Consider the following 56,255-nt stretch of genomic DNA (forward strand, 5'->3'; position numbering starts at 1 on the left):
GAGCGCGCTGGCATGGCCCACTGCGCGCCCAAGCTGAACCCCAAGGGCGATCCGGCCAAGTACCTCAGCGACAAGGGTGCACCGTGGGCCAAGCTGGCCAACGAAAAGCCCAAGGGTGAAACCATCGCCTACGACACGCTGTTGAATGCGTGGAAGGCCGGCAAGGTGCGCTGAGCAGGCGCTTCACTCACTGTCTGTCCTTTGCAGCGGCCTTCGGGCCGCTTTTTTTGTGCGCGGAACTCGATGTCTTGCGTCAGTCCCGCCAGGCCCGCTCGACCAACTCGGCCGTGTCCATCGGCTTGCCGGCCTTGGCTGTGGCGGCTTTCCATTCGGGCGGTGACGGCGCCATGCGCTGGGGTGGGATGCCTTCGGCAAAGCCCAGCTTGATGGCGAAGACCAATGGGCCGCCCTGGACTTCGAGTGGCGGGACCTTGCGGATGTCGGCGACCAGCGCGGCGGCGACTCCGGGCGGCAACGCGGGCTCGAAATCCAGCCAGGCGTTGCTGCGCTTGCCGGGGCGCACGGCGACGACGATGAAGCCGCCGACCGAGGGCAGGGAGTCGTTGGCCGCGGCGACGTTGCGGATGGCCGCCTGCACCGCGGCGGAATAGGCGGACAAGGCCTGCACGCTGGGCATGCGGCCCTGCAGTTCGTCCTCGGACTGCATCATCACCAGGTTGAAGACCTTCACCGGTGCCGCACTGGCAAGCGATGTGAAGAGGACGAGCAGGCCCGCGGCGGCCAACCGGCAGGGGACGCTCGCGCCAAAGCGGCTTTGCATGCGCTGATACTCCGTGTGCTGGGTGAAACCCGCGCAGCGTAACTGGGCCCGCCCCCACTTCGCAAGCGCGCCGTGTCGCCCCTTGTGCCACCTGCAGACCGCTCATCGCCAATGCCCACCCGCCGCCCGCCTTCCCCCTCACCCAACCCGCCCGCGCTGAAGCTGCAACTGCCTGGCCATGCCGCGCCGGCCCGCTCGCTGCCGGTGCAGCAGGTGGCGGTGCAAAGCGCCAGGCGCATCGAGCTGGACGGTGGCACCGCGCGACGCGGCGGTGGCGCTGACGTGGTGGTCGGTGCGGCGCCGGACGAAGTGCTGCGGCTGACGCTGGAAGACGGTCTGGTGCTGTGGTCGCGGGTGGACGATTTCCTGCAGGAACACGGCCAGGCGCCAAGCACGCGGGGCAAGGCAGCGGGCAACTGGGCTGTGCCGCCGCGGCTGGTGCCGAAGCGGCTGGAAGAGGGCCCGAAGCGCGGTGCTGTGGGCGTGGCGCTGCAGGCGCTGGAGCTGTTCGGCGTGGACGTGGCCGGCCACGCCGCGGCGGCGCTGGGCGCGAAGCTGGAAGCACGGCAACTGGGCGGCCGGGCGCCGGGCCTGTATCGCGTGACGCTGGACGATGGGCCGCCGGTGCTGCAGTCGATGGCAACGGGTGAGCTGCCCGCCGATGCGCCGCTGCTGGTCTTCCTGCACGGCACGATGTCCAGCCTTGCCGGCAGCTTTGGCGACCTGTGGCGCGACGATGCGCAGGCGCAAGCCGCGCGTGCCACGCTGCATCAAAGCTACGGCGGGCAGGTCTTCGCCTTCGAGCATCGCAGCCTGACCGAAAGTCCGGTGGCCAATGCGCTGGCGCTGGCCAAGGCGCTGCCGGCGGGCGCCAGGCTGCACCTGGTGTCTCACTCGCGCGGCGGGCTGGTGGGCGAGCTGCTGTGCCTGGCGCAGCGCACGCCCGCAAGCACCGTTGCGATCCTGAAGGCCGGCCTGTTTGACGGCATGCCCAAGGACCAGGCGGACCTGGCCGAGCTGCTGCAGGTGCTGGATGCCAAGCGCCTGAGCGTTGCGCGTTTCGTGCGCGTGGCCTGCCCGGCCCGCGGCACCACGCTGGCCTCCGGCCGGCTGGACCGCTGGCTGTCGGTGCTGGGCATGCTGGCAGGCGATGGCTGGCTGGGCGACGCGACTGACTTCCTGCTGAAGGTCGTCAAGGAACGCACCGACCCGCGCACGCTGCCGGGGCTGGAAGCGATGATGCCCGGCTCGGCGCTGACCCGGCTGCTGCGCCTGCCGGGGCTGCAGACCACGGCCGACCTGAGTGCGATCACCGGTGACCTGGCGCCCGAAGGCCGCTGGGGCAAGCTGAAGCTGCTGGCGGTGGACTGGTTCTACGGTGCCGACAACGACCTGGTGGTCAACACCGGCTCGATGGCCGGCGGGCTGGCTCGGCCGGTGGGCGGCGCGCGTTTCCGCTTCGCGCAAGGGCCAGCGGTCCACCATTTCAGTTACTTCAATCAAGCGGAATCGGTCCGCTGGTTGCTCGACGGGCTGACCCGGGCCGACGATGGGGACGGCGGCTTCCTGCCGCTGGACGACGCGCAGCAGACAGAGCCCAAGGCGCGCGCGGCGATGGCAGAAGCCGCCGCGGCAAACCTGCGTCAGGAACCGGAGATCGCCGGCACCGCCGCGCCGTTGCAGGTCAGCGTGCTGCACGGCAACCTGCGCTATGTGCCGCACGCGCTGCTGATCGGCCATTACGCAGCCAGCCGGCTGACCGGCACCGAGGCGGCGGTGGACCGGCTGATCGGCGGCGCGATGCAGCAGTCGCTCTCGGCCGGGCTGTACCCCGAGGCGCCGGGCACGCAGCAGCTGTTCAGGCATGCGGGCGGTGACACGGCGCTGCTGCCGCTGGTGATCGTGGCCGGGCTGGGCGAAGAAGGCCAGCTGCGGCTGCCGGAGCTGGTGCACACCGTGCAACAGGCAGTGATCGCCTTTGTGCAGCAGCAGCACGGCGCTGGCGGGGCCCAGGGCCTGACGCTGGCCGCCACGCTGCTGGGCAGCGGCGGCGTGGGCATGACGGCCGGCAGCGCGGCGCAGGCCATTGTGATGGGCGTGCGCGAGGCCGGGCAGCGGCTGCGCCAGAGCGGCTGGGCAGGCGTGGCGCAGCTGCAGCTGGTGGAGCTGTACCTGGACCGGGCGACCGAGGCCTGGCAGGGCCTGTCCATCCTCTGCGGCAGTCGGCCAGGCGAGATGGCGCTGGTGCCCGAGGTGCTGAGCGGCACCGGCGGCATGCGCCGGCCGGCAGAGTCCGGCTACCGCGGCACCGGCTACGACTGCTTTTCAGCGCTGACCGTGCCGGACCGTGGCGACGAGCCCGGAGGCGAGACAGGGGCCGATGCGCATGTGCCCTCGGGGGAGGGCGCGCCGCGGGCCAGCGCCATCGCCTACACGCTGGACACCCACCGCGCGCGCTACGAGGTGCGCGCGCTGCGCACCCAGCCGCGGCTGCTGCGTTCGCTGGTGCAGGCGGCTTCGACCCAGGCGCGGCACGACCCGGCGCTCGGCCGCGCGCTGTTCAAGCTGCTGATCCCGGCCGAGATCGAGGCCTACCTGGGCGGCAGCGACAGCGGGCCGGCGGCCAACGAACTGGTGATCCAGCTCGACCCCGGCACCGCCGGCATTCCGTGGGAGCTGCTGGATGCTTCCGCAGAAGACGGCGAGACCCGCCACCGGCCGTGGGCGCTGCGCACGCGGCTGTTGCGCCGGCTGGCACTGGCGACCGGCAGCCCGACCGCGCCGGCCATGCCGCACGACGCGCGGGCCGACGATGCGGTGCTGGTGATCGGCGAGCCGCAGGTGGACCTGAGCCGCTACGGCGCACTGCCGGGCGCGCGCGCCGAGGCGCGGGCGGTGCTCAAGGCCTTGCAGCCCGGTGCCGCGCAGGTGCTGGCCTGCGTGCCCGAGGGCGACGGCCCCAGCCCGTCGGCGCACGAGGTGATCACGACGCTGCTGGCGCGCGACTACCGGCTGCTGCATGTGGCCGGCCATGGCGAGCCCGGGGCCGATGGCGGCGTGGTGCTGTCAGACGGCAATGTGCTCGGGCCGCGCGAGGTTGCCGCGATGCGGCGCGTGCCTGAGCTGGTCTTCCTGAACTGCTGCCACCTGGCGCAGCAGCCGGCCGGCGCGCTGCTCGCCAGCACCGCGCTGGACTGGCCGCGCTGGGCGGCGGGGTTGGCCGGCACGCTGGTCGGCATGGGCGTGCGCTGCGTGGTCGCGGCCGGCTGGGCGGTGGACGACGCGCCGGCCGCGCTGTTTGCCGAGACCTTCTATGCCAGCCTGCTGCGCGGCCACCGCTTCATTGACGCGGTGGGCGAGGCGCGGGAGGCCGCATGGGCGCAGCATCCGCAGAGCAACACCTGGGCCGCCTACCAGTGCTACGGCGACCCGGACTGGCGCTGGCGGACGGCGGTGGGCGACGCGCAGTCCGCACCCGCGGCGCAGCAGCGCTTCGAGGGCATTGTCTCGGCGCCTGCACTGGCGCTGCAGTTGGAGAACCTGCTGCTGGGCCTGCGGCACAGCGGGCTGCCGCGGGTTCAAGCCAGGGCGCAGATCACGGAACTGGTGGCGCGTTTTGGTGCACGCTGGGGCGGCTGCGGCGCGGTGGCCGAGGCCTTTGGCCTGGCACTGGCCGAGTGTGAAGACTGGCCGGCGGCCGCGGAATGGCTGCAGCGCGCGGTGGCTGCGGAAGATGCCAGCGCCAGCATGGCGACGCCGGCACACCTGGCGCGGGTCAGGAAGAAACTGCGCGGGAAGCGCCCAGCCGCTTAGGCCAGCGGCGCGGCGATGGCCGGGCCGTGGGAATGCCACAGTGCGGCGAAGAAATGGCAGGTGCTGCCGCCCAGCACGAACAGGTGCCAGACGAAGTGGGCGTAGCGCACCTTGTTGTCCAGCATGAAGACCAGCGCGCCCAGCGTGTAGCTGAGGCCGCCGGCCACCAGCCAGCCCAGCCCGGCTGGCGCCATGCGCTCGACCATGGGCACGACGGCGATCAGCGCCATCCAGCCCATGGCGATGTAAAGCCCGGTGGACAGCCACGGGTGCTGCAGCCGGTTCAGCAATTTGACGACGATGCCGACCAGCGCCGCGCCCCAGACCAGGCCGAACAGCGTCCAGCCCCAGCCGCCGCGCAGCACGCCCAGCGCAAACGGCGTGTAGCTGCCGGCGATGAACAGGTAGATGGCGGCATGGTCCAGCCGGTTCATCCAGACCTTGGCGCGGCCCAGCGGCAGCGCGTGGTAGATGGTCGAGACCATGTACAGCACCATCATCGTGATGGCGAAGACGCAGGCAGCGACGACGCTCAGCGTGCCACCCTGCTTCAGGGCCTGCATCACCAGGATGGGCAGCGAGGCCACGGCAAGCAGGAAGCCCAGGCCATGGCTGATGGCGTTGGCAATTTCCTCGCCCAGGGTCTGCGGGCGGTCTTCGGCGAAGCTGGCGCGGGTCATGGCCTATTGTGCAGGTGCAGCAAATTCCGTGGAAACCCTCATTGGCGGGGTGGGAACGCAATGTGTCGCCAGATGTGCAGCCGGCGGGCAGCTTGTTGCGCCAGATCAACGCCTGGCCGGGTTCAGGACGGCACTTGCCCCTGAGCCATGAACACGGTGCCGAACCAGCAGGGCTGGACCTGCAGGCCGGGCAGCGCGTCGGCCAGCAGTTGCCACGGTGCGTGCAGGCGGGCCAGCGTGGTCGTGGAGTACAGCGCAGCGCCCAGCACCCAGGCATTGCAGCCCCAGGCCCACCACGGCGCCCACTGCAGGCCGCAGGCGACCACCCTGGCGCCGGGCTTCAGGTGGGCCAGCACATGGGCCAGCGCCTCGGGCTGCTGCAGCACGTCGTGGGTGAAATGGAAGAGCGCGGCGTCGGCCAGCGGCGCCAGTGCCAGCGGCGCCTGGGCCGCTTCGCTTTCCAGCAGCGCCACCTGACGCAACTGCAGCGCGTCAACCCGCTGGCGGGCCAGGGCCATCATCTGCGGGCAGGGTTCGACGCCCAGCACCTTGCCGCGCGGACCCACCGCCTGGGCCAGCAAGGGCAGGCTGAGCCCCGTGCCGCAGCCCAGGTCCAGCACTGTCTCCCCAGGCTGCAGCGCCAGCGCCGAGACGGCTTGCCGGCGCAGGGGTTCGAAGACGGACAGCTCGACGTCATAGTGCGCGGCGCGGCGCTGGTAAAGCGCCTGGGCTGCCGCCAGGTCGGGTGCCGCAGCCCCCGGGGAGCCGGCAGGCGGGGCCTGGGACGGGTGAAGTGTGGGCGTCATGCGCAATCCTCCTTGAGGCTGGAGCATCAGGGCCCATGTCCGGCTTGTCCAGCGGAACTCTTGTCCAACGCGGCATCGGCCTGCTGGCGCTGCGACGGACAATGTCCCGGCCAATCGGCCGCCACATGAAGGGAATGAGCAGATGACGGAAACAATGCAGCGCCGCCGGACCCGTCCGGGCTGGCGGCTGGTCGCGGGGCTGGGCCTGCTGGCCGTGGCGGCCTGTGGTGCCAGCGCCGAGCCGGTCGGCGAGGTCGACACGGTGTTCAAGTGGATCGGCCCGGACCACAAGATCGTGGTGGATGCCTACGACGACCCGCTGGTGGCCGGTGTGACCTGCTATGTCTCGCGCGCCAAGACCGGCGGCATCAAGGGCGCACTGGGCTTGGCGGAGGACAAGTCGGAGGCGTCCATCGCCTGCCGGCAGGTCGGCCCGGTGTCGTTTGCCAAGCCGCTGCGCCAGCAGGACGAGGTGTTCAGCGAACGCATCTCGCTGGTCTTCAAGCGGCTGCGCGTGGTGCGCATGGTGGACGCCAAGCGCAACACGCTGGTCTACATGACCTACTCGGACCGGGTGATCGAAGGCTCGCCGCAGAACAGCGTGACCGCCGTGCCGGTGGACCGGGCCACGCCGATTCCGCTGCGCTGATTGGACAGACTCAAGGCAACGCAGGGTCGCCCCAAGTTGCCTTGATCCCCCCCGGGGGGCGGACCGGGCGCAGCCCGGGCCTTGGGGCGCCATTTACTTCGCGGTCGGCATCACGAACTCGGCACCCTTGCCGATGCTGGCCGGCCAGCGCTGCATCACGCTTTTCTGCTTGGTGTAGAAACGCACGCCTTCTTCGCCGTAGGCGTGCGTGTCGCCAAACAGGCTCTTCTTCCAGCCGCCGAAGCCGTGCCAGGCCATCGGCACCGGGATGGGCACGTTGATGCCGACCATGCCGACCTGCACGCGGCGGCTGAACTCGCGCGCCACGTTGCCGTCGCTGGTGAAGCAGGCCACGCCGTTGCCGAACTCATGCGCATTGACCAGCGCCAGCGCCTCGGCGAAGTCCTTCACGCGCACGCAGGCCAGCACCGGGCCGAAGATCTCTTCCTTGTAGATGCGCATCTCGGGCGTGACGTGGTCGAACAGCGTGCCGCCAGTGAAAAAGCCGTTCTCCAGGCCCGCCACCGTGTGGCCGCGGCCGTCAACAACCAAGGTGGCGCCTTCCTCGACGCCCACGCCGATGTAGCCCTCGATGCGGTCGCGCGCCTCGCGGGTCACGATGGGGCCCATCTCGGCGTCCAGCGCCATGCCGTTCTTGATCTTCAGCGTGCGTGCGCGTTCGGCCAGCTTGGGCACGAGCTTGTCGGCCACATCACCCACCAGCACCGCGACCGAGATCGCCATGCAGCGCTCGCCGGCCGAGCCGTAGCCGGCGCCGACCAGCGCGTCCACCGCCTGCTCCACGTCCGCGTCCGGCATCACCACCATGTGGTTCTTCGCGCCGCCCAGCGCCTGCACGCGCTTGCCGTGGTGGGCGCCGGTCTCGTAGATGTACTGGGCGATGGGCGTGGAGCCGACGAAGCTGATGGCGCGCACGTCCGGGTGCTTGAGCAGCGTGTCGACCGCCAGCTTGTCGCCCTGCACGACGTTGAAGACACCGTCCGGCAGGCCGGCTTGCTTCAGCAGCTCGGCCATGAACAGGCTGGCCGACGGGTCGCGTTCGCTGGGCTTCAGGATGAAGGTGTTGCCGCAAGCCAGTGCCACAGGGAACATCCACATCGGGACCATGCACGGGAAGTTGAACGGCGTGATGCCGGCCACCACGCCCAGCGGCTGGCGCAGCGTCCAGTTGTCGATGCCGGTGGAGACCTGGTCGGTGAAGTCGCTCTTGAGCAGCTGCGGTGCACCGCAGGCGAATTCGAGGATGTCGATGCCGCGGCTGACCTCGCCCTGCGCGTCGGTGAAGACCTTGCCGTGTTCGGCGGTGATCATCGCGGCCAGCGTGTCGCGGTGCTGGTTCATCAGCGCGAGGAACTGGTTCAGCACCCGCGCCCGGCGGATCGGCGGCGTGTCGGCCCAGGCGGGGAAGGCAGCTTGCGCGGCAGCGACCGCAGCATTCACGTCGGCCTCGGCTGCCAGCTGCACCTGGCGCGCCACCGCGCCGGTGGCCGGGTTGTAGACCGCCTGGCTGCGGCCGCTGCTTGCCGGCACGCGCTGGCCGGCAATGAAATGGCCGACATCGGCGGTGTGAGTGAAGGCTTCAGGGGCGCCCATGGCGGTCTCCAGTGGTTCGGCGGAAGCTTTGAGTCTAGGCAGCGCCCGCCTTGCTGCCAATGCCAAAAACCTGGATTCATTGTTCAGTTTGGCGAACAATCCCGCGATGAGCTCGAACAACAGCATGCCGCCCTGGGGCCACCTGCACGCCCTCACCACGCTGGCCGAAGCCGGCAGCTACACCGCCGCCGCACGCCGCCTGGGCCTGAGCAAGGCGGCGATGAGCCAGCGCATCAGCGAGCTGGAAAGCGCTGCTGGTGTGCCGCTGGTGCGACGAACCACCCGCAGCGTGCGGCTCACGGAAGCCGGGCAGCTGCTGGCCGAGCGCACCCGGCCCGCGTTCGAAACCCTGCAGGACGCTTTCAGCGGCGTGCGCGACCTGGCTGGTGCACCTCGCGGGCTGCTGCGGGTGACGGCGCCCGTCGCACTGGCGCGCCAGCAACTGGTGCCGCGGCTGCCGGCCTTTCTGGCGCAGTACCCGGAAGTGCGGCTGGAGCTGGAGCTGTCCGACCGGCTCAGCGCGCTGGCGCAGGACGGCTTCGACCTGGCGCTGCGCCACACCAGCTCACCGCCGGAAACGCATGTCGCCTGGCAGTTGTGCGAGACCCATTCGGTGCTGGTGGCCAGCCCGGACTACCTGGCGCGCCACCCGGCGCCAGCGCACCCGCAGGCGTTGGCCCTGCATCAATGCCTGTTCTACCCGCGGGCGGGTGACGCGCCGGGCTGGAGCTTCGAGCCGCGCGGTGGCGGTGAGCGCCTCAGCGTCGGTGTGGCCGGGCGATTGGCGGCCAACAACAGCGAAGCCTTGCGCGACGCCGCGCTGGGGGGGCTGGGCATCACCTTGCTGCCTGACTTCAGCGCGCAGGCCGCGCTGCGCGACGGCAGCCTGCGGCAACTGCTGCCGGACTGGCGCCCGGTGGGCAGCTTCGGTACGCACTTGTGGGCCATCCGGCCCCGCACGGCCCAGGTGCCGCGCACGGTTCAGGCACTGGTGAGCTTTTTGCTTGTAGGTTTCAACTCAGGCTTCCAGTTGCCATGAAGCAGCAACAAAAGCCTGCTCGAATGCCGCCGGGCACGGTGTACCCAGGCCGCCGGCCAAAAAAAACGACCCAGCCCTTGCGAGCTGAGTCGGATAAGTCCTCCAAGAGGACGTCGTTGGGACCGTTGGCGGCAATGCGCTTGCCAGGGCGCCAGGTGCAAAAAGCAACCGACAACTGGGCGAAAGCATTGCCAGATGGGGTGAGCCGCGAGCGCGTGCCTGCAACCTGATTCACCGTCCGAGCCGTGGCATCAGAATGCGCCGACTTGAACACAAGCTGATGCCGTTACCTTCTCAACACGCCCCGAAATCGACCGAATAAGCGATGACGGGAGGGTCGCTTCAAGTTTTGCTGTGGCGCGACCGTGAACAAGGACAGAACATCTGGTGAACGCATCGGCTTGTCGAAACAAGGCAATGCACGGATAGGTTTGCAAGCGCTCTTCGCTGCTCATTCCATCGACCGTGAAGTGGAATGTACGGCGATGCTTAGGCCCGTGACATCCCCCTGACGGGGGATTGGGTAAAAGGTCACACATGAGGGACAAGCGGTTTGCGCCGGCGCCACACTCCTGGCGCATGGCGCTTGCATTTGGGGCGGGCGATGCCCCGGTCCGGCGCGCGAGGGACAATTGAGCATGGCCACCTCTTCCGCAGCCCCTTCCCCGCAATCCCTTGCCCCGCTGAACGATGCCGACATGGAACGGCTGGAGCAGCTGCTCGACACCGTGCCGGCGCCGCTGGAGCCGCTGGACCTGATGATGCTGGACGGTTACCTCTGTGGCGTGCTGCTGCAGCCGGCACAGGTCCCTGAGGCGCGCTGGTTCCCGCATGTGATCGATGCCGACGGCCGCGCCGCACCGGCCAGCTTTCCAAGCGCGCCCTTGCAAGCCTTGGTGCGCCGCCGCCATGCCGAGCTGAACCGCGCCATCCACGGCCGCCAATGGTTCGACCCCTGGGTCTTCGAGCTGGACGACGAGGACGATCCGCTGCAAACCGTGATGCCCTGGGTCGCTGGCTTTGCGCTGGCGATGGAGTGTTTCCCGCAGCTGATGCGCAATGACGCGCGCGAGGTGCTGGAGCCGCTGGCCGTGCTCTATCGCGTGTTCGATCCCGAGGACCTGGAAGACGCGGACGACCTGCTGGAAATGATAGAGATGATCGAGCCGCCGGCCGACCTGTCCGACGCCGTCGAAGGCCTGGTCACCAGTACCTTGCTGCTGGCCGACGTCAGCCGCCCGCAATCGGGCCGACCGGCCGGGGCCGCCGCCAAGGCGCGCAAGCCGGCTTCACAGCGCGGTGCAGCTGCCCGCCCCGCGGGACGGGCTGCGCCTGCCAAGAAGACCGGCCCGAAGCACTGACGCGAACCGGGTGCGGCCTTCAGCAGCCGGCGCCGAGCCGCCTCAAGGCGGCTGCGCAACCCGCCCGGCGGGTGGCTCCGCGTACCCGCGGAGCCGGGTGCCCCATCTAGCGGAACACGCGCTGGGCATGCAGGCCCAGGCCTTGCGCCACGCTGGCCAGGCGGTCGCCGCGCACGGTGCGGGCATTGGCAAACGGCGCGGCAATGCGCGTGGCCAGCGGGGCCAGGCCGGTCGAGCCGCCGGTCAGGTAGACCGCCTCGATGCGTTCGGGCGTGACCCCAGCCAGCCGCACCGTTTCGACCCCTGCCTTCACGATGCGCGCCAGGTCCGCTTCCAGCGCCGCCATGGCCTGCGCTTCGCCCAGCGTGGTGCTCAAACGGGGCTCCACGGCGTCCAGGTCGATGTGGGCCGGGCGGCCTTCGGCCACCGCGATCTTCGCGCCTTCGGCCTCGCCCATCAGCGCATGGCCCAGGCGCTCGTCGACCACGGCCATCAGCCGCGTGTGCAGCTGCGTGTCGGCATAAAAAGTCTTCATACGCCGCAGCTCCATGACCCGCTGCGGCGTGTAGACGGTGTTGATCAGGTGCCAGGTGGCGAGGTCGAAATAGACCTTGCTGGGCACTTCGCGGGCTGACGGCGGCGGACCCAGCGCCTTGAAGCCGGCCAGCGGCAGGATGGCGCTGAGTTCGACCTGGCGGTCGAAGTCGGTGCCGGCGACGTGCACGCCGTGGCTGGCCAGGATGTCGCCAGCACGCTCGATCTGCGCGGCGCGCTGCGGGCCGACGCGCACGACCGAAAAGTCCGAGGTGCCGCCGCCGATGTCGGCCACCAGCACCAGTTGCTCGTGGTCGGTGGTCGATTCATAGTCCAGCGCCGCGGCAATCGGCTCGAACTGGAAGCTGATCTCGTCGAAGCCGACCAGGCGCGCGGCCGCTTCCAGGGCCGCCTGGGCCTGCGCGTCGCGCACGGGGTCGTCGTCGACAAAAAACACCGGCCGGCCCAGCACCGCGCGCCGCAGCGGCCCGCCGGCTTCGGCCTCGGCGAGCGACTTCAGGTGCTTCAGGTAGCCGGCGATCACGTCCAGGAAACGCACCGAACGGCCGGCGCCGACATCGGTGCCCTGCTCGATCAGCGGTGAGCCGAGCACGCTTTTCATCGAGCGCATCAGCCGGCCTTCGACGCCGTCCACATAGGCGGCCAGCGCGGCGCGGCCGTAGAGGCGGCGCGGGTCGGCGTGCGGCGGCTGGCCTTCCATCGTGTAGAAGACGGAGGTCGGCATGGTGCGCTGGCCGGGCTCGACCTCGACCAGGTGCACGCCGCCATCGTCAGGCAATGCGATGGCCGAGTTCGAGGTGCCGAAGTCGATGGCGCAGAAGGCGGCGGTTTGAACGGCGGGCTGGCGCGCCGAGCTGGGGTGTGAGGAGGCGGCGTCTGGCATGGGGGCGGGATTGTGTCACGCCCGCCCGTTACGCTGCAGACGGCGCTTCAGGCGACCTGGACCATGGGCTGGCGCGCGGGCGCGGCCTCGCCGCAGAAGCCGAACTGCAGCTGCGGCTGGCGGCCACACATCAGCTCGGCCAGCGCCCGGCCGGAGCCGGCGCCGTGGGTCCAGCCCAGCGTGCCGTGGCCGGCGTTGAGCCAAAGGTTGCCGATCTTGCTGCGGCCGATGTAGGGGATGTTGGTGGGCGTGCTGGGGCGCAGGCCGGTCCAGAAGTTCGGCTCTGAGGTATCGGCCACGCCCGGGAACAGCTCTTCGTAGCGCTGCACCAGCGAGGCGCAGCGCACCTTGGCGGTGTTGGTGTCCAGCCGGGTGTCGTAGCCGGCCATCTCGGCCGTGCCGGCGATGCGGATGCTGTCGCCCAGGCGCGAGATCGCGATCTTGCGGCCATCGTCCAGCAGGCTCACGGTGCTGGCGGCTTCGGGGCGCTTGAGCTTCATCGTCGCCGAGTAGCCCTTGGCCGGGTAGATGTCCAGGTCCACGCCGATGGGGCGCAGCATGGGCGCGGTGTACGAACCCATCGCGGCCACCAGTTGGTCGACCACCAGCGTGCGGGCCTGGCCGGTCACTTGGTCCTTGATGCGCACGCTGCTGATGGCGTCGCCGCTGCGCTCGAAGCCCAGCACGTCGTGTTGCCAGAGGAACTTCACGCCGCGCTCGGCGCAGCGGCGGGCCAGTTCCTGCGTGAAGACACGGGCGTCGCCGGATTCATCGCTGGCGGTATAGGTGCCGCCGTGGATCTGGCTGCCAAAGGCCGCCAGCGCCGGCTCGACCTTCAGCACTTCCTCGCGGCTCAGCACGCGGCGGTCCACGCCGTACTCGCGCATCAGGCCGGCCGCCTGCGCTCCGGCCTCGAAGTCGGCCTGCGACGAGAAGAAATGCATGATGCCGCGCTCGAGACGGTTGTATTCGATGCCCGTCTCGTTGACCAAGGCCTTCAGCGATTCATGGCTGTAGGCGCCCAGCGCAACCAGTTGCTGCACGTTGCGTGCAAATGCGGCATCGGTGCACTGGGTCAGGAACTTGGCGCCCCAGCGCCACTGGTACGGATCCATGCGCGGGCGGAACAGCAGCGGCGCATCGTCGCGCAGCAGCCATTTGGCGACCTTCAGCGGCGCGCCGGCATTGGCCCAGGGTTCGCAGAAGCAGACGGAGATCTGCGCGCCATTGGCGAAGCTGGTTTCCAGCGCCGCGTCGGGCTGGCGGTCCACCACCGTGACTTCATGGCCTTCGGCTGCCAGGTACCAGGCGGTGCTGATGCCGATGATGCCGGCGCCGAGAACAATGACCTTCATGCCGCAGCCTCGCAAAAGATGCGGGCCGCGTCTTGCGGCCCATTGGGCGAATTGTCAACGGCGGCGCCCAAATCGAAAAGGTGGATTACTGAAATTCGACATTCATAAGAATCATGAATGTCCCAACCCGGTGCACGGGCGCCGTCCTCTGCAGAAGGTGCAAAGCGTGTGCCGAGGTGGGCCAAGATAAAGCCCTGAATAGCGTGTGGTTCTTGGCGTCATTCAACTTATCTCCGGGTGTGACGCGGCCGAAACTTTCCTTAACACTTTTGAGGAGAGGTCCACATGAATTCCCGGCCCAACAGCCTGCTTCGCCGCCTGATCGGTCTGCCTGCAGGTTCCGCCAGCCACCAACAAGACCCGGCCGACATGGGCACGGCCATTGGCATGGAATACACGCTGGACCAGCCGCCGCTGCCGCATCACACCGAGCCTGGTGGCGCCCGTGGACAAACGCCGTCCCGCGGCTGGTTTGCCCGCCGCCACAACAACTGAGCGCGCGGAGCGCCCACATCGGGACTCAGTCCGGCAGCTCGATCAGCAGCCCGGGCCGGTAAGCCGCCTGCTCGCCCTTGTTCGCATAGCCCAGCGGGTTGGCGACGACACGGCAGGCCCAGGGCAGCCCTTCGGTGCTGCTGCCCTGCACCGTGTAGTCGTTGAAACAATGCAGGTGGCCATGCATCCAGACCTGGGCCTGGGGCAGCAGGTCGTCCATCGCATTGCAGAACCCTGCGGTGCCGGGGTTCACGCCATAGCGTGGGTCCGCGCTGCGCAGCGATGGCGCGAAATGCGTCACCACCACCGTGTTGCCGTCGAACGGCTGGGTCAGCTGCTCGCGCAACCAGGCTTGGCTGGCGAGTGACAGCGCGCGCACGGCTTCGGCCAGCATTGGCTGGCCATCCTGCAGGCTGGTGTTCTTGCGCAGGTAGAAATTCGCTGCGCGGAAAGCTTTTTCGCGCAGCCGCAATTGTTCGGTGACGCTGGCGTCGGCCGGCGCGAGCGCATCGAAGTCGCTCCACAAGGTGCTGCCGATGAAGCGCACGCGCCCTCGCACCAGCACCTCGCCTTCCAGCCAGCCGATGCCCAGCTGCTCGCACAGGCTGCGCAGCCTGTCGTAGGTCGCCCGGTATTCGAGGTGGTCGAACTCGTGGTTGCCCGGCAGGAACATCACCTCGGGCCAAGCCGCGCCGGCGCCCTTGGGCGAGAAGCGCGCGAGGCCGAAATCGTCGCCCTTCAGACGCGAGCCGGCCTGGTAGGAGCCGATGTCGCCGGCCAGCACCAGCAGGTCGGCGCCGGGCAACGGCACGGGCACAAAACCTGGATCACGCTCCAGGTGCAAGTCGGACATCAGTTGGATCTTCATGGCGGGTGCAGTCTATCCAGGCTCGCTGGCTATACTGGCGGCTACTCGTCATTGGGGAGTAGCCGCCCTGTACCCACAGGGGTCCGCGTCAACACACTTGGCCCTCACGGCCATGGCGCGCACAGCAACCACCAAGCGCCGCTGGTCCTCAGCGCCGCTGGGCCTGGCAAGACCTTTGACTGCATCGCCTCCGGTTGGGCCGGGGTTGCGCGTGCAGTCCTGGTTTCTTGGTACCGGCCCCGGAGTTGTTCAGATGGAAGCTTTCCTCGTGTCCACCGGCGTCGTCGCGCTGGGTGAAATGGGCGACAAGACGCAGTTGCTGGCCGTTTTGCTGGCCGCGCGGTTCCGCAAGCCCTGGCCCATCATTGCCGGCGTGCTGGTCGCCACGCTGATCAACCATGCCTTTGCCGGCGCCATCGGTGGCGCAGTCGCTGCGTTGCTGGGGCCGGACCTGTTGCGCTGGGTGATTGGCGGCTCCTTCCTGGCCATGGCCGCCTGGATGATGGTGCCGGACAAGCTGGACGACGCCCCAGCGGGCAACAGCAGCCGCTTTGGCGTGTTCGGCACCACGGTGATCGCGTTTTTCATTGCCGAGATGGGCGACAAGACGCAGATCGCCACGGTGGCGTTGGCCGCCCGCTATGCCGACCTGTTCGCGGTGGTCGCAGGCACCACGCTGGGCATGATGCTGGCCAATGTGCCCGCGGTCTTCCTGGGCGACCAGATCGCCCGCAAGGTCTCGATGACGCTGGTGCACGGCATTGCCGCCGCGGTGTTCGCGGTGCTGGGCCTGCTGACGCTGTTCAACGTCGGCCACCTGTTCTGAGCATCAAAAAAGCGCCCCGCGGGGCGCTGCTGGTGGTGAGCTGACTGCGCCTCAAGCGCCCAGCGCCTTCTCCAGCTTGGCCTTGGTGGCGCTCAGTTTGGCCGGCAGGTGGTAGGCCAGCTGACTGAAAAGCTCGTCGTGCAACTTCAGCTCGGCGGTCCAGGCGGCCGGGTCGGCGCTGATGATGCTGGTGAACTGTTCGCGGCTGAAGTCCAGGCCTTCCCAGCTCAGGTCTTCGTAGCGCGGGCTCAGGCCGAAGAAATGTTCGGTCGCCTGCGCCTGGCCTTCCAGGCGCTCGACCATCCACTTCAGCACGCGCATGTTGTCGCCGTAGCCCGGCCAGACGAACTTGCCATCCGCGCCCTTGCGGAACCAGTTGACGCAGAAGATCGCCGGCAGCGTCGCACCTTCGGCCTGCAGCTTGGCGCCCAGGTCCAGCCAGTGCTGGAAGTAGTCGCTCATGTTGTAGCCGGTGAACGGCAGCATCGCGAACGGGTCGCGCCGCACCACGCCTTGCTGGCCGGCTGCCGCGGCGGTGGTTTCCGAGCCCATGGTCGCGGCCATGTAGACACCTTCGGTCCAGTCGCGTGCCTCGGTCACCAAGGGCACGGTGGTGGAGCGACGGCCGCCGAAGATGAACGCGTCGATGGCCACGCCGGCGGCGTCGTCCCAGGCCGGGTCCAGCGCCGGGTTGTTGGTGGCGGGAACGGTGAAGCGGGCGTTCGGGTGCGCGGCCTTGGCGCCCGTTTCCTTGCCAATCTGCGGCGTCCAGTCCTTGCCCTGCCAGTCGATGGCGTGCGCGGGCGCCGGGCCCATGCCTTCCCACCAGACGTCGCCGTCGTCGGTCAGCGCCACGTTCGTGAAGATCACGTCGCGGTCCAGGCTGTGCATGCAGTTCGGGTTGGTTTCGAAATTGGTGCCCGGGGCCACGCCGAAGTAGCCGGCCTCGGGGTTGATCGCGTAGAGCTTGCCGTCGGCGCGCGGCTTGATCCAGGCGATGTCGTCGCCGATGGTGGTGACCTTCCAGTCGCCCAGCGCGGCCGGCGGGATCAGCATCGCGAAGTTGGTCTTGCCGCAGGCGCTGGGGAAGGCAGCGGCCACGTGGTACTTCTTGCCGGCCGGACTCGTGACACCCAGGATCAGCATGTGCTCGGCCAGCCAGCCTTCGTCACGGCCCATGGTCGAGGCGATGCGCAGCGCGAAGCACTTCTTGCCCAGCAGCGCGTTGCCGCCGTAGCCGGAGCCGTAGGACCAGATCTCGCGCGTCTCGGGATAGTGCACGATGTACTTGGTCTTGTTGCAGGGCCATGAGACGTCCGCCTCGCCGGCCTGCAGTGGCGCACCCACGGTGTGCACGCAGGGCACGAAGTCGCCTTCCACGCCCAGCAGCTCGACCGCTGCGCGGCCCATGCGGGTCATCACGCGCATGTTGACCGCCACGTACGGCGAGTCCGACAGTTCGACGCCGATGTGGGCGATCGGCGAGCCCAGCGGGCCCATCGAAAACGGCACGACATACATCGTGCGGCCCTTCATGCTGCCCTTGAACAGCGGCTGCTCACCGGTCTGCAGCAGCGCGCGCATCTCGGCGGGCGCCATCCAGTTGTTGGTCGGGCCGGCGTCTTCCTTGCGCTGGGCGCAGATGAAGGTGCGGTCTTCGACCCGCGCCACATCGGAAGGATCGGAGCAGGCCAGGTAGCTGCCGGGGCGCTTGACGGGGTTCAGCTGCTTGAAGGTGCCGGCAGCCACCAGTTGCTGGCAGAGGCGGTCGTACTCCTGCTGGGAGCCATCACACCAGTAGATGTCGCTGGGCTCGGTGAGCGCGGCGACCTCGGCCACCCAGGCCAGCAGGCGGGCGTTCTTCACATAGGCGGGCGCGTTCAAACGCACACCTTCCTCGACGGGGCGGTTCATGGCAAGGCTCCAATCATCAAAGTCAAAAGACGGGATTGGGCGAACCTCGCCGATGTCACCGGAGCGGCGGCCAAACGGCCTGCCGGCACATGCGGGGCTCGCCCAATGCCGCGAGCGAGCGGGTGCCTGACGGCGGCGACAGTGCTGCAGCGGTTACATCGCAATTCCAGAAATGTCGCCCAGCCGCAGCCTGGTCCCATGGGTAGGCATCCGTCGCTTCAATGTAACTTCGAGGTAATCGTGCGCCAAGCGTGACCGATCCGTCATGCAAATCCGGCATGGACTGATGCCTGAGGCCGCAGCGGGATGGGCGACGGGGAAAAGCCGAGCAAAACCCGTGGATGCAGCGCCGGGAGTGCAAATGAGACATACTCTCATTTGTATGCGAAGCCGCGCCGGCATCCCGCCGCACGCTCACCCGCCGATCCTTCCCATCTGCTCCATGCTGTTGTCCGAACTCCCCACCGGTGCGCTCGCGCACGTGGCGCAGCTGCAAACGCGCAGCGCTGATCTCGATGAAGCCGCGCTGCAGCGTCTGGCCGAACTGGGCTTCCTGCCGGGCGAGCCGGTGCAAGTGGTGCAGCGTGGGCCGGGTGGGCGCGAGCCGCTGGCGGTGATGGTCGGCGATGCGCTGTTCGCGCTGCGGCTGGCCGAAGCCGTCTGCATCGAGGTGGCCCTGGATGGCGCGGCAAAGCTGGCCGAGGGGCAGGCATGAGCGCGGCAAACGCAGCGACCTTGGGCGAGCTCGGTGACCGCGCACCCAGCGTCGCGCTGGTCGGCAACCCGAACTGCGGCAAGACCGCGCTGTTCAACCTGCTGACCGGCGCGCGCCAGAAGGTCGCCAACTACGCCGGCGTCACCGTCGAGCGCAAGGTCGGCACGGCCCGCCTGGCCAGCGGCCGCACGGTCTCGGTGATCGACCTGCCGGGCGTCTACAGCCTGCGGCCAGTCACGCTGGACGAGCAGGTCACGCTGGAGGTCATCGAAGGCCGGCGTGCCGGGGAAGACGTGCCGGACCTGATCGTCGCGGTGGTCGACGCGACCAACCTGCGCATGAACCTGCGCCTGGTGCTGGAGCTGCGCGAGCTGGGCCGGCCGATGGTCGTGGCGCTGAACATGGCAGACGTGGCCCGCGCGCGCGGCCTGGCGATCGACAGCAAGATCCTCGCGGCCGAACTTGGCTGCCCGGTGGTCGAGACCGTGGCCGTGAAAAACGACGGCCACACCGGACTTCTGCAGCAGTTCGGCGAGGCCATTGGCCGCCTGCCAGCCGCTCCGGCCGCCGTCACCGAACACGGCCATGCCGCGCGGCCGGCGGTCGGCCTGAACGAAGTCATCGTGCTGCAGCGCGAGGTCACCCGCATCCTGGCACTGGCCGCCCCACAACCCATGCGCAAGCCGCGGCTGGACGCCCGGCTGGACGCGCTGGTGATGCATCCGTGGATCGGCCCGCTGATCCTTGCCGCGCTGCTGTTCATCATCTTCCAGGCCGTGTTCTCGTGGGCCAACTGGCCGATGGACCTGATCAAGGACAGCATGGCTGCATTGGGCGAGTGGACCAGCGCCCACATGCCCGATGGCCCGCTGCGCAGCCTGCTGGTCGACGGCGTGATCGCCGGCGTCGGCGGCGTGATCGTCTTCCTGCCGCAGATCCTGATCCTGTTCTTCTTCATCCTGATCCTGGAAGACTCCGGCTACCTGCCGCGCGCCGCCTTCCTGCTCGACAAGTTGATGGGCAAGGTTGGGCTGTCGGGCCGCGCCTTCATCCCACTGCTGTCCAGCTTCGCCTGCGCCATCCCGGGCGTGATGGCCACGCGCACCATCGCCAACTGGCGCGACCGGCTGGCCACCATCATGGTCGCGCCGCTGATGACCTGCTCGGCGCGGCTGCCGGTCTACGCGCTGCTGATCGGCGCCTTCGTGCCGGACCGCGCCGTCGGCCCGTTCAACCTGCGCGGCCTGACGCTGTTTGCGCTGTACCTGGCCGGCGTGCTGTCCGCCTGCGCGGTGGCCTGGGTCTTCAAGCGTGTGTGGCACAAGAGCCGCTACCAGCCGCTGATGCTGGAACTGCCGCCGTACCGCGTGCCCAGCCTGCGCAGCCTGGCGATGGGGCTGTGGGAGCGCGCGCACATCTTCATGCGCCGCGTCGGCACCATCATCTTCTCGCTGACGGTGCTGCTGTGGTTCCTCTCCAGCTACCCGGCTGCACCGGAAGGCGCCACCGGCGCGCCCATCCAGTACAGCTTCGCCGGCCAGCTCGGCAAGCTGCTGGAACACGTGTTCGCGCCCATCGGCTTCAACTGGCAGATCTCGATCGCGCTGGTGCCCGGCATGGCGGCGCGCGAGGTCGTGGTCGGCGCGCTGGGCACGGTGTATTCGCTGTCCGCGGCAGACGACCAGGTTGCCGAAAGCCTGGCCCCGGTGATTGCACAAGACTGGTCGCTGGCCACCGCTTACGCGCTGCTGGCCTGGTTCATCTTCGCGCCGCAGTGCATTTCCACGCTGGCCGCCGTGCGGCGCGAGACCAACAGCTGGCGCTATCCGTTCTGGATGGCGACCTACCTCTTCGCGCTGGCCTACGCGGCAGCGTTCGTGACCTATCACGTGACCCTTTGGCTGGGAGGCTGACGCCATGCTGATGCAGAACCTGATCGTCCTTTCACTGGTGGCCGGCAGCCTGGCCTATGCGCTGTGGACGCTGATGCCGGCAGCGCTGCGACAGGGCTTGGCGCGCAAGCTGCTGCCGCTGGCGCCGAACCAGGCCTGGCTGCAGAAAGCCGCACGCCAGGCCGGTGGCTGCGGCGGCGGGGACGGCGGCTGCAGCGCCTGCGGCGACGGCGGCACGCCCAAGGTCCAGACCATCAAGATCCACCGCAGGTAAATGGGCACCCGCCCCCGCGAGTACGTGGGGTCACCCGCCGGGCGGGTAGGCGGGGCCGCTTGGGGCGGCCCGGCGCTGGCCCCGCTCCCCATCCCCGGCGAAAATGGCGCCATGAAGATCCTCAGCGTCAACGTGGCCCGCGCCCAGCGGGTGCAGATCAACGGCCGCGAGGTCATGACCGCCATTGGCAAGCGCCCTTGCAGCGGCCCTGTGATGATCCATCCGCTGGGGCTGGAAGGCGATGAGCAGGCGGACCCCACGGTGCACGGCGGCATTCAAAAGGCCGTCTACGCCTACCCCAGCGAACACCTGCCGTTCTGGCGCACCGTGCGCGCCCAGGCCCGCGCCGGCGCCTGGGACGAAGACGTGCCGCCCGGCCTCGTCGGCGAGAACCTCACGCTGCAAGGCGTGACGGAACGTGAGCTGTGGATCGGCGACCGCCTGTGCCTGCCCAGCGGCGCGGTGCTGGTCGTCAGCGAACCCCGCCGACCCTGCTTCAAGTTCAATGCCGCGATGGGCTTCAACCAGGCCTCGAAGCTGATGGTGCAGTCCGGCTACTGCGGCAGCTACCTGGCGGTGCTGGTGCCGGGCGAGGTGCAGGCGGGCGATGAGTTCACGCTGGAACCCGGCGCCCGCGAGCTCGGTCTGACCGAGTGGTTCCGCGCCAAGATGGCCCGCTGACCCGTTGGGGCCCCTTGCCAGTGCCCAATGCCCGGGTGAATGGCGGGTCGCAGGCCCGTTTCTTCGCGTTTGTTGCCGTGATGCGCGGCGCTACGCTCCCGGTGGGATGACACGATCTTCCATGAGGGGCAGCAGGCCCGGCCACAGTCTGAAATTGTTGAGCGCACTGACCCGCTGGCCGCTGGCGTGGCGGTGCCTGTGCGCAGTGCTCGCCAGTTGGCTGGCGGGGATGGCAGGGCCCGCAGCCATGGCGCAGGCCCTGCCGCTGCAGTACATGCAGTCGGCGTCCGGCCTGGACAATCTCGTGGTCACCGCCCTGGCACAAGACGACAAAGGCCGACTCTGGATCGGCACCGAGAACGGTCTGTACCTGCATGACGGTTCGCGCATTGCGCGCGCCGACCCTGAAGCGCTGCCACTGGCAGATCGGCAGATCACAAAGCTCATGCCGGCAACCAGGGGCGGGCTCTGGGTGGGCACCGCGGAGGCCCTGTGGCTGCGCCAGGACGGGCGGTTCACCGAGGTCACGGATCAAGGCCGGCCGCTGCCAGTCGGCCTGGGGCAGACATTGGCGCTCACCGCCACGGGCGACCTGCTGGTGCTCTCCAGGGGGCGGGTCAAGCTGGTGCGGGCTGCAATGGTTGCCAGCGCAGCCACCACGCCAGCGCCCGTGAGTCTTCAAGCCGAACCTGCGCTGCCATCCGAGGTGGAAGCCGAGCTGACGAACCTGGGGCTGCAGTCCATCCTGATGGGCCGCGAAGGCACCTTGTGGATGGGTTGTGGCGAGGCCCTGTGCCAATGGCAGCAGGGCCGGCTGGCGCAATGGAAGGCGAAGCAGGGTCTGCCGCCGACGCTCTGGTCCAGCCTGCTGCAGGCGCGCGACGGCAGCATCTGGGCACGCTCGCGCGCCCGCATCATGCGGCTGCCGCCGGGCGGGCAGCATTTCGAAGCCCTCACGCCTGCGGAACTGAGCCTGGGCACCGTGCATCCGCAAATGCCCATGGCGGAAGACGGCCTTGGCCGCATCCTGACCTTGGAAGACGGCGGCCTGCTGCGCTGGGATGGCAGCCGCTGGGAGCGCTTTGGCCGCAGCAACGGCCTGGAAGTCGCCGGCGGCGTGCACGCCATCCTGGTCGACCGCGACCGTGAGGTCTGGCTCGGCACGGCCGGTCGCGGCCTGGCGCGCTGGTCAGGCTACGACCACTGGTCGAACTGGACCATGGGCCAGGGCCTGCCAGACGCAGAAGTCTGGCGCTTCATGCGCGACAGCAGCGGCCGATTCTGGTTGGGCACAGGCTCAGGCCTTGCACAGACCTCAGGGGGCGCAGGGACCGGGGTCCGTCTGCAGATGCATCCGATCGCCGGCACCGCCCACCAGGTTGGCAGCGTGGTGGAAGACGAGCAGCACCAGCTGTGGATGGCGACGTTCAAGGGCGAGGTGCTGCGGCGCGACGAACGCAGCGGCCAATGGCGCCGCGTCGTGGCGGGCCTGCCGGTGATCTACCAGTTGCTGCCTCGCCCGGATGGCACGCTGTGGGCGGCCACCCACGGCGGCCTGTACGAGATTCGGCGCGACCACGCAGGCCAGGCGGTGGCCCGGCGGATCGAGGCTGAACGCTCAGTGCTGGGGGGAGATGCCGCCATTTCCAACATGTGTCACGACGAAGCGGGCCGCCTCTGGCTGGCGACCAGCGCAGGCCTGTTGCTGCAACTGCCCGGCCAAGGCTTCACAAGGCCCCGGGTGCACGGCCTGCCCAGCGAAGCCACGGCCGTCTGGCCCCTGGCCTGCGGAAGGCACCAGCGCGTGTACTTCGCCACCCGTGACGGCGGCCTGTGGCGCATGGCGCCGGATGCCACAGGCGACTGGTACGCGGAGCGCGTGCGTGCCCAGGCGCTGGGTAGGCGCAACATCCAGAGCCTGCTGGAGGATCGCCGTGGCTGGCTGTGGGTGGCCACCGATGGGGGCTTGCTGGTCACCGACGGCGAACGCTGGCGCCGCTTCGATCCATCCGAGGGGCTGGTCTGGGGGGATTGCAACCAGAACGCACTCTATGAAGACCAGGACGGTGACATCTGGGTGGGCACCAGCCAGGGTGCCAGCAGGATTTCGCAACCCGAGGAGTTGCTGGCTCCGGCCAATCTGGCGCTTCACATCGCCAGCGTCCGGCGCGCCCAGGAAACGCCAGACCCTGCCCTGCCCTGGCAGGCGAACTGGTCGGAGCTGCCACTGGCGATCCACTGGCGGGTGCCCGTCTTTGCCAACCGGGAAGGCTTGCGCGTGTGGTACCGGTTGCGTGGGCAAAGCGACGAGTGGGCGGTCACCTCGAACCAGGAGGTGAGCTTTGCGGCCCTTCCCGAAGGCGAATACAGCTTCGAGGCCTGGGCAGAAAACCTGGACCTGGGCCAGCGCTCGGCCACGGTCAGCTTTTCATTTCAGATCCTGCCACCCTGGTGGCGCAGCCAGTGGGCTCGCCTGGGCTATGCGGCTTTGATGGCATGCCTGGTCATGGCGGCGCACCGATGGCGCGTGCGCCGCCTGATGCACCGGCAGACCGAGCTGGAGCGGCTGGTGCGCGAACGAACGCAGGCGCTGGAGGCCTCCCATGAGCAGATGCGTCAACAGGCACTCACCGACGGACTGACCGGCGCGCTCAACCGGCGAGCCATCATGGCCACGGCCGAGCGGGAACTGGCCAGGGCCAGGCGAAGCGGGCCGCCGGTGATGCTGGTGCTGCTTGACATCGACCACTTCAAGCGCGTGAACGACCGCCATGGCCACCCAGCAGGCGATGCCGTGCTGCAAGCCGTCGTGACCTGCCTGCAGGCCGACATCCGGGAGTACGACGCCCTGGGCCGCTACGGCGGCGAAGAGTTCCTGCTGGTGCTGCCCGGCCTGTCCTGTGCCACTGCGGCCGGCCGGCAGCGCGTCGAGCACTTGTGCTGCCTGGTGGCGCAGCACCCGTTCGCGCTGGAGGACGGCACGCAACTGACCGTGACTTGCAGCATGGGCGCGGTCGACAGCACGCAGGCAGAGGGCTCTGCCGAGCTCAAGCCTTTGATCGACCTGGCCGACCAAGCCCTCTACCGTGCCAAGCAGCAAGGGCGCAATCGTGTGGTGTTCGTGAGCGCCGCGGAAGCTCAGCCCAGGCTCGGATAGTCCGTGTAGCCCTCCGGCCCGCTGCCGCCATAAAGGCGCTTCATGTCCGGCACGGCCAGTTCGGCGTTCTTTTCGAGGCGGTACGTCAGGTCCGGGTTGGCAATCGCAGGCTTGCCGAAGGCGATCAGGTCGGCCTTGCCGGTTTCGATGGCATCCATGGCCATTGCGCGGTCGTAGCCGTTGTTGACCATCCAGGCGCCGGGGAAGAGTTTCTTCAGCGCCGGGAAGTCGAAGGTGATGCCCTCGTCGCTGAGGTCGCGCGGACCGCCGGTGGCGCCTTCGACCACGTGCACGTAGGCCAGGCCGAGCCTGGCCAGGCCCTTGACGACGTATTCGAACAGCGCCTGCGGATTGCTGTCCTGGCCGATGTCGTTGGCCGGGGTGATGGGCGACAGGCGGATGCCGGTGCGGCCAGCGCCGATTTCTTCGACGATGACGGTGGCCACTTCCAGCGTCAGCCGGGCGCGGTTTTCCATCGAGCCGCCGTAGGCATCGGTCCGGTCGTTGCAGCTGTCGCGCAGGAACTGTTCGAGCAGGTAGCCGTTGGCGGCGTGGATCTCGACGCCATCGAAGCCGGCCTCGATCGCGTTGCGAGCGGCCTTGCGGTAGTCCTCGATCGTCTCGGCGATCTCGGGCAGCGTCAGCGCACGCGGGGCGGACACCGGTGCGAAACCTTCGGCAGTGTAGGTCTTGGTGTTGGCCGCCTTCTCGGTCGACGAGACCGGCTGCGCGCCCTCGGGCAGCAGCGAGGTGTGCGAGATGCGGCCCACGTGCCAGAGCTGGATCACGATCTTGCCGCCTTCGGCGTGCACCGCGTCCGTCACCTTCTTCCAGCCTGCCACCTGCTCGGGGCTGTAGATGCCCGGCGTGTCCAGGTAGCCCTGGCCCATCGGGCTGATCTGGCTGGCCTCGGTGATGATCAGGCCCATGCCGGTGGCCGGCTTGGCGCGCTGGCGGTAGTACTCGACCATCAGGTCATTGGGCACGCGGCCGGCGCTGGCGCGGTTGCGGGTCAGCGGCGCCATCACGACGCGGTTTTCCAGTGCGATCTGGCCGACTTGAAGAGGGGAGAAGAGGTTGCTCATGCCGCAAGCCTAGTCGGCCCGGTACAGTCCGGTGTTGACCTGAGAGAAAGACCCCCGAGATGCTGGCCTATCGACACGCCTTCCATGCAGGCAACCACGCCGATGTGCTAAAGCACCTGGTGCTGGTCCAGGTGTTGCGCTACATGGCGGAAAAAGACAAGCCTTACCGTTATGTCGACACCCACGCCGGCGCTGGCGGCTACCTGCTCAAAGGCCAGCAGGCGCAGAAGACGGCAGAGTACCGCGAGGGCATCAACCGCCTGTGGAGCCGGCCCGACCTGCCGCCGCTGGTGGCCGACTACGTGCGGCTGGTGCAGGAGTTCAACCTGCAGCCCGGCGAGGATGGCGTGCAGCCGGTGCTGGAAAAAGGCATGACGCCGCCGCTGGCGCTCTACCCCGGCTCGCCGTCCATCGCCCGCCAGCTGCTGCGCCGCACCGACCAGATGCGCATGTTCGAGCTGCATCCGACCGACGCGCGCACGCTGGCCGCCCACTTCGGCGGCAACAAGCATGTGCAGATCTTCAACGAGGACGGCTTTGCCGGCCTCAAGGGCCAGGTGCCGCCGAACCCGCGCCGCGGCCTGGTGCTGATGGACCCTTCCTACGAGCTGGTGGGCGACTACGGCAAGGTCATTGCCGCGCTGCGCGAGGCGGTGGTGCGCTTTGCCGAAGGCGTCTACATGGTCTGGTATCCGCAGGTCAGCCGGGTCGAATCGGCGCAGCTGCCCAAGCGGCTGATGGCGCTGTCGCCCAAGGGCTGGCTGCATGTGCGGCTGACGGTGAGCCAGCCAGGGGAGCGCGGCTTCGGCCTGACCGGCTCGGGCATGTTCATCATCAACCCGCCGTGGACGCTGCACGCTCAGCTCAAGGAAGTGATGCCTTTCCTGGTCGAGACGCTGGCCCAGTTCGACGGCGCGAGCTACGTGATCGAAGAACAGCCGGCGTGAGCGCCAAGCCCAAGAATCCCCTGTGGCCACGTTCAACCGACGTGGCCACTTTTCCATCCGCATCCCACAAGGAGCTTGTGTTCGTGTCTGTTTCGCTTGCCCGTCTCCTGGCGGCCGCGCTGAGCGTGGCCGTGCTGCCCGCTGCGCTGGCTGCATCCGCTGCGCCCTCCGGCTACAGCCAGCCGCCGAAGAACATCCTCGACGTGCTGCACGCCCCGTCGCCGCCGGTGCCCTTCGTGAGCCCGACGCGCCAGGCCATGCTGCTGGTTTCGTGGACCGAGTACCCGGCGATGTCGCGCGTGGCCACGCCCTTCCTGAAGCTGGCCGGCGCACGGGTCGAGATCGCCAACCACAGCAAGCACGACACCCCCGGCGGCTACGGCATCGCGCCCTGCGCGCAGGCCATCAGCCTCGTTCGCCTGCCCGATGGCGCGAGTACGCCGCTGGCGCTGCCCGTTGGCGCATGTCCCGGCGAGCCGGTGTGGGCGGCCGACGGCCAGCACTTTGCGTTTGCCAACACCACGCATGACGCGGTGGAGCTGTGGGTGGGCAATGCCGCCACCGGCGCGCTGCGCCGCATGCCCGGCGTGCGCCTGAACCCGATGCTGGACAACGGCCTGCAGTGGCTGCCGGACCAGAAGACGCTGCTGGTACCGACCGTGCCGGCCGGCTTGGGCGCGCCGCCGCCCGAACCCGTGGTACCCAGCGGCCCGAGCATCCAGCAGACCACCGGCGCACAGGGCGAGAGCAGCACCTACGAAAACCGCGACACGCTGAACAGCCCGCACGATGAGGACTTGTTCGACTACTACGCCAGCTCGCAGGTCACGCTGGTCAACACCGCCAGCGGCAGCGTCGTGCTGGTCGGCAAGCCGGCCAACCACGAATCGCTGGACGCCGCGCCCGACGGCCGGCATGTGCTGGTGACGCGCATCCACAAGCCGTATTCCTACGTGACGACCCACGAGCGCTTCCCGCGCGAGGTCGAGGTCTGGGACATCGCCAACCCGGCCAAGGTCGGCATCGCCAAGATCGCCTCCATCCCGCTGACCGACCGGGTGCCGGTGGCCGGCGTGCCAGTCGGCCCGCGCGAGTTCTCGTGGCGCCAGACCGAGCCGGCCACGCTGGTCTGGGCCGAGGCGCTGGACGGCGGCGACTGGAAGGTCGACGCGCCGCAGCGCGACAAGGTGATGCTGCTGAAAGCGCCGTTCACCGCCGCGCCGACCGAGGTCGTGCGGCTGGCGCAGCGCTACGTGGGCGTGCTGTGGGGCGAACGGGCCGACACCGCGGTGATCGACGAGTTCGACGAGAACCGCCACTGGCGGCGCGGCCTGCGGGTCAACTTCGACCAGGCCAAGCCTGAGGCCAAGGTGGTGTGGGACCTCTCCAGCGACGAGAAATACGCCAACCCCGGCCGCCCGGTGTTCCGCCGGCTGGCCAGTGGCGCGCTGGTGATGCGCCAGGACGGCGATGCGATCTTCCTGTCCGGCCTGGGCTCGTCACCCGACGGCGACCGGCCCTTCCTCGACAGGCTGGACCTGAACACGCTGCAGAGCCAGCGCCTGTTCCGCAGCGACAAGACCGCCTTCGAGCGCTTCCTGGCCTTCACCGGCCCGGACAACACGCACTTCCTGACCTGGCATCAGACGCCGGCCAGCCCGCCCAACGCCTTGCTGCGCACGCTGGGCGCGACTGTGGACGCGGCCACGGGCGAAGCGAAGTTCGCCACCAGCGCCGCCGCCATCACCCACCTGCCGGACCCGACGCCCGAGGTGCGGGCAATCCAGAAGCGGCTCGTGAAGTACAAGCGCGCCGACGGGCTGGACCTGTCGTTCACGCTCTACACGCCGCCCGGCTACGTCGAAGGCACGCGCGTGCCGACCATCCTCTACGCCTACCCGCTGGACTATGCCGACCCGGCCAAGGCTGGCCAGGTGACAGGCTCGCAGGCCACCTTCACGCGGCTGCGCCAGTACCGGCTGCTGCTGCTGGCCGGCTACGCGATCATCGACAACGCCTCGTTCCCCATCGTCGGCGACCCCAAGCGCGCGTACGACAGCTACATGGACCAGCTGGTGGCCGATGCCAAGGCCGCGGTCGACGAAGCCGTGCGCCTGGGCGTGGCCGACCCCGAACGCGTGGGCGTGACCGGCCACAGCCACGGCGCGCTGATGACGGTGAACCTGCTGGCGCACTCGGACCTGTTCCGCGCCGGCGTGGCCACCAGCGGCTCGTACAACAAGACCCTGACGCCGTTCGGCTTCCAGAGCGAACGCCGCTCGGTGTGGGACGCGCCGGACGTGTACATGAAGGTCTCGCCGTTCTTCTATGCCGACAAGCTCAAGACCCCGGTGCTGATCGTGCACGGCGCGGACGATGCCAACCCCGGCACCACACCGCTGCAGGCCAGCAAGCTCTACGAGGCCTTGCGCGGCAACGGCGGCACCGCCAGGCTGGTGATGCTGCCGCACGAGCCGCACTGGTACGCGGCAATGGAGTCGAACGAGCAGCTGATCGCCGAAATGGTCAGCTGGTTCGACCAGTACGTGAAGAACGCGCCGCCACACAAGCTGGCGGCGAAGTGAAGGACTGAAGGCCGGGTCAGTTGAGGCGCAGCATCGAGCGCAGCTGGCCCACCAGCCCGGGCGCAGCGGGCGCGCTGGCCGGCCGCGCGGGCGTTTCCTCGTCGAAACCGGACGGCAACTCGGATGGCAGCTCGGACGGCAGTTCCGACGGGAACTGCGTGTCCAGGATGCCTTCGGAGGCCATGTCCTCCAGGAAGGCCGAGCACTCGTCTTCGGCCACATTGCTCAGGCGGGACAGCTCGAACACGCTGAGGCTGCGCGTGGTCAGCAGGCTGGCCAACCGGGGCAGGTAGCGGTGCGTGGCCAGGCTGGTGGCACTGGGCCAGCGGTTGAGCCGGAAGATCACCGCGGCATCGGTCGGATCCGACGCCAAGGACCGCATCGCAGCGGTGGCAGGCAAGGGCCTGGGTTCTGGCTGCGGCTCGGGCCGCGGCAACGGTTGGGTCAGGCTGGCATCGGCGATCAAATGGCCCGGGTCGGCCACCACGTCGGCGAACCCGGCGTCTTCCTGCCGCTCGATGCCCACCAGCAGCGCCAGCACCTGGTCCAGCTGCAGCGGGCGGGCCAGCGCATAGCGGCTGCCGGCCGGCACGCCGGCCTGCATCTCGCCCAGCCAGACGATGGTGACCGGCATCGCCAGCACCGGCAGCGGCTCGCCCAGCGGCTGCAGCAACAGGTCGGCCTCGCCCAGCGTGCCGAGCGACCATGCGTCGCGTGTGCTGTGCAGCGAGAAACTCAGGAAGATCTGCAGGGCCGAGAGGTCCACCTCGGTCAATCCGTGGCAGGCCACGACCCTGGTTCGGCGATTCGCGTTCATGCGCCCTCTTGTTGGGGGACGCTCATGCCGCGCGGGGCCTTGCCCCTTGCCCGGCTGGGCGTCAATTTGCAGATGATGATGGCAGACAGCATGCAAACGCCGCGTCCCATGGATGTGTCAGTTGTCATCAATGGAAAGGGTAAAACACGCCACGGGCGCGGCGGGTGTGACGTATTCACGTAGGCCAGCACCCGCGGCCGGGTCAGAACACCAGGTTCTTGTCCACGTCCTGCAGCTTGCGGCGGGCCAGCGCCAGGTTGGAGCGGGCCTTGTCCAGCACGAAGTAGATGAACACGCCTTCCTTGCGGGCCGAGGGGCGGATCAGGTGGTACTGCTTGCCCAGCGTGATCAGGATGTCCTCGATCACGTCGTTCAGGCCCAGCTGTCGCATGGCCTTCATCTTCGCGCGCACCACCTCGGTATTGGCCGCCGCGGCGATTTCCAGGTCCAGGCCGCTGCCGGCCGAGCCCAGCATCATGCCGCTGTCGGTGTCGACGACGGCCGCGCACAGCGCGCCGTCGACGGCGAGGAGTTCATCCAGGGATTGTTTGATCGAGGCCATGGCAGTACTACCTTTCGGAGGTGAAAAATGCCCTCGGCACCCGCCGCTGGCACAGGGAAGAACCGACGCGCTGCCGCGTCAGATCAGGTCTTCGATCTCGAGCGCGAGCTTGCGCACGCGCCGCTGCCAGCCGCGCCAGTCCACCGCCTGGTGCTCGGCGCGGCAGACCATCAGCAGCTCGGTTTCATGCCGGCAGGGCAGCACCGCGAGCACGCCATGCTGGTGGTACATCACCGCCGCGCCCAGCTCGCCCAGCACCTCGAAGTGCCCACGCTGGCGGCCATAGAGCCGCCAGTAGTCGATGGCGGCCTCCCACAGGGTTTCGTCACCCGCGGACTCGGGGCCGCAGCGGTGCCAGACCAGGCCGCTGGTGGCATCGACCAGCGCACAGGCGACCACGCCTTCGGTGCTGTCCAGCATGCGCTGCAGGTGTTCGGCAATCCGGTGGGGCATCTTCAGAGTTCCAGCTCGCGGGCGGCCGCGTTGACCACGTGCATCGCCATGCCCAGCAAGGCCTGGCGCGTGGTCATTACATTGATGACCACGGCCGTGCCGCGGTACTGCGCGGAGCGCACCAGCAAAAAGCCGCGGCTGGCGTCCACGACCACGCACTGCGGCTCGCCAAGGTCCGAGGTCTGGCTGACCACCTGGCTGATGGCGGCGATGGCGCTGGTCATTGCGGCAAGCTGCGGCGTGTCGCGCGGCTCGCCTGCGCTGGCCAGCGCAAAGCCGTCGGCCGTGGCCAGCAGCACCGCGCGGGCGCCGTCGATGCGGGCCAGCAACTCGTCAGCCACCGTCTGGGCGCGCAGGCGCAGGGTCTCGTCCACTTCGGGGTTCATGATTGCGTGTCCTGCCATTGGCGGGCTTCCAGCTGCGCCAGCGCGGTGTCGACGAGCAGCAGCACGTCTTCGCGCTGCCGCACGTCCACCGCCAGCAGCGGAAAGACCCAGCCCAGTTGTTCGAGTTCATCGGCCAGCGCGTCCAGCGAGGGCTCGGGATGGGTGTCCAGCCGGCCCACGCCGATCACGCAAGGCGTGTCGCGCAGCAGTTCGCCAAAAGCCTGCAGGTACAGCCGCAGGTCGGCCCGCGGGTCGGCGCGCGAGTTGTCCAGCAGCAGCACCAGGCCCATCGCGTTGCGCGCCAGGATGCGCCACATGAAGGCAAAGCGCTCCTGCCCCGGCGTGCCGAACAGGCGCACCCGTTCGTCGCCAGCCAGCTTCACCTCGCCGTAGTCCATGCCGACGGTGGTGTGCGTCTTGGCCAGGCTGGCGTCGGAGTTGCGCACGTCGGTGACGATGGGCGGAATGTCGCTCAAGGCGGCGATGGCGGTGGTCTTGCCGGCGCCGGGCGGGCCGGTGAAGACGAGCTTGGGTTCTGTCATCTGGTGGCCTTGTTCACGACAGGCCCAGGCGGCTGCGCAGCCGCTGCATCAGCCCGCCCAGCGCGGTTTCGCGAGGGGCAGCCTGGGGTGGGCGTTCGGGCACGGTGTCGGCGCCGAAGTCGGATGGCGGCAAGGTCGAAGGCGGCAAGGTGGACGCATGCGTGGCAGGTGGTGGCGCCGGCGGCAGCACCAGCCCCGGGCTACCAATGCGCTGCTCCAGGATGCCTTGCGCGGCCATGTCGTCCAGGAAGGCCTGGCACTCCTGGGCACTCACGTTGCTCAGCGCCGCCAGCTCCAGCACGCTGAGGTGGCGTGCCGACAGGAAACTGGCCAGGCGCGGCAGGTAGCGGTGGCGTGCCAGGCTGCGCGCGCTGGGCCAGCGCTTGAGGCGGAAGCGGGCACGCGGGTCGCGCGCTTGGCGCGGCGGGGGCACGGTCGGAGCCGCCGGTTTGGCCATGGGCGCCGACGCCGCGGTGGCCGGCAAGGCGGCAGGATGAGGCGGCGCCGTCTTGCCGGCAACAGGTGCAGCGGGTGGGTCCGCACGTTCCACCTGCCGCAGCACCTCGATGAAGGCTTCCAGCTGCAGCGGTTGTGCCAGCCGTTTCACGGGCTCGAACTCGGCCGGCATCGTGCGCACATGCTCGGGCACGGGGCCGACCCACACGCCAATGGCAGCAACTGCCTCGGTTGGCACCGGCTCGCCCGCCGGCACGAACACCAGCTCTGCCGCAGGCAACTCGCCCAGCTGCCAGCTGTCGCGGGTCTGCTGGCTGGCGAAGTTCAGGAACAGGCGGATGGTCGAAGCATCGATGCTTCTCAACCCGTGGCTGGCCACGTGCCTGGTACGACGGGGGGGCGACATTGCCGGTGGTTCCTGTCCGTGCGCTGCCCAGGAGCCGGCGGCGGCAGTCTTCTCGAAGTGGAGCGGTGGATGATAGGCAGCGGCCTTCGTTGGGCGCTGCCTGTGGTTCGACCACGATGCCCAATACCGTGATTGAGTTGACGTTGTCGTGGCCCGAACGAAACGTGAACGGATTGTGTATTCCCGTGCTGCGCAACGCGCAGTAGGCAGCCCCTGCGGCATAGGGCTTGACGGATCGCTTCGCCGCAGCGTGGATACTTCGACGATGCAGCTACCGAAGACCTTGTCCGCAGACATGCGGGCCGCGCGGGCACCCATTCGCGGGTGGCTCGTGACCGGCCTGTGCCTGGGCGCCATCAGTGCCTTGATGACCTCGCCGGCCATGGGGGCCCCGCCACCGCCACCGCCACCGCCCTCGCTTCCAGCCACCGTGCTTGCGCCAGCTGCGCCAGACGTCCAGACCTGGCCCGGCACCATCGCGCTGGAGGTGGACGCCACCGACCTTGCGCACCGCCTGCTGAAGGTGAGCCAGCGCCTGCCCATCGCGCCCGCCGCCCAAGGCGGCCCGCTGACGCTCTACTACGCCCGCTTCCTGCCCGGCGCGCATGGGCCTTATGGCGACGTGGCCCGCCTGGCCGGCCTCACGGTGCTGGCCGGCGACCGGCGCCTGCCCTGGCAGCGCGACGTCACCGACCCGTTTGCCTTCCACCTGAACGTGCCGGCGGGCGTCAGCGAGTTGCAGCTGGCGTTCCAGTACACCGCGCCGGTCAAGCACGGCGGCGACCGCATCAGCATCACACGCGAGATGCTGGGCGTGGAATGGGAAACCGTGCTGCTGTACCCGGCCGGGCCGGCGGCTGCGGCCATCCGCGTCAAGCCGCGGCTGCGCCTGCCGGTGGGCTGGCAGCCGGCCACCGCGCTGCGCTCGCCCGCCGGCCAGCCCGCACGTGCTGGTGAGGACGGCTGGGTGGACTACGCCGAGGTTGGCCTCGAAACCCTGGTCGACTCACCGCTGTTCGCCGGCCGCTACACCAAACGAATCGAGCTGGACCCGCCCGGCACGCCGCACGCCGTGGCGCTGAACCTGCTGGCCGACGAGCCTGGCCAGCTCGTCGCCACCGCCGCGCAGCTTGCGGCCCACAAGGCCCTGGTGCAGCAGGCCGACAAGCTGTTCGGCCACCGCCCGTACCGGCAATACGACTTCCTGCTGGCGTTGTCCGACGAGTTCGGCGGCATCGGCCTGGAGCACCACGAGTCCAGCGAAAACGGCCTGGAGGCCGACTACTTCAGCGACTGGGACAAGGCCATCCGCGGCCGCGAACTGCTGCCGCACGAATACGTGCACGCCTGGAACGGCAAGTTCCGTCGCCCGGCCGACCTCTGGACGCCGCACTACAACACCCCCATGCGCAACTCGCTGCTGTGGGTCTACGAAGGGCTCACGCAGTACTGGGGCCATGTGCTGGCCGCGCGCAGCGGGCTGTCCACGCCCGAGCAGGCGCGCGACCGGCTGGCTGCGGTTGCGGCCGACGCGCAGGCCCGCAGCGGCCGGGTCTGGCGCAGCCTGCAGGACACCACCAACGAAGCCACGCTGGGCCCCGGCCACACGGCCGAATGGGAAGACTGGCAGCGCAGCAGCGACTACTACGACGAAGGCCTGCTGCTGTGGCTGGACGCCGACACGCTGATCCGCGAGAAAAGCGGCGGCAAGAAGTCGCTGGACGACTTCGCGCGCAGCTTCTTCGGCCGCACACCGCAGCAGCGCGCAGATGGCTCGATCCAGCCGCTGACCTACACCTTCGACGAGCTGGTCACGGCACTGAACGCCTTGCAACCGCATGACTGGGCCGGTTTCTGGCGCGAGCGCCTGAACCGCACCGGCACCGTCGCTCCGCTGGACGGCGTGAGCCATGCCGGCTGGCAGCTGCGCTGGCGCACCGAAGAAAGCCGGTTCTCGGCCCAGGAACGTGGCTGGAGCGGCCCTGAAGGCGACGAGCGCCCGCAGGACATGGCCTATTCACTCGGCCTGCGCGTGACCAGCGACGGCAAGCTGGACCAGGTCTACTGGGACAGCCCGGCCTTCCAGGCGGGACTTGCCGCGGGCATGCAGGTGCTGGCCGTCAACGAACGCAGCTACCGGCCCGAGCGGCTGACGGCCGCCGTCACCGCCAACATCGACGGCAAGGCGCCGATCCAGCTGCTGGTCAAGGACGGCGACCATTTCTTCAGCGCCCGCATCGACTGGCGCGGCGGCCTGCGCTACCCGGCGCTGGAGCGTGTCAGCGCCACGCCGGACCGGCTGGATGCGATTTACAAGGCGAAGTAGGTCTTCAGTCCACTGCCAGCGCCGGCTCGACGGCGGCCGCCGTCGAAACGCCGGCCAGCTCGCGCAGCAGCGCCGCCACTTCGAACACCGCCCGGTTGCGCACCTGCAGCACCCGTGAGCGGCGCTGCGGCAGCTGGTCCAGCAAACGCGCCACGCCTTCGGGCACGGCCTTGACCGAGTCCACCACTTCGCCCAGGCCTTCGTTGCGCACCCAGTGCGCGTTGTAGCGCTCCTGCGGCATGGTCCAGCGGTTTTCGAAGGTCACCACCGGCAGGCCCATCTGCACCGCCTCGCTGAGGCTGCCGGGGCCGGGCTTGCCGATGAAAAAGTCGGCCAGCTGCATCAGCCCGGCCATGTCGGGCACAAAGCCCAGCACCGCGTGCGGACCACCGGGCGCGGCCGTGGCCAGCGCGTGCAGCCGCGTCGCCAGCCGGGCGTTGTGGCCGCAGACCAGCACCAGCTGCACCTCGGGCAGGCCGCGCGCAATGCGCAGCATCTGCATCGAGCCCTGGCCGCCGAACATCACCAGGCCGATGGGCCGGCCGGAGTGCAGGCCCAGCGCCCGCTGGCGCTCGGCGCGCTCGTCCGCAGCCAGCGGTGCCAGCCCATGAAACGCAGGCCGCAACACCATGCCCGAAACCCGCTTCACCTGCGCCGGCGCGTGGCCGGCGGCCAGCGCCTGCGCCGCCGCGCGAGGCGTGCCGCACACCAGCACCTGCGCCGGCTGGCCGGGCTCGATCCAGAAGTGCGGCGGGTGGTCCGCCAGGTCTGTCATCACCGTCGCGCAGCGCCTGCCGGGCGAGGCCATCACCGACTCGTACAGCGCCCGGTTGAAGTTCGGGATCAGCGAGACCACCAGGTCCGGCGCGGTCGCGTCCCAGTGCGCGCGCAGCGTGCGCAGCAGCCACGGATGGGCCATGCGGATCATGCCCTGCAGCAGCTTCAGCTCCTGCGCCAGCCCCATGGTCCAGCCGCGCGCCAAGCGCAGGTTGTAGAGGTCTTCCGGCGCCAGCCCGGTGGCACGCTTAAAGCGCTGCGGCGGGTCCAGCAGCTCGATCAGGTTGACCAGCCGGACCTCGCAGGGCGGCTGCTCCGGCGCTTGCAGCACCTGCTGCAAAGCCATGGCCGCCGCCCGGTGCCCGCCCCCGGCGTTGAAGTAGACCAACGCAATCTTCTTGATGCTCATGCAGGCCGGCAGCTTGCAGTGCACGCGTGACAGGCTTGTGAACCGCGGGTGCGCGCGTCCCAGCCAGCGCGGCGGACAATGCGCCATGTCTGCCGCTTCTTCCGCCCCCGTCTCCCCGGCCCCCGTGGCCGCCTTCGATCAACTGCCGCTGCCCGAAGCCCTGAAGGCCGGCGTGGCCGCGCTGGGCTTCACGCAGATGACGCCGGTGCAGGCCGCCAGCCTGCCCGCCGCGCTGGCCGGCGAGGACCTGATCGTGCAGGCGCCCACCGGCAGCGGCAAGACGGCGGCCTTCGGGCTGGCGCTGCTGGCCGCACTGGACAGCAGCCTCTGGCAGGTCCAGGCGCTGGTGCTGTGCCCCACGCGCGAGCTGGCCGACCAGGTCGCCGAAGAGTTGCGCCGGCTGGCACGCGCCGCCGGCAACGTGAAGATCCTCAGCCTGTGCGGCGGCACGCCGATGCGCCCGCAGCGCGAAAGCCTGGCGCATGGCGCGCACGTCGTCGTCGGCACGCCGGGCCGGCTGATGGACTTGCTGGACGTGGGCGCTCTGCAGCTCGGCGGCCTGCAGACGCTGGTCTTCGACGAAGCCGACCGCATGCTGGACATGGGCTTCATCGACGACATGGTCACCGTCGCCAGCCAGTGCCCGGCCGAGCGGCAAACCTTGCTGTTCTCCGCCACCTACCCCGAAGGCATTGCCAAGCTGGCCTCGCGCTTCCTGCGCAAGCCACGCCAGCTGACCGTCAGCGCGCCCACCGCCAAGACCGGCGGCCCTGCCACCGCACCCGCCGGCCAGATCCGCCAACTCGCGTTCGAAGTGGCCGACAGCGACCGGCTGCACGTCGTCGGCCAACTGCTGCGCCACTACCGGCCGGCCAGCACCATCGCCTTCTGCAACACCAAGCAGCAGTGCCGCGACCTGGTCGACGTGCTGGTGGCCGAAGGCTTCGTCGCGCTGGCGCTGCATGGTGACCTGGACCAGCGCGAGCGCGACCAGGTGCTGATCCGCTTCTCGCAGCGCAGCGTCTCGGTGCTGGTGGCCACCGACGTGGCCGCGCGCGGGCTGGACATCGAGCAGCTCGAAGCGGTGATCAATGTCGACGTCACGCAGGACATCGAGCAGCACGTGCACCGCATCGGCCGCACCGGCCGCGCCGGGCACGACGGCCTGGCACTGAGCCTGGTCAGCATGGACGAGATGGGCCGCATCGGCCGCATCGAGCTGGCCCAGGGCAAGCCCTTCGACTGGGAAAAGCTCGGCGAGCTGAAGGACGCCCCCGGCGGTCCGCTGCGCCCGGCCATGGTCACGCTGCAGATCCTCGGCGGCAAGAAGGAAAAGATCCGCCCCGGCGACGTGCTGGGCGCGCTCACCGGCGACGCCGGCTTCGCCGGCAGCCAGATCGGCAAGATCAAGGTTGGCGACTTCCACACCTACGTGGCCGTCGAAGCCAGCATCGCCGACCAGGTCGTCGCCAAACTCTCCAGCGGCACGCTCAAGGGCCGCAAGGCCAAGCTCAGGCGGCTGGATGATGTGATTCGCTGAGAGGGCGAGGGCCGTGTGTGAGGCGTCTGGCGTCATGGTGCGAGTGTTCTCGCGTTATGACCTGGATACCATCGTCCGATGAGACGAATGCGATGGAGGCAGGAACATGGGCCTTTGGCGACGACTTTTTCTACTGCGGCCTGAATCCCAACCTGGCAAAGAGGCCCTCGTGAACTTTGTCGGCTCGATAGGCCACGAGGATGGCATCGCGCCAGAGCGCACGTTTGCCTATGGCGTCTGCGTCGGATGCCCGGAACAGAAGGAGATGTCCGATCTGCTGGCGCGACACGGGTTGGGAGTGTCGAAAGGCGCCTACAAGATCATTGTTTCGGACTGCGAGTGTTTCTCCTTCGAGGATTGGCGGCCTGAAGGTGAATGGACGCTGGATGGGACGGCCGCGAGGCCGGAGGTCCTCAATGCTGACGCTCGGCAAGTATCCGGGGCTCTAATGAAGGCTCAAATTCGGCACTGGCTGGGCATCTACGATGGCGACCAGAACCAGATGGACTACCTTCACTTCGATTGGCCGGATCAAGATCCGCAGCAAAGCTGAGATGATTGGCATTTACTGGGCTCGCTTCGAGGCTAGTGCGTTGCGAAGCTTGAATCTAGGCAAGTAAATTCGGCGTATGTGATCGACTGCTCGGGTTCCCAGACTCCGAACAGTTCGAATGGCAAAATACCGACGATCGAGACTCCCGAAAAGGGCGCGTAGGCTTGTTTTGTAAGATTGATTGAATATTCAATTTTTTGATAGGGAGGGTATCTATATGAGCATTATTGCCTACTACGCTCACGTGGATGAGGTCCAACTTGATTTGGTGCACAAGCAGCCATCCGTTGTCTGGAATATCAAAAACGATCCACGGTTTGCAAAAGCTGCTTTGCTTGATTTGGATAAGGATTACGAAGTTCTCGCCTGGCTGCTGTCAAGCACCAAACGTGGCGAGCAAGTACACCTTGTTGCAACGTATCGAGCCGCCGGTCGCCAAATTGAATCAAAATCTCTGGGTGAAAACACCGACTTCGACGCATTGTTGTCGGAAGAACTGGGAAAGCTGGGTGTTTGCCCTGGAGCCACTGACGGGGCTGCGGCGGACATGGTATTGAGCGCAATTGAGGGTCGCGGCGACAAAAGTCAGCGAGACCCGAAGATTGATTTTGGTATGGGCAGCGCAAGGCTTTTCAAACCAGCCGAGGTCAAGCAGCTTTCCGCTGCCTTGGATCGCATCACCACAGCTGATCTCCAAAAGTTTTTTGATCGAAAAGAAATGGAGAAGTTCGAGGTGGGCGGAATGGAATGGTTGAGTGAAAAAGATTCGGTATTGGAAGAATTTTTAGTCCCGGCTTTTCAGAAGCTTCGGGCTTTTTATGCTGAGGCTGCAAAGTCGGGGCACTATGTTTTTGTGATCTATCAGTGATGACGCTTGCCGGGGGTGATATTGAGGGCGTCGCCGATCTCTATTGCAGTTGCTGGTTGCTCCGACCAGCCGCTCCAGCCCTTGCCCGCTACGCCGCCGTCAGCGGTAGTCGTGCTTGTGCTGGTCCCTGGCGGCGAGCAGCACGACCTCCGCGTCACGCATCGCGAACAGGAAGACGCAGCCGCCCTTGCCAAACGGGATGATCAATTCCCGGAATTCCCGGTCTTGCTCGGACCGGCGGCAGGTGTGCGGTGCGAACGCGAGGACGCTCATCCCTTGTTCGACCGCATCGCGGAACCGAAAGAGGCACCTCTCATCGGGCGCGTGGCTCGCCAGCTCGCGCAGGATGATGTGGTCTTCGAGGCGCTCGATGTCTTGCTGGAAGGTGAGGCTGGGAATGACGCGATAGGGCTCGCTCACTCAGAGGCTCGCTTTTGCTTCGCTGCCACCGCTTCCCGGATGCGCTGCTGTGCCGCCTTGGCACGCTGCGTCATGCCCGCCAGGAAGTCTTCGGCCGTGACCAGGCCCTCGCCCTTGTCGGCGCTGCGCAGTGCCTTCTTCGCACGCGCAACGGCAGCGTTCTGCTCGGCGCGAAATTCAACCTCGCGGCAGACGGCGTTCTCGATGAACTGCGTCATGGACTCGCCTTCTCGCAGCACAGCCTCCAGGCTGGCCTTGGCTTCGGGCGCGATGCGAATGGGGGGCAAGGTGGCGGAGCGGCTCATTAATCGACTGTATAGCATTTGATATACGCCGACAAGCTCGGCCAAGCACAACCACCAGGCCGGGGATGCTCAGCGCATCGCCCAGTCCGTGTCCACGTGCACGATGTAGCACTCCGAGGTGTACGCGCGGCGGTCGTGGTCGCAGCTGGCCAGGGCTTCGCGCACGGCGGTGTCGATGCTGGAGGCGCCTGAGGCCCAGCCGGAGGCGCCGTCGTTCGACACGCTGAAGGCGCGGTGGCCCTTGGCGTGGGCGTATTCCTCGCGGAAACGCTCGGCGGCGCGCGGGCTGTGCAGGACGGACTGCAGCTCGGCAGCGCTGGGCATTGGGTCGTCGCTGCGCTGCTGGGCTTCAGGGCGCTCGTCGTCGTCCATTTCCTCGTGCACCTTGTCCACGTAGCGTTTGTAGGCGGGCACGGCCAAGCTCAACAGCAGGGCGAACATCAGGATCAGCACGCCGAGTGCGATCACCACGCCCCGGCCGCTGTCATCCACCGGCTTGGGGCCATGCTCGTTCTCGTAGGCCTCGCTGGGATAGAACAGCAGGGCGACGGTGGCGATCCAGTTGATGATGGGGATCAGCAGCACCAGCACCCACCAGCCGTTCTGGCCGATGTCGTGCAGTCGCAGCACCGTGACCCGCAGCGACCAGACGATCAGCACGGCGATGCCGACAATGCCCAGCAGTCCCTTGAAGATCATGCCTGGCAGCAGTGCCAGCAGGATGCCCAGCCCGGCGATGCCCACGTAGAACAGCAAGCCTGAGAAGAAGTAGCGCATGCGCGGCATGCGGCCCTCGAAGCTGAGGCCGAACAGCGGCGCATCGTCGCTGCCGAAATAGGGCGTGGGTTCTTCGCCGCGCTGGCGTGAGGCGATGGCGGCGCGGCGCCGCTCGGTGGCGGTCGCGGGGGGCTTGCGCGGGCCACCGCGGGCTTCGCGCCGGGCTTGCGCCTGGGCTTCGCGTTCGGCGCGGGCCTCGGCGGCAGCCTCTTCCTTGGCGGCGATGCCGCGTGGCATGTCGCAGGCGCAGGCCTTGCACAGGATGCGCTTGCTCTGGCGTTCGCCGCAGGCCGGGCAGTCCATCATCTCGTCGGACGCTGGCGCGATGGTCTTGATCGGCGGCGGCACGGCAGCGGGGTCTGGGCCACGCGCCGCCTGAGCCGCGTTGGCATCGGCCCGCGGCGCGGCCCAGGGCGGCGGCGCCGGGCTGGTGGGCGGTTCCAGCGGCGCGAGTTCCAGCGTGAACGGCGCCGACGCGGTGGCCACCGGTGGCGGCGCAATCGTGGGCAGCGGCGCCACGGCTGCCGGCGTTGGCGCTGCCGCTTCCGGCGGCAGCGGCTCGACCAGCAGGCGCGCCCCGCGGGCCTTGAACTGCGCCACCCACTTGTGCGCCTGGTCGGCCGCCAGCGCCTTCTTGATGACCAGCCGCCGGCCCGAACCCAGCGCCGCGCGGCGCGTGTCGTCCAGCTTCAGCCATTCGGCCAGCGACTGCTGTACCGTGGCCGCCGCGTGGCCCTCCAGGATCTCGCCGGCATACACCAGCCTGACCATGTCCTGCATCTCGACTCCCCCTCCACGCCCCCTCAGGCGCTCCTTGATGCGTGATTGCTCAAGCCCGTGTGCTGCGGCCTCCCCAGGCCGGCACTTGCCACACGGGCATCCCTCTTCCCGTCAACCGTCGTGTAGATGTTCGCGCGCCGGCAGCCGGCGCGTCTCGCCAATGGCGGTGACAAAAAACTCGTCTTCGCTCAGGCCGCTGGCCGGGCGTTGCCGGGCCAGTTCGCGCGGTGGTTCGTCCACCGCTTCGTCGGCCAGCGCAAACGTGCCCCAATGCAGGCCCAGCGAACGCTTGGCGCCCAGGTCGCGGTGGATGCGCAAGGCTTCTTCGACGTTGATGTGCTGCGAGCCCATGAACCAGCGCGGCTCGTAGGCGCCAATCGGCAGCAGCGCCAGGTCGAAACCGCCGCCGTGTTCCGGGCTCTGGCGCGGCGCGTAGCGCTCGCGCATGTGGGCGAACTCGCGGCTGTAGGCGGTGTCGCCAGCGTAGAACAGGTGGCAGTCCGGCGCGAAGACGGCAAAGCCGCCCCACAGCGTGGCCATGCGGTCGCCCAGGCCGCGGGCCGACCAGTGCTGGGCCGGCACCAACTCCACCGTCACGTCGCCCTTGGCGGCTGGCAGCGTGTGCGCCTGCCACCAGTCCAGCTCGATGCAGTTGACGATGCCCAGCCTGGCGAACCAGGCCTTCAGCCCCAGCGGCACGATGAACTGCGGCGGGCCGCCGGGCTGGCGCGCCAGGGCCTGCACCGAGGCGGCGTCCAGATGGTCGTAATGGTTGTGCGAGACCAGCACCAGCTCGATGTGCGGCAGCTCTGCCAGCGCAATGCCCGGTGGCTGGTGGCGCTTGGGGCCGGCGAACGGCAGCGGCGAGCAGCGCTCGGAGAAGACCGGGTCGGTCAGCAGGCTGATGCCGCCCAGCTGCACCAGTGCCGTGGCATGGCCCAGCCAGGTCGCGCCGGGCTGCTGCGCGGCCCCACGGTTGGCCAGCAGGTAGGCCAGATCGGGGGCGACCTGCGGCGTGGGCGCTTGCGGCGGGAAGGGCTTGCCGTCCCGCGAGGCCTGCCAGCGCCAGCGCAGCACCTCACCCAGCGAGCGCGGGCGGAATTCGACGGCCACGTTGCGGTAGCCACCGCCCGGCACGTGGTGCGCGGGCGAGGTCTTGTCCGGGCCGCTCACGCCGCTTCTGCCGCGACGAGGGCGGCCAGCGCATCGGCCAGTTCGCTGTCGGCCACGCCTTCGCCCTTGGCCACAGGCGCGCCTGCCAGCGCCGCGGCGCCTTCGGTCTTCAGGCGCTTGACCCATTCACCGGCATCGCGTCCGCCGGCAAAGGCCTGGCTTTGCAGCAGCACGCGGCCGTCTGCCGCACTGAGCTTGAAGTAGAACTGGCCGTCGGCCTCGCGGTACTGCTTGAACACCGGCAGGGCGGCCTTGACTTTGGCGACTGGCGCTGCGGCGGCGGCCAGCGGCTGGAAGCGGCGCAGGCCCACGGCCTCGCGCAGCGTGGCGAGGAAAGGGGCGGCGATGGCGCGGGCGCGCTGGGCGCCTTGCTGCAGGATCTCTTCGAGCTGCTCCGGGTGCGCCATCAGCGTGTCGTAGCGCGCGCGCATCGGGCCGATGTGACGGTTGACCTGCTCGAACAGGCGCTGCTTGGCATCGCCCCAGCCCAGGCCGGCACGCAACTCGGCGCGGAAGGCAGCGCGTTCCTCGGCGGTGGCAAAGGGGTCGAACAGCGCGATTAGCGTGCTGCCTTCCGGCTCCTTGGGTTCGCCGGGCAGCTTCGAGTCGGTCACGACGCGGGCAATCGCCTCGCGCAGCGCCTTCTCGCCGCCTTCGAACAAGGGCACGCTGTTGTCGTAGCTCTTGCTCATCTTGCGGCCGTCCAGGCCCGGCAGCAGTTCCATCTCGGGCTCGACGTTGGCCTCGGGCAGCACGAAGTGCTCCCCGAAGAGGTGGTTGAAGCGCTGGGCCACATCGCGCGCCATCTCGATGTGCTGGATTTGGTCCTTGCCCACCGGCACGCGGTGGGCGTTGAACATCAGGATGTCGGCCGCCATCAGGATGGGGTAGCTGTACAGGCCCATGGTGATGCCGGCATCCGGGTCTTCGCCAGCGGCCACGTTCGCGTCCACCGCACCCTTGTAGGCATGGGCGCGGTTCATCTGGCCTTTGCTGGTGACGCAGGTCAGCAGCCAGGTCAGCTCGGGGATCTCGGGAATGTCGCTCTGGCGGTAGAAGACCACGCGCTGCGGGTCCAGCCCGGCGGCCAGCCAGGTCGCGGCGATCTGCATGCGCGAGCGCTCGATGCGGGCCGGGTCGTCGCACTTGATCAGCGCGTGGTAGTCGGCCAGGAAGAAGAAGCTCTCGATGCCGGGTTCGCGGCTCGCGGCAATCGCCGGGCGGATCGCACCGACGTAGTTGCCCAGGTGCAGGATGCCGGTGGTGGTGACGCCGGTCAGGACGCGCTGGGTCGATGCGGAAGACATGGGCAGCAAGGCGGGAATCGGAATGGAGGAAGCAGGGAGCTTACGCATTGTCGCAAGCTTCCCCGCGCTGCGCCTTCCCTTGAATCCAGGGACCTTACACTCGGGTGAACCCTTTGTCGGCCGGAGTCTTCCCCTTGGTCCTGCGTGCCTCGTTCCGGCAGCTGCTGCTGCTGGCTTTTGTGATGATGTCGGTGATGCTGGGCGCCGTGTCGCTGAGCGGGCTGCAGGCATTGCAGGGGCTGCTGGCGAAAAGCCGCGAGGCGGGTCAGCAGGCGATCCAGCTGAATCTGGCGACCGGCGGCCTGGTCGAGCGCAGCACCGACATGGAACGCGCTGCGCGCCAGTACCTGGTGCTGGGCGACGGCGGCCTGCGCCAGCGCTTCGAAGACGCCTCGCGCGAGGCCCGCGGGCTGCTGGCGCCGCTGCTGAAGTTCAAGCCCACCGCGCTGCTGGCCCAGCAATGGGTGGGCAGCGTCGGCCAGGTCGGCCGCCTGCTGGACGACCACGGCTTGCCGGCCGGTGCGCAGGACCAGTCCGTCACCGCCGAATTTCGCGTACTGGAAGACCTGACGCGGCGGCTCACGGTGCAGGTGCAGCAAAGCATTGCCGAGCGCAACCAGGCGCTGCAGGGCGCGCTGGAGGCGCAGCGCAGCCTGCTGGTGCAGCAGGTGCTGGTGGCCATCGTGGTCGCGGCGCTGGCGGCGCTGGCCTTTGGCGTGTGGCTCACGCGGCCGCTGCGCCGGCTGGGCACGGCCATCGTCGCGCTGGGCGAAGGCCGGCTGGACCAGCCGGTGGCCATTCGCGGCCCGGCCGACCTGGCCAGCCTGGGCAAGCAGCTGGACTGGCTGCGCCTGCGGCTGACCGAGCTGGACGAGGACAAGGATCGCTTCCTGCGCCACATCTCGCACGAGCTGAAGACGCCGCTGGCGGCGCTGCGCGAAGGCGTGTCGCTGCTGCAGGACGGCGTGGGCGGCGCCCTGAGCACCGACCAGGCCGAGATCGTCGGCATCCTGCAGCACAACACCGCGGTGCTGCAGCAGCAGATCGAGGACCTGCTGCGCTACAACGCCGCGGCCTTCGACGCCAGCCGGCTGCAGCGCCGGCCCACGGTGCTGCGCTCGCTGCTGCAGCAGGTCGTCGAGGCCCAGCGGCTGCAGTGGCAGGCGCGCGGGCTGAAGCTGCTGGTCGAGGGCGACGAGCGCCTGGTGCTGCCGGTGGACCCGGAGCGCCTGGGCATGGCGCTGGGCAACCTGCTGTCCAATGCGATCCGCTTCAGCCCGCCGGGCGGCCAGATCCGCTGGTGGGTCGGCACGCTGAGCGGCCAGGCGGTGCTGCAGGTCAGCGACCAGGGCCCCGGCGTGCCTGACGAAGAACGTGAGCGCATCTTCGACCCGTTTTTCCGCGGCACCGTGCAGCCCGAAAACCAGCCGCGCGGCAGCGGCATCGGCCTGTCCATCGTGCGCGAGCAGGTCGCTGCCCATGGCGGCCAGATCGTGCTGGCTGCCGATGCCGGCGGTGCCTGTTTTCGAATCCTCCTGCCGCTGGGCTCGCCGCTTGCTGTGGTGACCCCCGCGTCTGCACATGCCACCCATGCCTGAACGTTTTTGCCAGTTGAAGGGACCTTTGTTGCACCACGCCCGGTTGTTGTTGCCAGTGGGCGTGTTGGCCTGCGCCTTCGCGCTGGGCGGCTGCGAGCTGCTGCAGCCCAAGCCGCCGACACCGGCGCCGGCCGCCAGTGCGCCGCCGGAGCCGCCTTCCGCGCCGGCCAGCGTGCCCCCGCCCCCGCCACCGCCGGCCTCGGCGCCGCATGACCCGATCGACGACGCGGGCCGCCAGCTGCAGGCCTGGCAGGAAGAGCTGCGCCAGTCCACGCCTGAGCAGGTCGCGCTGCAGGCTTCGCGTCTGGCCGCCGAGCCGGCTTTGCCGCCCACCGCGCTGCACCTGGCGCTGTTGTGGCTGAACACCCGCGCCGCCGGCGATTCGGCGCGCGCCTGGGGCGTGCTGGACACGCTGCAGAAGCAGGCCGACCCTGCGGCCCAGCCCTGGGCCTTCTGGGCCAGGCTGCTGCTGCCGCGAGCGGCCGAGCAGAAGCGACTCGAAGAACAGTTGGACCGCCAGGCCGCGCAGATGCGCGACACCCAGCGCCGCATCGACCAGCTCAATGGCCAGCTCGAAGCGCTGAAGGCCATCGAGCGTTCGCTGGCGCCGCGCCGGCCGGGAGACGGGCGGTGAGCGCTGGCGCCCCCGCCGCGCCGGCCGGCGCGGCAGCCAAGACCCGCATCCTGGTCGTCGACGACGACGCCGACCTGCTGCGCCTGCTGTCGCTGCGGCTGAACGCCGCCGGCCATGCGGTGACCGCGGTGGCCAGCGCCGAGGACGCACTGGCGCGGCTGGACGTGCTGCGGCCGCAGCTGGTGCTGAGCGACGTGCGGCTGCCCGGCCTGGACGGTCTGCAGCTGTTCGACGCGGTGCAGAGCCGCTACCCCGGCCTGCCGGTCATCCTGCTGACCGCACACGGCACGATTCCGGATGCGGTGGAGGCAACGCTGCGCGGCGTCTTCAGCTACCTGACCAAGCCGTTCGACGGCAAGGACCTGCTGGCCGCGGTGGACCGTGCGCTGGCCGTCTCGACCGCCGCACGCCCGGCGGCCGGCAAGCAGCGCGACGCCTGGCGCGAGGAGATCGTCAGCCGCTCGGCCGTGATGGACGAGGTGCTGGCCGAGGCCAGGCTGGTCGCGGCCGGAGACGCCTCGGTGCTGATCCGCGGCGAAAGCGGCAGCGGCAAGGAACTGCTGGCGCAGGCCATCCACCGCGCCGGGCCGCGGGCCGCCGGGCCGTTCGTGGCGGTCAACTGCAGCGCCATTCCCGAGGCGCTGCTGGAGTCCGAGCTGTTCGGCCATGTGAAAGGCGCGTTCACCGGCGCGGTCACCAACCACCGCGGGCTGTTCCAGAGCGCGCATGGCGGCACGCTGTTCCTGGACGAGATCGGCGACATGCCGCCGGCGCTGCAGGTCAAGCTGCTGCGCGTGCTGCAGGAGCGCCAGGTGCGGCCGGTGGGCGCGCAGCAGTCGATCGCGGTGGATGTGCGCATCCTTTCGGCCACCCACCGCGACCTGGAGGCGGCGCTGGCCAGCGGCGAGTTCCGCGAGGACCTTTACTACCGGCTCAACGTGGTGACGCTGACGCTGCCCACGCTGGCCGAGCGGCGCGAGGACATTCCGCTGCTGGCCCAGCACTTCCTGCAGCGCCTGGCCGCCAAGTACGACAAGAAGCTCAATGGCTTTGCGCCGGACGCACTGAGCGCTTTGGCGACTGCCGCCTGGCCCGGCAATGTGCGCCAGCTGCACAACGCCGTCGAACAGGTCTGCGCGCTGGCCACCGCACCGCTGATCCCGCTGGCGCTGGTGCAGCGCGCGTTGCGGGTGCCGACAGTGGAGGTGCTCACTTACGCTGAGGCCCGTCGCCGCTTCGAGCACGACTACCTGGTCGGCCTGCTGAAACTGACCGACGGCCAGGTCGCCGACGCTGCGCGGCTGGCCGACCGTAACCGGACCGAGTTCTACCGGCTGCTGCAGAAGAACGGCCTGACGCCCGGCCTGTTTCGCAGCGAGTCGCCGGATGGCGACAGCGATGGCGCAGTGCAGCAACCGCCTGTCGCCGGCTAGCGACAGCGAATTTTCTTAACGAAATCAGGCACTTGCGAAACAGGAGAGGGTAAGCCCCCAGAAGCTGTCGCTGAACGGCGACGCTTTTCTCCCCCGAAAGGGGGGATGGGACGGCCTGATTTGCTCAAGTCATTGATTTGAAAGAGAAAAATAGGGTGGCACAGGCTTTGCGGTAAAGCACCGCAATGACTACTTCCGCCAACCCCTCTTTGCCTCGCATCGGCCGCCGCCGCTGGCAGGCTGCGGTGCTGGCCTTGCCGCTGGCGCTGCTGGCGCAGGCTGTGACTGCCGCCACTTCGGCGGCGATGGATCTCGACACGCTGGCCCAGAAGGCCCAGGCCCTGGCCGCCCAGCCCTACCAGCCCACGCCCAGCAGCACGCCGCAGGCGCTGAAAGACCTGACGTACGACCAGATGCGGTCCATCCGCTTCAAGCCGGCGCGTGCGGTCTGGCGTGAACAGCAGCTGCCGTTCGAGCTGATGTTCTTCCACCTCGGCAAGTACCAGACCGAGCCGGTGCGCCTGCACGAGCTGAACGGCGACGCCAGCCGCGACTTCAAGTTCGACGCCGCCGACTTCAGCTACGACTTCAAGAAGACCTTCGACCCGGCCGCCTGGGGCGACATCGGCTACGCCGGTTTCCGCGTGCACACCCAGATGACGCCCGGCGCGACCTACAAGGACGAGCTGGTGGTCTTCCAGGGCGCCAGCTACTTCCGCGCGCTGGGCGCGGGGCAGCACTACGGCCTGTCGGCCCGTGGCCTGGCGGTGGACACCGCCGGCGGCCTGAAGGGCGAGGAATTCCCGCGCTTCACCGACTTCTGGCTGCAGCGCCCCGCGGCCGATGCCAAGTCGCTGGTCGTGCTGGCACTGATGGACTCGCCGCGTGTCACCGGCGCCTACCGCTTCGACATCACGCCCGGCGTCACCACGCAGGTCAGCGTGCACGCGAAGCTGGTGCTGCGTGACACCAAGGAGCCGATCAAGACCTTGGGCATCGCGCCGCTGACCAGCATGTTCTCGTTTGGCGAGAACCAGCCGCACCGCAGCGACTTCCGTCCCGAAGTGCACGACAGCGATGGCCTGATGATGGCCACCGGCGACGGTGAATGGCTGTGGCGCCCGCTGCAGAACCCCAAGTCCACGCTGACCACCTCGTTTGCGATGCGTTCGCCCAAGGGCTTCGGCCTGATGCAGCGTGACCGCAACTTCAGCAGCTACGAAGACAGCGAAGCCAGCTACGAGCGCCGGCCTTCGGCCTGGATCACGCCGCTGGGCGACTGGGGCACCGGCCGCGTGGAGCTGGTGCAGCTGCACACGCCTGACGAAACCAACGACAACATCGTCGCCTACTGGGTGCCGGCCACGCTGCCGGCCCCGGGCCAGGTGCTGGACATGGCCTGGCGCGTGGACTGGCAGGGCGAGCAGCAGCAGCGCCCGCCGGCCGGCTGGGTCACGCAGACCCGCGTGGGCCGCAGCTACGCGACGCTGAAGGACAACGAGCAGCAGCTGATCGTCGACTTCGCCGGCCCTGCGCTGGACAAGCTCGAAGCCTCGGCCGCCGAAGTGCCGGCCGGTGCCAAGCAGGCCGCGCTGCGCGCCGTGGTCTCGGCAGATGGCAATGGCCGCATCGAAGAACAAACCTTGTACCGCGTCAGCGCCAACGGCGCCTGGCGACTGGCCCTGCGCGTGATGACCGTCGACCCGACGAAGCCGGTCGAACTGCGGGCCTTCCTCCAATCTGGCAACGACACCGTGAGTGAAACATGGACGCATCTCCTGACAGCGCAATGAAGTGCGCACGCGGCAATACCGCGTCGTACGCACGCCCCGTCGTGGCCAGCCGCGCCACGAACGGAACCACCAACGGAACCTCCTACGTGCCCGGCATGCCGGCCATCCATCGCGGCAGCATGGTGCCCACGCGCTGGCTGGGCGTGGCCGCCCGGCTGCGCGGCGAGCAGGCCGCGGCCGATGCGCCGTGGCGCGAGAGCGTCGCCAAGCTGGAAGCCCAGCCCAAGGCGGCGTGGGAAGGCGCTGCGGCCAAGCGCCGCAACTGGCTGATGTTCTGGACCCTGGGCGCCAGCCTGATGGCCGCCGGCCTGATGTGGAGCTCGCAGCCGGGCGCCGGCAGCGACGCACTGGAAGCCGCGCAGCTGCTGCTGTTCACGCTGCTGTTCGCCTGGGTCTCGGCCGGTGCCGTGACCGCGGTGATGGGCTTCATCGTCACGCTCAAGGGCGACCCGCACGCGCTGTCGGCCAAGTCGGTCGAAGGCATGACGCTGCCGGCCGATGCGCGCACCGCGGTCATCATGCCGATCTGCAACGAGGACGTGGCCACCGTGTTCGCCGGGCTGCGCGCGACCTGCGAGTCGCTCAGTGCCACCGGTGCGCAGCGCGTCTTCGACATGTTCGTGCTGTCCGACACCAGCGACCCGACGCTGCGCGCCGCCGAGCTGCGGGCCTGGCACGCGCTGCGCCAGCAGCTGAGCGAAGCCGGCAGCGAGCTGCGCGTGTACTACCGCTGGCGCCAGCGCCGCACCAAGCGCAAGGCTGGCAATGTGGCCGACTTCTGCCGCCGCTGGGGCAAGGACTACCGCTACATGGTGGTGATGGACGCCGACAGCGTGATGAGCGGCGACACCCTGGTCACGCTGGCCCGCCTGATGGAAGCCAACCCGCGCGCCGGCATCCTGCAGACGGCCCCGCGCGCCGCAGGCCACGCCACGCTGCATGCCCGCGCGCAGCAGTTCGCCAGCCGCGTCACCGGCCGCCTGTTCACCGCCGGCATGCAGTTCTGGCAGCTGGGCGAGGCCCACTACTGGGGCCACAACGCCATCATCCGCGTCGAGCCCTTCATGCAGCACTGTGGCCTGGCCACGCTGCCGGGCACAGGCGCACTGGCCGGCGAGATCCTGTCGCACGACTTCGTCGAAGCCGCGCTGATGCGCCGTGCCGGCTACGAAGTCTGGCTGGTCAACGACCTGGAAGGCAGCTACGAACAACAGCCGCCGCACCTGCTGGCCGAACTGCAGCGCGACCGCCGCTGGTGCCAGGGCAACCTGCAGAACGCCCGCCTGATCGCTGAGCCCGGCCTGAAGAGCGTGCACCGCGCGATGCTGGGCACCGGCGCGATGGCCTACCTGTCGGCCCCGCTGTGGCTGGCCTACGTGGTGCTCGGCGTGTCGCTGTGGCTGACCGGCGCCGGCGACAACACCCCCACGCTGCTGGCCGGCCGCTCGGTCGCCACGCTGTGGGCCTCGACCGCGCTGATGCTGGCGATGCCCCGTGTGCTGGGCGTGCTGGCGGTCATCCTGCGCGGCGAACAGGCCGAGTTCGGCGGCAGCTTGAAGCTGATCGGCAGCTCGGCGCTGGAAGCCGGCATGTCCATGCTGCAGGCACCGCTGCGCATGGCTGCGCACAGCCTGTTCGTGATCGGCGGCCTGACCGGCTGGAAGCTGGAATGGACCTCGCCCCCGCGGGAAGCCAGCGACCTGAGCTGGGGCGACGCGACCCGCCGCTTCGGCTCGCTGAGCGCCGTCGTCGCGCTGCTGATGGCCGGCATTTACGCGGCTTCGCCGGTGGCCGCACTGTGGCTGCTGCCGATGGGCTTGCCGCTGCTGCTGGCCATCCCGTTCACGGTGATGAGCGCCCACGGCGCGCTGGGCCAGCGCCTGCGCGATGCCAACTGGCTGCTGATCCCCGAAGAAGCCCGCTCGCCCGCGGTGCTGCGCCAAGCCTGGCATTACGCCCACCACTACGCCGCCCAGCCGGTGCTCAAGGGTGCGGCGCTGCTGGCCGACCTGCCTCGCCTGGCCTCGCTGGCGCTGCAAGCGGTGGGCCCGCGCCGCACCGGCCGCGGCCTGCGCGGTGAGCAACGCCGCCAGCGCGTGCTGCAGCTCAGCCGCAGCAACCAGCCGGCCGCCAAGTCCGAGCAGCTGCGCTTCCTGAACGAGCCGCACAGCCTGCGCCTGCTGCACGCGGCGATGGCCGGGAACGCGATGCCGCACTGAGCGGGCCAGTCGCCAGAAACAAAAAGGGCGCGCCGCAGGGCGTGCCCTTTTTTCCGTTCTGGGGACATGCGGTTTCCGCATGAGCTTATCGGGTCGGTTCGGGGCTGAGGGCGGCGCCAGGCATGTGATCATCGCGCTGGCTTTCCCTCTCCGGCCCGCACCATGCTGATCTTTCGCCAACTCTTCGACCCGACCTCGTCCACCTACACCTACCTGCTGGGCGACAGCGCCAGCGGCGAGGCCTTGCTGATCGATCCGGTGTTCGAGCAGGTGCCGCGCGACCTGGCGCTGGTGCAGGAGCTGGGCCTGCGGCTGGTCGCCACGCTTGACACCCATGTGCACGCCGACCACGTCACCGGCGCCTGGCGTTTGCAGCAGCGCTGCGGCAGCCAGATCGCACTGGCCGAGGCGGCGGGCGCCGAGCTGGTGGACCGGCCGCTGCGCCACGACGACCGCATCGCCTTTGGCGAGCGTTTCCTGACCGTGCGCGCCACGCCTGGCCACACCAACGGCTGCCTGACCTATGTGCTGGACGACCAGCACATGGCCTTCACCGGCGACAGCCTGCTGATCCGCGGCTGTGGCCGGACCGACTTCCAGCAGGGCAGCCCACAGCAGCTTTTCGCCTCGGTGCGCGAGCACATCCTCAGCCTGCCCGAGGACTGTCTGCTGTATCCGGCGCACGACTACCGCGGCGTCACCGTCACCAGCGTGGCCGAGGAGCGCCGCTTCAACCCGCGCCTGGGCGGCAACGTGGACGAAGGCGACTTCACCGGCTACATGAACCACCTGGGCCTGCCGCACCCCAAGCTGATGGCCGTGGCCGTGCCGGCCAACCTGCGCTGCGGCCGGCCCGAGGGCGACGCGCCACCTGCCGAGCAGCCCGGCTGGGCGCCGCTCACGCTGCGCTTCAGCGGTGTCTGGGAGATCGAGCCGATGGCGCTGGCCGAGCGGATGGGTGAGTGCCCCCAGGGCTCGGCTGCGCCCAGCCCGCCCCCCAAGGGGGACAAGGCAACTTGGGGCGGCCCGGCGTTGCCTTGCGACGTGCAGATCGTCGACGTGCGAGAAGAACCGGAATTCCTCGACCGCCTGGGCCACCTCTCGGGTGCGCATCTGGTGCCGCTGTCGCAGTTGCTCAGCCGGCTGGACGAGCTGGACCGCCAGCAGCCGGTGGTGGCCGTCTGCCGCTCCGGCGTGCGCTCGGCGCAGGCCAGCGTGCTGCTGGCCAAGAACGGCTTCACGCGAGTGGCCAACCTGGCCGGCGGCATGCTGCGCTGGCACAGCGAGTCGCTGCCGGTGGCGCCGGGCAGCATGGCGGCAACCGGCGAACTGCCGGCCGGCTGAAGCGCTTTTCGGTTCGCCCTGCGGCGAGAATCCGCCGATGGCGCAAGGCAAACGGATTTCGGTCGACATTGGCGATGAGGCCCTCCAGGCCATCAAGGACATGGGGGCAGCCGCCAGGCTTGCGCGCACTGCCGCTGGCGAAGGGCAGGCCGCGGCGGCAGCCCGGCTGGGCGTGCATGTGCAGACCATCGGCCGCATCGAGTCCGGCGAGCCGGGCGTGGCGATCGGGCATGTCATGGGCCTGCTGGCGCTGTACGGCATTTCGACCCGGCTGCAGCCACCGGCGGGCGAGCCGGCCGCCTGAGGCCTCATACTCGGCGACCTTTTCCCTCTTCGAGGCGCTCTGCGCGGGCTTCGTGCCCATGCCGTGCCAGGCTATCTCACCAAGCAGGAAGACATCGCCGTTGACGGCGTGGCGTCGCTGACGATCCGCTCGCTGCTGGACCGCAACCAGTTTGCCGATCCGCTGGGCATTGCCGAGCGCCTGGGCATTTCGTCTGCGTCTTGGTCGCTGTTCGGGCTGCTGTGGCCATCGGGCCATTCGCTGGCCGCGCGCATGGCGCTGCGCCCGGTGCGGGCCGGCGAGCGCATCCTGGAGCTGGGTTGCGGGCTGGCGCTGGCCAGCCTGGTGGCGCACCGGCGCGGCGCGGACATCACCGCCAGTGACCGCCACCCGCTGGCCGATGGTTTCCTGCTGGAAAACCTGCGCCTCAATGAGCTGCCGCCGATGAAATACCGCCACGGCGACTGGGTGCTGGCCGACCCTGTGGATCCGGCGGCGCACGACCTCGATGCAGCAGCGTCCGTCACCGGCCGCTTCGACCTGCTGATCGGCAGCGACCTGCTGTACGACCGCGACGCCAGCGCCGCGCTGGCCGGCTTCATCGGCCGGCATGCGATGGCGCAGGCGGAAGTCTGGATCATCGACCCGGACCGCGACAACCGAGCGGTCTTCAACCGCCTGATGCTGGCGCTGGGCTTCGAGCGGCGCGAGGAGCGGCTGGACCGGGTCGCCTCCGCGGGCGTGCTGGCCTACAAGGGCCGCGCGCTGCTGTACCAGCGCGGCGGCCTCTGAAGCATCAGCCCGCGCGCTGCGGCCGCTTCTGCTGGCCGCGCAAAGCGCGCAGCAGGCCCTGCACTTCGTCGCTGGGCCGCTGCGGGTTCTTCCAGTAGGCCGAGCAGTCCGGCAGCCGGCTGATCAGCTTCATTTCGACCAGCTCGCGCCGCGGCGTGACGTGGTCGCCCCAGGTGGTCCAGGCTTTCAGCAACTCGTTGACCTCACGCTCGGTGTAGCGGCGGTTGGGCTCGAAGCGGGTCCACAGCGCCCACATGGCCAGCCGCTGCACGCTGAACTTGTGCGGCCAGCGCGCCAGCCGGCCCCAGGCGTCGAACTGGGTCAGTGCCTTGGCAGCGTTGGGGCTCAGCGACTCGCGTGGCGCTGCGGCGTCTTCGTTGGCTGCAGGTTCCGGCAACGCGGTCGCGGCCCAGGGATCGACCTCGGCGACGGCGGTCACCGGCGCGGCCTGCAAGGCCTGCAGGTTGCGGTGGCCGGCGGCACGGGCCAGCATGTTGAGCAGTTGCAGGTGGCTGGGCGCCGTGTCGCTCGGCGCACCTTGTGCGCTCAGGTGGTCGCTCAGCTCACGCCGCAGCGACTTGGCGAAGGTCGAAAGATCTTCGCAATGCAGCGGCTGCAAGCGGCGGCCACGTTCGGCCGTTTCGGGAAAGGAAGGATGGGATTCAGGCATCGGTGCACTCCTGCGTGCGCGCGCCGCTCTCTCGAACGGGCTGGGGTCACCGGCTTGCAGCGGCGCACGCCAAAGGCGTGGAACCGAAGGGTTGCGAATCAACCAAGAGGATCAGGGCAGGTTTAGCTTGCAGCGGAAGAAGCCGCTGCACGGTGACGCCTGGGTGAACTGCCGACCAGGCGCCCAGTGTAGCGGAGCAGCCGGTGACGGGGCGCGCCACCGGCCGCTCAGCGTTCAGGGCTTCTTTGCCAGCCCTGGCGCTTCCAGGTCCAGCTGCGCCGCGTCCAGCACCAGCGCCTTGTCGTCCAGCTTCTTCAATGCGTCGCCGGCAGCGCTCAGGTCGCCCACCACCACGGTGCGCAGCGAGGCCTGGGTCCAGTGGCCGGCAGCGTAGGCGCGCACCTGTTCGGCGGTGACGGCCATGACTTCGGGCGCGTGTTTCTGCGCGTCGCTCAGCGGGCGACCGCGGGCGATCAGGTCCATTGCGACGGCGCTGAGGCCGCCGGTGGTCTCGATCTGGCGGCCGAAGTTGCCGACCAGCGTGGCCTTGCGGGCGTCCAGCTCTTCGGCAGCCGGCGCCGCCTCGCCCATCTTCACGACCTCGCCGCGCATCAGTTCGACCACCTGCGCCGCGGTGGCGTTGTTGGTCTGCGTGGCGGCGCTGAGCAGGCCTCCCACGGCCTGGAAGTCCTGCCCGGCGGAGGCGCCGTAGCTCAGGCCGCGCTTGATGCGCACTTCCTGGTTCAGCCGCGCCGAGTAGCCGCCGCCCAGTACCGCGCCGGCCACCTGGGCCACGCGGCGGTCCGGTGCGTCATAGGCGACCGAAGGCGCCATCACGACGACGCCGCTTTGCCCGGCGCCCGGCAGGTTGACCAGCACGGTGGCCGGGGTGACGGCCGCGGCCGGCTCGTTGCGCGGCTCGGGCAGCGCCATGCGATTGCCTTTCCAGGCGCCGAGCTGGCGCGTGGCCAGCGCCACGGCCTGTTCCAGCGTCACGTCGCCCGAGACGACCAGCGTGGCCAGCTCGGGGCGCAGTTGCTGCTGGTGGAAGGCCAGCACGTCCTTGCGCTGGATGCGGGCCAGGCTGGCTGGCGTGGTCGAGCCGCCGAAGACGCTGGCGCCCCACCAGGCGCGGCGCGCGGCCAGGCCGGCCAGCGCCATCGGGTCGCTGAGGCTGAGCTTCAGCGCGTCGGCGGTCTGCTCGCGCAGGCGCCCGAGTTCGGCTTCGGACAGCGTGGGGTGCAGCGTGGCGTCGGTGATCAGCGCGGCGGCGTCAGCCAGCTTGGAGGTGGCGACCGTCATGGTCAGCGCCGAGCCGCGCCAGTCGGCGGCCGAGTCCAGCGTGCTGCCCAGCGCTTCGGCCTGGCGGGCGATCTGCGTGGCGTCCAGCGCCTTGCCGTTGCGCGTCGCGCCCTTGGTGCGCAGTGCGGCGGTGAGGCTGGCCAGGCCGGCGTGGCCGTCGGTGTCGGCCGCGGCGCCCAGGCGCAGGTGCAGCGAGACCGAGACGATGGGCAGCGCGTGGCGCGGCGCGACGACCACGCGCACGCCGTTGGGCAGCTTGGCCTCTTCGAAGGCCGGCACGACCAGCGGGCGCGGCGTGCCGGGCTCGGGCGGGGCGTCCACACCAGGCGTGAGGCCCCAAGCGCCGGCGGCGAAG

48 protein-coding genes and 1 riboswitch (1 of these 49 running past the window's edge) are annotated in these 56,255 nt (G+C 69.1%); of the genes, 25 read left to right on the forward strand and 23 right to left on the reverse strand.

Features of this window, described 5'->3' with window-relative positions; all coding sequences use genetic code 11:
* Window positions 1-253: 253 nt before the first annotated feature.
* Complete coding sequence (locus LRH25_RS27120) at window positions 254-781, reverse strand: hypothetical protein (RefSeq protein WP_231012889.1); 528 nt, start codon at window positions 779-781, stop codon at window positions 254-256.
* Window positions 782-892: 111 nt separating this feature from the next.
* Between LRH25_RS27120 and LRH25_RS27125 the strand changes: the two genes are divergently transcribed.
* Complete coding sequence (locus LRH25_RS27125; protein ID WP_231012890.1) at window positions 893-4,594, forward strand: CHAT domain-containing protein; 3,702 nt, start codon at window positions 893-895, stop codon at window positions 4,592-4,594.
* Here LRH25_RS27125 and trhA read toward each other — a convergent pair.
* Together trhA and LRH25_RS27135 are read right to left on the reverse strand one after the other, a co-directional pair.
* Window positions 4,591-5,274, reverse strand: coding sequence for a PAQR family membrane homeostasis protein TrhA (gene trhA / locus LRH25_RS27130; RefSeq protein ID WP_141289685.1), 684 nt, complete (start codon window positions 5,272-5,274; stop codon window positions 4,591-4,593). The two genes, LRH25_RS27125 and trhA, sit on opposite strands and share 4 nt — an antisense overlap.
* A 122-nt stretch (window positions 5,275-5,396) precedes the next feature.
* Window positions 5,397-6,080, reverse strand: coding sequence for a class I SAM-dependent methyltransferase (locus LRH25_RS27135; protein ID WP_141289684.1), 684 nt, complete (start codon window positions 6,078-6,080; stop codon window positions 5,397-5,399).
* A gap of 154 nt (window positions 6,081-6,234) precedes the next feature.
* Between LRH25_RS27135 and LRH25_RS27140 the strand changes: the two genes are divergently transcribed.
* Entirely contained in the window at window positions 6,235-6,729 is a 495-nt protein-coding gene (locus LRH25_RS27140; RefSeq protein WP_141289686.1) for a CreA family protein, read from the forward strand.
* A gap of 93 nt (window positions 6,730-6,822) precedes the next feature.
* On the opposite strand, the gene LRH25_RS27145 is transcribed toward LRH25_RS27140, so the two are convergent.
* Complete coding sequence (locus LRH25_RS27145) at window positions 6,823-8,343, reverse strand: CoA-acylating methylmalonate-semialdehyde dehydrogenase (RefSeq protein WP_141289683.1); 1,521 nt, start codon at window positions 8,341-8,343, stop codon at window positions 6,823-6,825.
* 106 nt (window positions 8,344-8,449) lie between these two features.
* Here LRH25_RS27145 and LRH25_RS27150 point away from each other — a divergent pair, with 106 nt between their 5' ends.
* Entirely contained in the window at window positions 8,450-9,382 is a 933-nt protein-coding gene (locus LRH25_RS27150; protein WP_231012891.1) for a LysR family transcriptional regulator, read from the forward strand.
* Between the two features lie 638 nt (window positions 9,383-10,020).
* Complete coding sequence (locus LRH25_RS27155; protein ID WP_231012892.1) at window positions 10,021-10,743, forward strand: YecA/YgfB family protein; 723 nt, start codon at window positions 10,021-10,023, stop codon at window positions 10,741-10,743.
* 106 nt (window positions 10,744-10,849) lie between these two features.
* Here the strand turns inward: LRH25_RS27155 and LRH25_RS27160 are convergent, their stop codons facing one another.
* On the reverse strand, window positions 10,850-12,181 hold the full coding sequence (locus LRH25_RS27160) for an Hsp70 family protein (protein WP_231012893.1): 1,332 nt from the start codon (window positions 12,179-12,181) through the stop codon (window positions 10,850-10,852).
* Between the two features lie 47 nt (window positions 12,182-12,228).
* Complete coding sequence (locus tag LRH25_RS27165; protein ID WP_141287986.1) at window positions 12,229-13,536, reverse strand: D-amino acid dehydrogenase; 1,308 nt, start codon at window positions 13,534-13,536, stop codon at window positions 12,229-12,231.
* Between the two features lie 285 nt (window positions 13,537-13,821).
* Here LRH25_RS27165 and LRH25_RS27170 point away from each other — a divergent pair, with 285 nt between their 5' ends.
* The gene (locus LRH25_RS27170) at window positions 13,822-14,031 is read left to right on the forward strand and encodes a hypothetical protein (protein ID WP_141287987.1); all 210 of its coding nucleotides are present in this window, start codon (window positions 13,822-13,824) and stop codon (window positions 14,029-14,031) included.
* A gap of 25 nt (window positions 14,032-14,056) precedes the next feature.
* Here the strand turns inward: LRH25_RS27170 and LRH25_RS27175 are convergent, their stop codons facing one another.
* Complete coding sequence (locus LRH25_RS27175) at window positions 14,057-14,899, reverse strand: metallophosphoesterase (protein WP_141287988.1); 843 nt, start codon at window positions 14,897-14,899, stop codon at window positions 14,057-14,059.
* A gap of 41 nt (window positions 14,900-14,940) precedes the next feature.
* Window positions 14,941-15,128: riboswitch (yybP-ykoY riboswitch) on the forward strand.
* Between the two features lie 24 nt (window positions 15,129-15,152).
* On the opposite strand from LRH25_RS27175, the gene LRH25_RS27180 reads away from it, so the two are divergent.
* Window positions 15,153-15,725, forward strand: coding sequence for a TMEM165/GDT1 family protein (locus LRH25_RS27180; protein ID WP_141287989.1), 573 nt, complete (start codon window positions 15,153-15,155; stop codon window positions 15,723-15,725).
* Window positions 15,726-15,776: 51 nt separating this feature from the next.
* Here LRH25_RS27180 and LRH25_RS27185 read toward each other — a convergent pair whose 3' ends face one another.
* The gene (locus LRH25_RS27185) at window positions 15,777-17,639 is read right to left on the reverse strand and encodes a phosphoenolpyruvate carboxykinase (GTP) (RefSeq protein WP_141287990.1); all 1,863 of its coding nucleotides are present in this window, start codon (window positions 17,637-17,639) and stop codon (window positions 15,777-15,779) included.
* Between the two features lie 382 nt (window positions 17,640-18,021).
* On the opposite strand from LRH25_RS27185, the gene LRH25_RS27190 reads away from it, so the two are divergent.
* The 5 genes from LRH25_RS27190 to LRH25_RS27210 all read left to right on the forward strand — a co-directional run bounded on the left by LRH25_RS27190 (window position 18,022) and on the right by LRH25_RS27210 (window position 24,358).
* Complete coding sequence (locus tag LRH25_RS27190; protein WP_231012894.1) at window positions 18,022-18,354, forward strand: FeoA family protein; 333 nt, start codon at window positions 18,022-18,024, stop codon at window positions 18,352-18,354.
* Entirely contained in the window at window positions 18,351-20,267 is a 1,917-nt protein-coding gene (gene feoB / locus LRH25_RS27195) for a ferrous iron transport protein B (RefSeq protein ID WP_141287992.1), read from the forward strand. Before LRH25_RS27190 ends, feoB begins: the two co-directional genes overlap by 4 nt.
* Before the next feature lie 4 nt (window positions 20,268-20,271).
* On the forward strand, window positions 20,272-20,520 hold the full coding sequence (locus LRH25_RS27200) for a DUF6587 family protein (protein ID WP_231012895.1): 249 nt from the start codon (window positions 20,272-20,274) through the stop codon (window positions 20,518-20,520).
* A gap of 111 nt (window positions 20,521-20,631) precedes the next feature.
* Window positions 20,632-21,201 (forward strand): MOSC domain-containing protein, encoded by a 570-nt coding sequence (locus LRH25_RS27205; protein WP_141287317.1) that lies wholly within the window; start codon window positions 20,632-20,634, stop codon window positions 21,199-21,201.
* A 229-nt stretch (window positions 21,202-21,430) separates the two neighbouring features.
* Window positions 21,431-24,358: a ligand-binding sensor domain-containing diguanylate cyclase gene (locus LRH25_RS27210; protein ID WP_231012896.1), complete on the forward strand. Its 2,928-nt coding sequence runs from the start codon at window positions 21,431-21,433 to the stop codon at window positions 24,356-24,358.
* Here the strand turns inward: LRH25_RS27210 and LRH25_RS27215 are convergent.
* Entirely contained in the window at window positions 24,340-25,443 is a 1,104-nt protein-coding gene (locus LRH25_RS27215) for an alkene reductase (protein ID WP_141287319.1), read from the reverse strand. The two genes, LRH25_RS27210 and LRH25_RS27215, sit on opposite strands and share 19 nt — an antisense overlap.
* A 59-nt stretch (window positions 25,444-25,502) precedes the next feature.
* Here LRH25_RS27215 and LRH25_RS27220 point away from each other — a divergent pair, with 59 nt between their 5' ends.
* Window positions 25,503-26,390, forward strand: coding sequence for a 23S rRNA (adenine(2030)-N(6))-methyltransferase RlmJ (locus LRH25_RS27220; protein ID WP_141287320.1), 888 nt, complete (start codon window positions 25,503-25,505; stop codon window positions 26,388-26,390).
* A gap of 83 nt (window positions 26,391-26,473) precedes the next feature.
* On the forward strand, window positions 26,474-28,975 hold the full coding sequence (locus LRH25_RS27225; protein WP_141287321.1) for a S9 family peptidase: 2,502 nt from the start codon (window positions 26,474-26,476) through the stop codon (window positions 28,973-28,975).
* Window positions 28,976-28,991: 16 nt separating this feature from the next.
* Here the strand turns inward: LRH25_RS27225 and LRH25_RS27230 are convergent, their stop codons facing one another.
* The 6 genes from LRH25_RS27230 to LRH25_RS27255 form a co-directional block, all read right to left on the reverse strand.
* Window positions 28,992-29,792 carry a hypothetical protein gene (locus LRH25_RS27230; RefSeq protein WP_141287322.1) on the reverse strand — a complete coding sequence of 267 codons (801 nt, stop codon included), beginning with the start codon at window positions 29,790-29,792 and terminating at the stop codon, window positions 28,992-28,994.
* 202 nt (window positions 29,793-29,994) lie between these two features.
* A complete protein-coding gene (locus LRH25_RS27235; protein ID WP_141287323.1) occupies window positions 29,995-30,354 on the reverse strand; it encodes a hypothetical protein in 360 nt (119 codons plus the stop codon).
* Window positions 30,355-30,432: 78 nt separating this feature from the next.
* The gene (locus tag LRH25_RS27240; protein ID WP_141287324.1) at window positions 30,433-30,807 is read right to left on the reverse strand and encodes a hypothetical protein; all 375 of its coding nucleotides are present in this window, start codon (window positions 30,805-30,807) and stop codon (window positions 30,433-30,435) included.
* A gap of 2 nt (window positions 30,808-30,809) precedes the next feature.
* Window positions 30,810-31,193: a roadblock/LC7 domain-containing protein gene (locus tag LRH25_RS27245; protein WP_170200833.1), complete on the reverse strand. Its 384-nt coding sequence runs from the start codon at window positions 31,191-31,193 to the stop codon at window positions 30,810-30,812.
* Window positions 31,190-31,735, reverse strand: coding sequence for a GTP-binding protein (locus tag LRH25_RS27250; protein ID WP_141287326.1), 546 nt, complete (start codon window positions 31,733-31,735; stop codon window positions 31,190-31,192). The genes LRH25_RS27245 and LRH25_RS27250 overlap by 4 nt, the downstream gene beginning before the upstream one ends.
* Before the next feature lie 13 nt (window positions 31,736-31,748).
* Window positions 31,749-32,597 (reverse strand): hypothetical protein, encoded by an 849-nt coding sequence (locus LRH25_RS27255; RefSeq protein WP_231012897.1) that lies wholly within the window; start codon window positions 32,595-32,597, stop codon window positions 31,749-31,751.
* A gap of 265 nt (window positions 32,598-32,862) precedes the next feature.
* Between LRH25_RS27255 and LRH25_RS27260 the strand changes: the two genes are divergently transcribed.
* Entirely contained in the window at window positions 32,863-34,923 is a 2,061-nt protein-coding gene (locus LRH25_RS27260; protein WP_231012898.1) for a M61 family metallopeptidase, read from the forward strand.
* Window positions 34,924-34,927: 4 nt separating this feature from the next.
* Here the strand turns inward: LRH25_RS27260 and LRH25_RS27265 are convergent, their stop codons facing one another.
* Window positions 34,928-36,109, reverse strand: coding sequence for a glycosyltransferase (locus LRH25_RS27265; protein WP_231012899.1), 1,182 nt, complete (start codon window positions 36,107-36,109; stop codon window positions 34,928-34,930).
* An 85-nt stretch (window positions 36,110-36,194) separates the two neighbouring features.
* On the opposite strand from LRH25_RS27265, the gene dbpA reads away from it, so the two are divergent.
* From dbpA to LRH25_RS27280, 3 genes are all read left to right on the forward strand, one after another.
* The gene (gene dbpA / locus LRH25_RS27270; RefSeq protein WP_231012900.1) at window positions 36,195-37,649 is read left to right on the forward strand and encodes an ATP-dependent RNA helicase DbpA; all 1,455 of its coding nucleotides are present in this window, start codon (window positions 36,195-36,197) and stop codon (window positions 37,647-37,649) included.
* Window positions 37,650-37,818: 169 nt separating this feature from the next.
* Window positions 37,819-38,202 (forward strand): hypothetical protein, encoded by a 384-nt coding sequence (locus LRH25_RS27275; RefSeq protein WP_141290037.1) that lies wholly within the window; start codon window positions 37,819-37,821, stop codon window positions 38,200-38,202.
* Between the two features lie 217 nt (window positions 38,203-38,419).
* The gene (locus LRH25_RS27280; RefSeq protein ID WP_141290038.1) at window positions 38,420-39,070 is read left to right on the forward strand and encodes a DUF1877 family protein; all 651 of its coding nucleotides are present in this window, start codon (window positions 38,420-38,422) and stop codon (window positions 39,068-39,070) included.
* A gap of 99 nt (window positions 39,071-39,169) precedes the next feature.
* Here the strand turns inward: LRH25_RS27280 and LRH25_RS27285 are convergent, their stop codons facing one another.
* From LRH25_RS27285 to LRH25_RS27305, 5 genes are all read right to left on the reverse strand, one after another.
* Complete coding sequence (locus tag LRH25_RS27285; protein WP_141290039.1) at window positions 39,170-39,490, reverse strand: type II toxin-antitoxin system RelE/ParE family toxin; 321 nt, start codon at window positions 39,488-39,490, stop codon at window positions 39,170-39,172.
* Window positions 39,487-39,795 (reverse strand): YlcI/YnfO family protein, encoded by a 309-nt coding sequence (locus LRH25_RS27290; protein ID WP_141290040.1) that lies wholly within the window; start codon window positions 39,793-39,795, stop codon window positions 39,487-39,489. The genes LRH25_RS27285 and LRH25_RS27290 overlap by 4 nt, the downstream gene beginning before the upstream one ends.
* Before the next feature lie 69 nt (window positions 39,796-39,864).
* Window positions 39,865-41,352 (reverse strand): DUF805 domain-containing protein, encoded by a 1,488-nt coding sequence (locus LRH25_RS27295; protein ID WP_231012901.1) that lies wholly within the window; start codon window positions 41,350-41,352, stop codon window positions 39,865-39,867.
* Between the two features lie 111 nt (window positions 41,353-41,463).
* Window positions 41,464-42,525, reverse strand: coding sequence for an MBL fold metallo-hydrolase (locus LRH25_RS27300; RefSeq protein WP_231012902.1), 1,062 nt, complete (start codon window positions 42,523-42,525; stop codon window positions 41,464-41,466).
* Window positions 42,522-43,832, reverse strand: coding sequence for a tryptophan--tRNA ligase (locus LRH25_RS27305; RefSeq protein WP_231012903.1), 1,311 nt, complete (start codon window positions 43,830-43,832; stop codon window positions 42,522-42,524). Before LRH25_RS27305 ends, LRH25_RS27300 begins: the two co-directional genes overlap by 4 nt.
* A 134-nt stretch (window positions 43,833-43,966) precedes the next feature.
* Between LRH25_RS27305 and LRH25_RS27310 the strand changes: the two genes are divergently transcribed.
* From LRH25_RS27310 to LRH25_RS27345, 8 genes are all read left to right on the forward strand, one after another.
* Window positions 43,967-45,430 carry a HAMP domain-containing sensor histidine kinase gene (locus tag LRH25_RS27310; RefSeq protein WP_231012904.1) on the forward strand — a complete coding sequence of 488 codons (1,464 nt, stop codon included), beginning with the start codon at window positions 43,967-43,969 and terminating at the stop codon, window positions 45,428-45,430.
* Window positions 45,423-46,064: a hypothetical protein gene (locus tag LRH25_RS27315; protein WP_231012905.1), complete on the forward strand. Its 642-nt coding sequence runs from the start codon at window positions 45,423-45,425 to the stop codon at window positions 46,062-46,064. Before LRH25_RS27310 ends, LRH25_RS27315 begins: the two co-directional genes overlap by 8 nt.
* A complete protein-coding gene (locus LRH25_RS27320; protein WP_231012906.1) occupies window positions 46,061-47,497 on the forward strand; it encodes a sigma 54-interacting transcriptional regulator in 1,437 nt (478 codons plus the stop codon). The genes LRH25_RS27315 and LRH25_RS27320 overlap by 4 nt, the downstream gene beginning before the upstream one ends.
* A gap of 185 nt (window positions 47,498-47,682) precedes the next feature.
* Window positions 47,683-49,290, forward strand: coding sequence for a glucan biosynthesis protein G (locus LRH25_RS27325; RefSeq protein ID WP_211361596.1), 1,608 nt, complete (start codon window positions 47,683-47,685; stop codon window positions 49,288-49,290).
* The gene (gene mdoH, locus LRH25_RS27330) at window positions 49,263-51,509 is read left to right on the forward strand and encodes a glucans biosynthesis glucosyltransferase MdoH (protein WP_231012907.1); all 2,247 of its coding nucleotides are present in this window, start codon (window positions 49,263-49,265) and stop codon (window positions 51,507-51,509) included. Before LRH25_RS27325 ends, mdoH begins: the two co-directional genes overlap by 28 nt.
* 165 nt (window positions 51,510-51,674) lie before the next feature.
* Window positions 51,675-52,853 (forward strand): MBL fold metallo-hydrolase, encoded by a 1,179-nt coding sequence (locus tag LRH25_RS27335; protein ID WP_231012939.1) that lies wholly within the window; start codon window positions 51,675-51,677, stop codon window positions 52,851-52,853.
* A 37-nt stretch (window positions 52,854-52,890) separates the two neighbouring features.
* Window positions 52,891-53,157: a helix-turn-helix domain-containing protein gene (locus tag LRH25_RS27340; protein WP_141290732.1), complete on the forward strand. Its 267-nt coding sequence runs from the start codon at window positions 52,891-52,893 to the stop codon at window positions 53,155-53,157.
* 63 nt (window positions 53,158-53,220) lie between these two features.
* Window positions 53,221-53,928: a class I SAM-dependent methyltransferase gene (locus LRH25_RS27345; protein ID WP_141290734.1), complete on the forward strand. Its 708-nt coding sequence runs from the start codon at window positions 53,221-53,223 to the stop codon at window positions 53,926-53,928.
* A 4-nt stretch (window positions 53,929-53,932) separates the two neighbouring features.
* Here the strand turns inward: LRH25_RS27345 and LRH25_RS27350 are convergent, their stop codons facing one another.
* Complete coding sequence (locus LRH25_RS27350; protein ID WP_141290736.1) at window positions 53,933-54,598, reverse strand: DUF2087 domain-containing protein; 666 nt, start codon at window positions 54,596-54,598, stop codon at window positions 53,933-53,935.
* Between the two features lie 234 nt (window positions 54,599-54,832).
* A protein-coding gene (locus tag LRH25_RS27355; protein WP_231012908.1) for a M16 family metallopeptidase crosses the window boundary here: on the reverse strand, window positions 54,833-56,255 show its 3' portion. The gene runs 56 nt beyond the window's last position; only the last 1,423 of its 1,479 coding nucleotides appear in the window; its start codon lies off the right edge, out of view — the gene reads right to left on this strand; it ends in the stop codon at window positions 54,833-54,835.

It is taken from the genome of Ideonella azotifigens (genome assembly GCF_021043325.1).
GTDB lineage: Bacteria > Pseudomonadota > Gammaproteobacteria > Burkholderiales > Burkholderiaceae_C > Ideonella > Ideonella azotifigens.

Coding starts and splice junctions, on each gene's coding strand:
- LRH25_RS27120 (WP_231012889.1), bottom strand. CDS start 781: ATGCAAAGCCGCTTTGGCGCGAGCGTCCCCTGCCGGTTGGCCGCCGCG.
- LRH25_RS27125 (WP_231012890.1), top strand. CDS start 893: ATGCCCACCCGCCGCCCGCCTTCCCCCTCACCCAACCCGCCCGCGCTG.
- trhA (WP_141289685.1), bottom strand. CDS start 5,274: ATGACCCGCGCCAGCTTCGCCGAAGACCGCCCGCAGACCCTGGGCGAG.
- LRH25_RS27135 (WP_141289684.1), bottom strand. CDS start 6,080: ATGACGCCCACACTTCACCCGTCCCAGGCCCCGCCTGCCGGCTCCCCG.
- LRH25_RS27140 (WP_141289686.1), top strand. CDS start 6,235: ATGCAGCGCCGCCGGACCCGTCCGGGCTGGCGGCTGGTCGCGGGGCTG.
- LRH25_RS27145 (WP_141289683.1), bottom strand. CDS start 8,343: ATGGGCGCCCCTGAAGCCTTCACTCACACCGCCGATGTCGGCCATTTC.
- LRH25_RS27150 (WP_231012891.1), top strand. CDS start 8,450: ATGAGCTCGAACAACAGCATGCCGCCCTGGGGCCACCTGCACGCCCTC.
- LRH25_RS27155 (WP_231012892.1), top strand. CDS start 10,021: ATGGCCACCTCTTCCGCAGCCCCTTCCCCGCAATCCCTTGCCCCGCTG.
- LRH25_RS27160 (WP_231012893.1), bottom strand. CDS start 12,181: ATGCCAGACGCCGCCTCCTCACACCCCAGCTCGGCGCGCCAGCCCGCC.
- LRH25_RS27165 (WP_141287986.1), bottom strand. CDS start 13,536: ATGAAGGTCATTGTTCTCGGCGCCGGCATCATCGGCATCAGCACCGCC.
- LRH25_RS27170 (WP_141287987.1), top strand. CDS start 13,822: ATGAATTCCCGGCCCAACAGCCTGCTTCGCCGCCTGATCGGTCTGCCT.
- LRH25_RS27175 (WP_141287988.1), bottom strand. CDS start 14,899: ATGAAGATCCAACTGATGTCCGACTTGCACCTGGAGCGTGATCCAGGT.
- LRH25_RS27180 (WP_141287989.1), top strand. CDS start 15,153: ATGGAAGCTTTCCTCGTGTCCACCGGCGTCGTCGCGCTGGGTGAAATG.
- LRH25_RS27185 (WP_141287990.1), bottom strand. CDS start 17,639: ATGAACCGCCCCGTCGAGGAAGGTGTGCGTTTGAACGCGCCCGCCTAT.
- LRH25_RS27190 (WP_231012894.1), top strand. CDS start 18,022: ATGCGAAGCCGCGCCGGCATCCCGCCGCACGCTCACCCGCCGATCCTT.
- feoB (WP_141287992.1), top strand. CDS start 18,351: ATGAGCGCGGCAAACGCAGCGACCTTGGGCGAGCTCGGTGACCGCGCA.
- LRH25_RS27200 (WP_231012895.1), top strand. CDS start 20,272: ATGCTGATGCAGAACCTGATCGTCCTTTCACTGGTGGCCGGCAGCCTG.
- LRH25_RS27205 (WP_141287317.1), top strand. CDS start 20,632: ATGAAGATCCTCAGCGTCAACGTGGCCCGCGCCCAGCGGGTGCAGATC.
- LRH25_RS27210 (WP_231012896.1), top strand. CDS start 21,431: ATGGCAGGGCCCGCAGCCATGGCGCAGGCCCTGCCGCTGCAGTACATG.
- LRH25_RS27215 (WP_141287319.1), bottom strand. CDS start 25,443: ATGAGCAACCTCTTCTCCCCTCTTCAAGTCGGCCAGATCGCACTGGAA.
- LRH25_RS27220 (WP_141287320.1), top strand. CDS start 25,503: ATGCTGGCCTATCGACACGCCTTCCATGCAGGCAACCACGCCGATGTG.
- LRH25_RS27230 (WP_141287322.1), bottom strand. CDS start 29,792: ATGAACGCGAATCGCCGAACCAGGGTCGTGGCCTGCCACGGATTGACC.
- LRH25_RS27235 (WP_141287323.1), bottom strand. CDS start 30,354: ATGGCCTCGATCAAACAATCCCTGGATGAACTCCTCGCCGTCGACGGC.
- LRH25_RS27240 (WP_141287324.1), bottom strand. CDS start 30,807: ATGCCCCACCGGATTGCCGAACACCTGCAGCGCATGCTGGACAGCACC.
- LRH25_RS27245 (WP_170200833.1), bottom strand. CDS start 31,193: ATGAACCCCGAAGTGGACGAGACCCTGCGCCTGCGCGCCCAGACGGTG.
- LRH25_RS27250 (WP_141287326.1), bottom strand. CDS start 31,735: ATGACAGAACCCAAGCTCGTCTTCACCGGCCCGCCCGGCGCCGGCAAG.
- LRH25_RS27255 (WP_231012897.1), bottom strand. CDS start 32,597: ATGTCGCCCCCCCGTCGTACCAGGCACGTGGCCAGCCACGGGTTGAGA.
- LRH25_RS27260 (WP_231012898.1), top strand. CDS start 32,863: ATGCAGCTACCGAAGACCTTGTCCGCAGACATGCGGGCCGCGCGGGCA.
- LRH25_RS27265 (WP_231012899.1), bottom strand. CDS start 36,109: ATGAGCATCAAGAAGATTGCGTTGGTCTACTTCAACGCCGGGGGCGGG.
- dbpA (WP_231012900.1), top strand. CDS start 36,195: ATGTCTGCCGCTTCTTCCGCCCCCGTCTCCCCGGCCCCCGTGGCCGCC.
- LRH25_RS27280 (WP_141290038.1), top strand. CDS start 38,420: ATGAGCATTATTGCCTACTACGCTCACGTGGATGAGGTCCAACTTGAT.
- LRH25_RS27290 (WP_141290040.1), bottom strand. CDS start 39,795: ATGAGCCGCTCCGCCACCTTGCCCCCCATTCGCATCGCGCCCGAAGCC.
- LRH25_RS27295 (WP_231012901.1), bottom strand. CDS start 41,352: ATGCAGGACATGGTCAGGCTGGTGTATGCCGGCGAGATCCTGGAGGGC.
- LRH25_RS27305 (WP_231012903.1), bottom strand. CDS start 43,832: ATGTCTTCCGCATCGACCCAGCGCGTCCTGACCGGCGTCACCACCACC.
- LRH25_RS27315 (WP_231012905.1), top strand. CDS start 45,423: ATGCCTGAACGTTTTTGCCAGTTGAAGGGACCTTTGTTGCACCACGCC.
- LRH25_RS27325 (WP_211361596.1), top strand. CDS start 47,683: ATGACTACTTCCGCCAACCCCTCTTTGCCTCGCATCGGCCGCCGCCGC.
- mdoH (WP_231012907.1), top strand. CDS start 49,263: ATGGACGCATCTCCTGACAGCGCAATGAAGTGCGCACGCGGCAATACC.
- LRH25_RS27340 (WP_141290732.1), top strand. CDS start 52,891: ATGGCGCAAGGCAAACGGATTTCGGTCGACATTGGCGATGAGGCCCTC.
- LRH25_RS27350 (WP_141290736.1), bottom strand. CDS start 54,598: ATGCCTGAATCCCATCCTTCCTTTCCCGAAACGGCCGAACGTGGCCGC.